The sequence below is a fragment of the Streptomyces sp. NPDC046866 genome (assembly GCF_040704625.1).
GTDB lineage: Bacteria > Actinomycetota > Actinomycetes > Streptomycetales > Streptomycetaceae > Streptomyces.
Genome location: NZ_JBEYXN010000025.1, coordinates 57077 through 114747, shown reverse-complemented (window position 1 = coordinate 114747; position 57671 = coordinate 57077). Strand labels below are relative to the sequence as shown.

20 protein-coding genes and 2 pseudogenes (2 of these 22 running past the window's edge) are annotated in these 57671 nt (G+C 74.1%); 8 read left to right on the top strand and 14 right to left on the bottom strand.

Annotation, left to right across the window (positions count from 1 at the left end; translation table 11 throughout):
- The 4 genes from AB0953_RS28965 to AB0953_RS28950 form a co-directional block, all read left to right on the top strand.
- Nucleotides 1–3080: part of a type I polyketide synthase coding region (locus AB0953_RS28965; protein ID WP_366862528.1), annotated on the top strand (this coding region is incomplete at its 5' end). The annotated region extends 1071 nt beyond the left edge of the window; the window shows 3080 of its 4151 annotated nt.
- 111 nt (nt 3081–3191) lie between these two features.
- Nucleotides 3192–5372, top strand: a complete 2181-nt coding sequence (locus AB0953_RS28960) for a condensation domain-containing protein (RefSeq protein ID WP_366862527.1) — start codon at nt 3192–3194, stop codon at nt 5370–5372.
- A gap of 366 nt (nt 5373–5738) precedes the next feature.
- Nucleotides 5739–7118 carry a S8 family serine peptidase gene (locus AB0953_RS28955; protein WP_366862526.1) on the top strand — a complete coding sequence of 460 codons (1380 nt, stop codon included), beginning with the start codon at nt 5739–5741 and terminating at the stop codon, nt 7116–7118.
- Nucleotides 7119–7124: 6 nt separating this feature from the next.
- Nucleotides 7125–7391, top strand: coding sequence for a hypothetical protein (locus AB0953_RS28950; RefSeq protein WP_366862525.1), 267 nt, complete (start codon nt 7125–7127; stop codon nt 7389–7391).
- Between the two features lie 225 nt (nt 7392–7616).
- Here AB0953_RS28950 and AB0953_RS28945 read toward each other — a convergent pair whose 3' ends face one another.
- Nucleotides 7617–7847 carry a hypothetical protein gene (locus tag AB0953_RS28945; RefSeq protein WP_366862524.1) on the bottom strand — a complete coding sequence of 77 codons (231 nt, stop codon included), beginning with the start codon at nt 7845–7847 and terminating at the stop codon, nt 7617–7619.
- A gap of 154 nt (nt 7848–8001) precedes the next feature.
- On the opposite strand from AB0953_RS28945, the pseudogene AB0953_RS28940 reads away from it, so the two are divergent.
- From AB0953_RS28940 to AB0953_RS28930, 3 genes and pseudogenes are all read left to right on the top strand, one after another.
- Nucleotides 8002–9259: pseudogene (locus AB0953_RS28940) on the top strand (sensor histidine kinase).
- A pseudogene (locus tag AB0953_RS28935) lies at nt 9250–9899 on the top strand (response regulator transcription factor). The pseudogenes AB0953_RS28940 and AB0953_RS28935 overlap by 10 nt, the downstream one beginning before the upstream one ends.
- Nucleotides 9900–9923: 24 nt before the next feature.
- On the top strand, nt 9924–10352 hold the full coding sequence (locus tag AB0953_RS28930; protein ID WP_366862523.1) for a VOC family protein: 429 nt from the start codon (nt 9924–9926) through the stop codon (nt 10350–10352).
- Nucleotides 10353–10397: 45 nt separating this feature from the next.
- Here AB0953_RS28930 and AB0953_RS28925 read toward each other — a convergent pair whose 3' ends face one another.
- Nucleotides 10398–10628, bottom strand: a complete 231-nt coding sequence (locus AB0953_RS28925) for a hypothetical protein (RefSeq protein ID WP_366862522.1) — start codon at nt 10626–10628, stop codon at nt 10398–10400.
- Nucleotides 10625–10810, bottom strand: coding sequence for a hypothetical protein (locus AB0953_RS28920; protein ID WP_366862531.1), 186 nt, complete (start codon nt 10808–10810; stop codon nt 10625–10627). The genes AB0953_RS28925 and AB0953_RS28920 overlap by 4 nt, the downstream gene beginning before the upstream one ends.
- A 177-nt stretch (nt 10811–10987) precedes the next feature.
- On the opposite strand from AB0953_RS28920, the gene AB0953_RS28915 reads away from it, so the two are divergent.
- Nucleotides 10988–11710: a GntR family transcriptional regulator gene (locus tag AB0953_RS28915; RefSeq protein WP_366862521.1), complete on the top strand. Its 723-nt coding sequence runs from the start codon at nt 10988–10990 to the stop codon at nt 11708–11710.
- 339 nt (nt 11711–12049) lie between these two features.
- On the opposite strand, the gene AB0953_RS28910 is transcribed toward AB0953_RS28915, so the two are convergent.
- The 11 genes from AB0953_RS28910 to AB0953_RS28860 form a co-directional block, all read right to left on the bottom strand.
- Nucleotides 12050–12301 (bottom strand): hypothetical protein, encoded by a 252-nt coding sequence (locus AB0953_RS28910; RefSeq protein ID WP_366862520.1) that lies wholly within the window; start codon nt 12299–12301, stop codon nt 12050–12052.
- A gap of 1278 nt (nt 12302–13579) precedes the next feature.
- Entirely contained in the window at nt 13580–14005 is a 426-nt protein-coding gene (locus tag AB0953_RS28905) for a hypothetical protein (RefSeq protein WP_366862519.1), read from the bottom strand.
- Between the two features lie 13 nt (nt 14006–14018).
- A complete protein-coding gene (locus AB0953_RS28900; RefSeq protein WP_366862518.1) occupies nt 14019–18476 on the bottom strand; it encodes an RHS repeat-associated core domain-containing protein in 4458 nt (1485 codons plus the stop codon).
- 110 nt (nt 18477–18586) lie between these two features.
- The gene (locus AB0953_RS28895) at nt 18587–19486 is read right to left on the bottom strand and encodes a proline iminopeptidase-family hydrolase (protein ID WP_366862517.1); all 900 of its coding nucleotides are present in this window, start codon (nt 19484–19486) and stop codon (nt 18587–18589) included.
- 46 nt (nt 19487–19532) lie between these two features.
- Complete coding sequence (locus AB0953_RS28890; protein WP_366862516.1) at nt 19533–20270, bottom strand: ABC transporter permease; 738 nt, start codon at nt 20268–20270, stop codon at nt 19533–19535.
- Nucleotides 20267–21292 (bottom strand): ABC transporter ATP-binding protein, encoded by a 1026-nt coding sequence (locus tag AB0953_RS28885; protein WP_366862515.1) that lies wholly within the window; start codon nt 21290–21292, stop codon nt 20267–20269. The genes AB0953_RS28890 and AB0953_RS28885 overlap by 4 nt, the downstream gene beginning before the upstream one ends.
- Before the next feature lies 1 nt (nt 21293).
- Nucleotides 21294–22151 carry a hypothetical protein gene (locus tag AB0953_RS28880; RefSeq protein ID WP_366862514.1) on the bottom strand — a complete coding sequence of 286 codons (858 nt, stop codon included), beginning with the start codon at nt 22149–22151 and terminating at the stop codon, nt 21294–21296.
- 250 nt (nt 22152–22401) lie between these two features.
- Nucleotides 22402–25644: a beta-ketoacyl synthase N-terminal-like domain-containing protein gene (locus tag AB0953_RS28875; RefSeq protein ID WP_366862513.1), complete on the bottom strand. Its 3243-nt coding sequence runs from the start codon at nt 25642–25644 to the stop codon at nt 22402–22404.
- A 5-nt stretch (nt 25645–25649) separates the two neighbouring features.
- Nucleotides 25650–31163: an SDR family NAD(P)-dependent oxidoreductase gene (locus AB0953_RS28870; RefSeq protein WP_366862512.1), complete on the bottom strand. Its 5514-nt coding sequence runs from the start codon at nt 31161–31163 to the stop codon at nt 25650–25652.
- Nucleotides 31164–31602: 439 nt separating this feature from the next.
- Complete coding sequence (locus AB0953_RS28865; protein WP_366862511.1) at nt 31603–43395, bottom strand: SDR family NAD(P)-dependent oxidoreductase; 11793 nt, start codon at nt 43393–43395, stop codon at nt 31603–31605.
- A gap of 34 nt (nt 43396–43429) precedes the next feature.
- Nucleotides 43430–57671, bottom strand: the 3' portion of a protein-coding gene (locus AB0953_RS28860) for a type I polyketide synthase (protein WP_366862510.1). Its footprint extends 1331 nt past the window's final position; only the last 14242 of its 15573 coding nucleotides appear in the window; its start codon lies off the right edge, out of view; the stop codon is at nt 43430–43432.

Genomic DNA, 57671 nt, shown 5'->3' with positions numbered 1-57671 from the left:
ACGACGAGCCCCGACAGCCCCTCGTCTCCACGCTGACCGGCAAGCCCGCCTCGTACGAGGAACTCTCCGACCCGCAGTACTGGGTCCGGCACGTCCGCGAAGCCGTCCGCTTCGCCGACGCCGTCACCACCCTCCAGGGCCAGGGCATCACCACCTTCTTCGAGCTCGGGCCGGACGCGGTGCTCACCGCCATGGCCGCCGAGTCCCTGGAGGAGGGCGCCACCGCCGTCCCCGCGGTCCGCCGCGACCGGTCCGAGGTGCAGGCCCTGACCGAGGCCGTGGCCCGGCTGCACCTTCACGGCACCGCCGTCGACTGGCCGGCGTTCTTCGGTGCGGCCCGTACCGCGGTCGTGGACCTGCCCACGTACGCCTTCCAGCACGCGGGCTACTGGCTCGCGGACCGGACCCTCCCCGGCTCCGGCCGGGCCGAGGAGTTCGGGCAGCACGACACCGGGCATGCACTGCTGACCGCCGCGGTCGAGCTGCCCGAGGGCGACGGGGTGCTGTTCACCGGCCGACTGTCGCTGCGCAGCCACCCCTGGCTCGCCGACCACGTTGTCGCCGGGACCGTCATCGTCCCCGGCGCCGCCCTCGTGGACATCGCCGTCCGCGCCGGCGACCACCTCGGCGCGGGCGTCTTGCAGGACCTGACCCTGCACGCCCCGCTGGTCGTGCCGGCCGAAGGCGCCGTGGACCTGCGCGTTCAGGTCGGCGGCGGGGAGACCGGCGGGGAGCCGTACGCCCTCACCGTGTTCTCCCGGGCCGAGGGCGCCGAGGACGGGCCGTGGATCCGGCACGCCGACGGGGTGCTCGTCGCCCAGGAGGCCGTCGCCGGGACCGCGCTGGAGGCCTGGCCGCCGGCCGGGGCCGAGCCCGTCGACGTCGGCTCCCTGTACGAGGACCTCGCCGCGACCGGCCTGGAGTACGGGCCGGTGTTCCAGGGCCTGCACGCCGCCTGGCGCCTCGGCGAGGACGTCTATGCCGAGGTCGCCCTGCCCGAGGGCAGCGACACCGGTGGCTTCGGCCTCCACCCCGCCCTGCTCGACGCCGCCCTGCACGCCATCGGGCTGGGCGCGGCGGCGAAGGACACCGCCGAGATGCCGTTCGCGTGGAGCGATGTCGTGCTGCACGCCGTCGGCGCCACCGCGCTGCGCGTCCGGGTCACCCCGGCCGCCTCCGGGTACGCCCTGCAGCTCGCGGACGCCTCCGGCGCGCCGGTGGCCACGGTCGGCGCCCTCGCGCTGCGGCCGGTGGCCGCGGACGACCTGCGGTCCTCGGCCGCGGTGCGGGACCTGTACGAAGTCCGCTGGAGCGAGCCGGCCCCCGAGGCGGCGGGTGCCGCCTTCGCGGAGGCGCCGGTGGTGCTGGAGGTGCCGGCGGGCGGCGAGCCCGGCCCGGTGCTGGACGGCGTACTCCAGTGGCTGCGGGCGCAGCTGCCGGGGAGCGCGCCGCTGCTGGTCGTGACGCGGGGGGCCGTGGCCGCCTCGGACGGCGAGGACGTGGCCGATCTGGCGCAGGCCGCCGTGTGGGGGCTGGTGCGCGCGGCGCAGGCCGAGCACCCCGGGCGGATCGTGCTGCTGGACGCCGACACCGAAGCCCCCGACCTGTCGGCGGTGGTCGGCGAGGCGGAGCCGGAGCTGCTGCTGCGCGACGGCCGGCTGCTCGTGCCGCGGCTGGCGCCGGCCGGCGGGTCGGGCAAGGCCGCCGGGGCGCCGGTGTTCCGGGAGGGCGGCACCGTCCTCGTCACCGGCGGCACCGGCGGGCTGGGTGCGCTGACCGCCCGGCACCTGGTCGCGGCCCACGGCGTACGGAGCCTGGTGCTCGCCGGGCGTCGCGGGGCCGAAGCGCCGGGGGCCCGTGAGCTGGCAGCCGAGCTCGAGGCGGCGGGGGCGAGCGTGGTGCTGGCGGCGTGCGACGTCGCCGACCGGGATGCGGTGGCCGCGCTGCTGGCCGCGCACCCGGTGACGGCCGTCGTGCACACCGCCGGTGTGCTGGCCGACGCCACCGTGGAGTCCTTGACCGCCGAGCAGCTGCGCACCGTATGGGCCCCCAAGGCCGAGGCGGCGCGCCACCTGCACGAACTGACCGCCGGGCGCAGGGACCTGGACGCCTTCGTCCTGTTCTCCTCCACGGCCGCCACGTTCGACGGCTCCGGCCAGGGCAACTACGCCGCGGCCAACGCCTACCTCGACGCCCTCGCCGCACACCGCCGCGCCCAGGGGCTGCCCGCCACCTCTCTGGCGTGGGGCCTGTGGCACCCGGAGGCCGGCGGCATGAGCAGCACGCTCAGCCAGGCCGACGTGGACCGGGTGGCCCGGACCGGGCCGGCGGCCCTCGGCCGCGAGCACGGCCTCGCGCTGTTCGACGCGGCGCTGGCGAGCGGGGCGGCGCGGGTGCTGCCCGTGCCGTTCGATGCGAAGGCGCTGGCCGAGCGGGCGCGGGTGCAGGGCCTGCCGGCCGTGCTGCGCTCCCTGGTCCGGCCGGCCGGCGTACGGCGCTCCGCCGCCGGGGCGGCGGGTGCGGCCGGGGCCGGGGCGGCCGGGCAGAGCCTCAAGGAGCGGCTGCTCGCGCTGCCCGCGGGTGAGCGCGAGGAGCTCGTACTGGACCTGGTGCGCTCCCAGGCGGCCGCCGTCCTGGGGCACGCGGGAGCGGATGCGGTCGACCCCGAGCGCGGCTTCGGCCAGCTCGGCTTCGACTCGCTCGCGGCGGTCGAGTTCCGCAACCGGCTCGCGCCGGCGACCGGACTGCGGCTGCCGGCCACCCTGACCTTCGACTACCCGACGTCGCGGGCGCTGGCGGGCTACATCCGCGCGGAGCTCGCCCCCGACGAGACCGGAGCCGCCGCCCTGCGGGCGGTGGAGGGCGAGCTCGCCCTGCTGGAGGACCGGCTGATGCTGGCCGCCGGAGAGGGCGTGGACGGTACGGACCACAGCCGGGTCGGTGAGCGGCTGCGGGCGCTGGCCGCCCGCTGGGCGGCGCTGAACGCGCCGGCCGGCATCGAGGAGGAGGCCGCCGCGCTGGCGGACGCCGACGCCGACGAACTCTTCGGGATCCTCGACGGCGAATTCGAACTGGGCTGACACACGCGGCAGCCACCCGCACGCACGCACGCACGCACGCACGCAAAGACGACGACGCACGCACGACACGTACGGCAACGGCCCGTACGAGACGCATGAGGAGATCCGATCATGGTTGCTGCTCTGGATACGGCCACGGCCCCGGCCACGGCCACGCACCCGGCTCCCGCCAGACGCAAGGAGACCGACCTGTGGCTGCTGGAACGGCTGGTCCCCGGGGCGGGCGTCAACAACCTCTCCCTGACCTTCGACGTGGACGGCCCGCTGGATCGGGCCGCCCTCGGACGGGCGCTGACCCTCGTCGTGCGCAAGCACGACATCCTGCGGACGGTCTTCCGCGCCGGTGAGACCGAGCTGACCCGCGAGGTGTTGGACCCGGCCGCGGTCGCCGTGGAGGTGGAGGAGTTCCGCCCGGACCCGGCCCCCGACCGGCTGCAGGCCGAGGTCGAGGCGTTCGTCGCGGCGCCGTTCGCGCTCGACGGCTCCCCGCTGCTGCGCGCGGCGCTGTTCACCACGGGCAGCGGCTCGGTGGTCAGCGTGGCCCTGCACCACCTGGTCTTCGACGCGATGTCGACGGTGACCCTGCTGGGCGAGCTGATCAGCGCGTACGAGGCGCCCGAGGGCTACGCCACGCTGCCGGCGGTCCCCGCGGCCGAGGAGCCCGAACCGGGCGCGGCCAGCGTGGAGTTCTGGCGGGAGCAGCTGCGCGGCTACCGGGCGCCCGAGGGCGGCCTGTGGTTCGGAAACCCGCCGTCCGAGGCGCCCGACCTGGCGGGCGGCAGCACCTGGTACGCGCTGTCGGCCGAGGCCCGTGCCGTGGTGGCCCGGCTGCAGCGCGAGCTGCGGGCGCCGCAGGCGGTGGTCCTGCTGGCCGCGTACGCGCTGCTGCTGTCGCGGCACGGCGCCGGGCAGGACATCGTCGTCGGCTCGCCGGTCAGCGTGCGCCCGGCCGGGCAGGAGGGCGCGATGGGCTACCACGTCAACGTGCTGCCGCTGCGGGTGAAGGTGGACCCGGCGAAGCCGTTCAAGCGGCTGGTCAACCGGGCGCGTTCGGTGTTCCTGGAGGGCCTCGGCCACTCGGGCGTGCCGGCCGAGTCGGTCCTGGACGAGGTCCGCGACAGCGGCGGCTCCGGCTGGCGCAACTCGCTGTGCACGCACCTGTTCAACTACGTGCCCGGCGGTACGTCCGCCGAGTTCGCGGTGGCCGGGCACCCGGCGCGGATCCGCGGCGTGGAGAACGGTTTCAGCAAGTTCGACCTCGAGTTCTTCTTCATGCCGGAGGGCGAGGACGAGCACGCCGAGACCCGGATCCGCGCCGTCTACCGCACCCAGGCGTTCGGCCCCGAGGAGGTGGACCTGCTGCTGGCCCGCTACGACGCCCTGCTGGTCCGGCTCGGCGAGGCCGCGCCCACCACGGCGGTCGGCGAGATCGCCGCCTGGGGCGCCGCGGACACCGCGGCCGTGGAGGCCGGCCACCGCGGCGGACTCCCGCAGGCGTACACGGCCTCCCCGGCGGTCGCCCGGTTCTCCCGGTACGCACGCGGCGAGCTGAGCGGCGTACGGGCGTACGTGGCGGGCCCGGACGGCCAGGAACTCCCCGTCCTCGTCCGCGGCGAACTGCACCTGACGGGCCCGGACGGCGCGCCGGTCCCGACCGCCGAACTGGCCCGCTGGCTGCCCGACGGCCGCATCGAGCTCCTGGGCCGCACGGACCGCCGGGTCACCGTCCAGGGCACGACGGTGCCGCTGGACGACATCGACGGGGTGCTGCTGGCCCACCCGGACGTCGTGAACGCCGCGACGGTCGCGGTGCCGGCGGCGGCGGGGGCCGATCCCGTCCTGATCTCCTTCGTGGCCACGACGGCGGCCTCGGACCTCGCGGACCGGCTCCTGAAGCAGATCCGCGCGGACCTGCCCGGCGCCGCCGAACCGCACCAGGTGGTGGTCACCGACGCCCTGCCCGAGGTGGCGGGCCTGCCCGACCTGGAGGGCCTGGCCCTGCGCGCCGAACGCCTGCTGAGCGCGGAGCCGGCCGCGCCGGAGGCCGGCGGCATGGACGCCGAGGAGCTCGCGGACCGCCTGCTGCTGCTGTGGCGCGAGTACCTCAAGCGGGACGACCTGACGGTGCGCTCCGGCTTCTTCGCCAGCGGCGGCCACTCCCTGCTGGGCATCCAGCTCCTGCAGCGGGTGAAGCGCAACATGCACCTGACGGTCCGCGTGAAACTGGCGGACCTGTTCGCCCACCCCACCCCGGAGAAGCTCGCCACCCACATAGCCCGCACGGCGGCTTGAGGCAGCCCAGCACAGCACACGAACCGAACGCACGAACCGAACGCACGAACCGAACGGGAGACGGCCGGTGGGCCGGGGCAGCAGCCCCGGCCCACCGGCCGTTCCGCATCCCCGGCCGGCCCCCGTGGGCCGATTGGCGGCATGGAGGTGCGGCGCCGCGACACCGTGGTGAGCATGGGACGGGCGCTCCTGCGTGCCTCTTCCCCCGCACGGCCCCGGTCGGGTCGACCGGCAGCCTGCACGAGAGCCGCGGAACGCCCGCACAGCAGACCCCCACCGCCCAGACGTACCTCCCTCCCCGAGCCGCACGTCGAGAACGCGGCTCCGCTGGTGCGCCCGGGCGCCGTCCGACCCAGAGGAGAAGACATGCGCGTCCTCATCCAGATGCGGCCCGAGCGCGATCTCGTGGAGGCCGTGGTGAACCCGCAGCTCACCGCGACGACCGAAGACGTCGCAGGGCGTCTGTCCGGCGTCGAGCTGGACCAGTCGTTCACCCCGGTGGCGGTACCCAGACCGGTGCCGACCATGACGGACGGCGATCCACTCTCCCTCGATCAGCCACTCAGGTTCTCCATGGCGCCACAGGACGCCACCGTGCTGGTCCGCGGGGAGATCCACGACTACGACACCGCCGACCGGATCGCGATGCTCTCCCTCGCCCACCCGGAGATCGTCCAGATCTCCGCCGACCCGGTCATCGAGGGGGTGCCCACGTGCGGCGGGGACTCCCCCGTCGGCGACTGGCAGGACGTACGGGACCTGCTGGCCGAGCTGGGGGCGGACAACCTGGACGGCAGCGGCGTCGCCCTGGCGATCACCGACACCGGCATCAACACCCAGCACCTGAGCGACGAACTGGACCGCCCGATCACGGTCGACGCGGCCCGCAGCTGGAACCCCCCGGGCGTGATCGGCCAGCCGGGCAGGTTCCCGGTCAACCACGGCACCATGTGCGCCTTCGACGCCCTCATCGCCGCGCCGAAGGCGACCCTGCTCGACATCCCCGTACTGCTCTCCCAGCGCCACGGGCCGACCGTCATGAGCGGGCTGCTCTCGGACGCCGTCGCCGCGTACTCCCACCTGCTGGGCGTGCTCGCGGCGATGCCCGAGGACAAGAGGGCGCTCGTGGTCAGCAACAGCTGGGGCTCCTTCTCGCCCCGGTGGGACTTCCCGCCCGGCCACCCCGGCAACTACTCGGACAACCGCGCGCACCCGTTCAACCTGATGGTGACCGCCCTGGAGACCGCGGGCGCGGACATCCTGTTCGCGGCCGGCAACTGCGGGCGCGACTGCCCGGACGGCCGGTGCGAGTTCACCAGCCGTCCCATCTGCGGCGCCAACTCCCACCCGCGGGTCCTGTCGATCGGCGGGGTCGACACCCGCGGAGACCGGGTCGGCTACTCCTCCCAGGGCCCCGGACGGCTCAGCAGCGAGAAGCCGGACGTCTGCGCGTACACGCACTTCGAGGGCTCGCACGCCTTCGGCCCGCACGCGCCGGACTCCGGCACCTCGGCGGCCTGCCCGGTCGCCGCGGGCGTCGTCGCCGCCATCCGCACGCACTGGCCGGTCAGCGCCATCAAGCCGGCCGAGCTCCGTACGCTGCTGCGCCGGACCGCCGACGACCTCGGCGCCGCGGGCTTCGACTTCGACACCGGCTTCGGCGTGATCAACCCGTCGGCCATCATGGACGCGCTGCGCCGCCGCCAGAAGAACGGCCACCGCAGCCGCAGCAGGAGCCGCAGGTAGCCGGCGATGTCCCCCGACACGCCCACCACCCTCATCACCGTCGAGCTCCCCCCGGGCGCCACCCTCGAAGACGCCATGCAGAAGCTCAACCTCACCCCCGAGGAGGTCGACCCCGCCTACGGCCTCATCGACCTCCACAACGGCACCTACGCCCTCCTCGTCACCGAAGCAGCCGCAGAGCGCGCAACGGGCACACCGGGCACGAAGGGCCCCTACGCCAACCCGAAGATCGAACCCTTCGGCCCACCGGAGCCCGCCCCTGACGAGAAGTAGCGCAGAACAGCACACGGGCCGGCCCGCCACCACGGCGGGCCGGCCCTTTCGTGCCTCAGCCCGCCTTCGCACGTGCGGCACGCAGTGCGCCACCCCGCGTGAGGAACGCAACGCGAATAACGGGCACCATGCAGACGACCTGCATCAAGGCGTACCAGGGCGGACACACCCCGGGAACCACATCAACGCCGATGATGGCGATCGGCATGACGACGGCGAGGCCGCTCAACCCCGTCGCGACCCGCGGGAAGCGGAAACGACCACCCGGTGCACCACCAGGGCGACCACGGGCAGCGAAACCGCCCGCACCCACATGAACCCATTGACCACATGCCCGCTGCCCGCCACCGCAATGACGGCGAGCAGTCCCAGGACGCTGAGCGCGCCATACACCTTGATGCTGTTCTTCGCCGTGTCGAAGGCCCGTCGAATGTCGGTTTCCCTGCTGGTTTCCATGCCACCGACGCTACGGAGCGCCCGCCGGCCCCCCTATCCGTCCGGCCCCACAACCGGGTGGGTCCAGCCCCACTACCACCCTGACCAGGGCGTCGGCGGCAACGGCAGGGTGCACAGTAGGAGCGCCAAGGGGAAAGAGGACCGAGGGGGGACCATGAGACATCTGGGTCTATGGCTGACGCGGGTCTGCGTGGGGGCCTTACGGGCGTGCGCCGTGGTGACCGTCACCATGGCGCTCCCGGCGGGGTGGGCCGCCGCCGTGGCGCTCGGCATCGGGTGGGGCGCGGGCAACCCGTGGTCCTGGCTGGGCCCGTTCGTCCTCACCACCGTGGGCACGCTCGCCCTGTCCCGCCCGGTCTGCCGAACGGTCCGCCACCTCGTCGCGAGATGGGCGGGCGTGGCAATCCCCGCTGGCTACCGCCAGGCCCCACCCCTCACCCAACTCTCCACCGGCTACTGGTGGAACGGCTTCGGCTACGAACGCACCCGCCGCGACGCGCTCATGGACCAGAAGCGGCGGATCCGCTGGACCGATCCCGCGAACTGGCGCGACCTCCGCTCACAGCCATCGCCCCCTCCACCGAGGGCCTGGTCGCGTGCGTCCCGCCGGCGGGGGCAGTCGCAGCCGTCCTCGGCCTCACCCGGCCGGAGCCCCTGAGCCGCGCCGTGGGCGTCCTGGCCCTCATGGTGGCCGTAGCCTCGTCCCCGTACGCCTGGCGCTGTCTGGTCCCGGTAGCCGTCCACTTCTTGCGCCCCTCGCCCGCGATGGTGCTGGCGGACCGGGTGGAGGAACTGACCGGCCAGCGCGCGGAGGCAACGGTCGCCCAGGCCGCCGAGATCCGCCGCATCGAGCGGGACCTGCACGACGGCGCACAGGCCCGCCTGGTCTCCCTGGGCCTCTCCCTCGCGATCGCCGAAAAGCTGATGGAAACCGACCCCGACCAGGCCAGAGCCCTGATGCGGGAAGCCCGCGCCGGCGCCACCGCCTCCCTCACCGAACTCCGCGAACTGGTCAGGGGCATCAACCCACCCGTCCTGAACGACCGCGGCCTGATCGACGCCGTCCGCGCCCTGGCCCTGACAGCCCCCTGGAAACAACGGTCACCGCAGCCCTCGACGACTGCCCCCTCGACCCCCCGATCGAGTCCGCCCTGTACTTCGCCACGGCCGAACTCCTGACCAACGCGGTCAAGCACGCCAGAGCAACCCGGGCCCGAATCTCGATCACCAACACCGCCGGCAGCGTGATCGTCAAGCTGGAGGACAACGGCCGAGGCGGAACCGAAATCCGGGCCACCGGCGGCGGACTGGCAGGCCTCCGCCGCCGCTTGTCCGCCTTCGACGGCACCCTGGAGATCACCAGCCCGGCCGGCGGGCCGACCCTCGCAACCCTGGTGGTGCCATGCGCATAGTCGTAGCCGAAGACCTCTACCTCCTCCGCGACGGAATGGTCCGCCTCCTCGAGGCGTACGGCCACCAGGTAGTAGCCACGGCAACAACCGGCCCCGAAACCCTGGAGGCCCTCCTCACCCACCACCCGGACGTAGCCGTCGTCGACGTCCGCATGCCCCCGACCCACGCGGACGAAGGTTTGCGCGCAGCCCTGACAGCGCGCCGCGAACTCCCCGGACTGCCGGTCCTGATCCTGTCCCAGTACGTGGAGCAGCTGTACGCCCGCGAGCTGCTGGCCGACGGCTCCGGCGGCATCGGCTACTTCCTCAAGGACAGCGTCTTTCGACGCGGACCAGTTCATCGACGCCCTGGAACGCGTGGCCGCCGGCGGAACCGCGATGGACCCCACGGTCATCGCAAAGCTCCTCTCCAACGGCCCTTCAACCCGCCGCCTGGACCACCTCACCGACCGCGAACACCAGGTCCTCACCCTGATGGCCGAAGGCCTCTTCCAACCAGGCGATAGCCCAACGCCTCTTCCTGAGCGAGGGCGCCATCAGCAAGTACACGACGTCCCTCTTCACGAAGCTGGACATCACCACCTCCGACCACACCAACCGCCGCGTCCTGGCCGTCCTCACGTACCTCAACAACCCCTGAAACCGCGGCTGTTACCGTGGCCAAATGCCCTCCATCAAGCAGTTCCAGGTCACCTTCGACTGCGCGGAACCCGAGCGCCTCGCCCGCTTCTGGTGCGAGGTGCTGGGCTACGTCATACCCCCGCCGCCGCAGGGCTTCGCCACCTGGGACGCCTACAAGCACGCGCAGCCACCCGAGCAGCGGGACGCATGGTTCGCCTGCATCGATCCCTCAGGTGTGGGCCCGCGCCTGTACTTCCAGCGCGTCCCGGAAGGCAAGGCCGCCAAGAACCGGCTCCACCTGGACATACGGGTCGCCACCGGCCTGGTAGGCGAGGAGCGCCTCGCCGCCCTGGAGGCCGAATGCGCCCGCCTACTCCCTCTCGGAGCCGTGCACGTCCAAACCCTGTACGACGGCAACGACGCCTGCATCCCCATGCAGGACATAGAAGGCAACGAATTCTGCCTCGACTGACACGCCCCGCGTCGGCGGGTCGCCATGAAGACAGCCGCGACGTCTCTACTCACTGCGGGTGACCTCGGCATGGTCGGTGACGACGCGCCTGAACAGGCTATGGCCGGTACGCCCTGCGTGGCGAAGCGCCCAGTCCTGCGCGGTTTCCTGCCCCTCCTGAGGGCCGGAGTCCGCGTCGCAGCCAGGCGCAGTGCAGAACGCCTCGTAGGTGATGCCGCCTTCGGGAACATGACGGATGGTGTGCGGGACGTACCGGTAGACGACGCGCGGGCTCACTGGTGACCCTCCGGGTGACGTCGCATGTAGACATCGCAGTCAGTAACGGTGGTCATGTCACCGACCATGCGGGCCCGGTCGCGTACGGCGGCCAGCTCTCCACACCCGGCACATCCCTCGGCCGGCGTCGGTTCCGTGTCCAGACGCAAGGGGAGTTCGACCGGCGTGGCCGAGTACCTGATGGGCTCCGTCACTGCACATCGCCACCTCTCGAACATCACGAACATCACGTGACCGACCGCTTGACAGGCCGGTGCTCTAGTTCAGTATTCGAGTGGCCGAAGCACTCCCGCTACGGTCCGTAGTGCACTAGTGTGCTCCCACTGACTCCACGTCAACTCAACGGAGGGGCACCTCTCATGCCCAGTCCCAAGACGTTCACGAAGATCGCGGATCACTTCCGGGAGCGCATTCTGTCGGGGGAGCTCGAGCCGGGAGCCAAGCTGCCGACGAACCGGGAGATCGCCGGTCAGTGGCAGGCTGCAGCCGCCACGGTCTCCCGGGCCTTGCAGGCCCTCCAGGTGGAGAACTTCATCCGCACTACCCCCCGGGGCACCTACGTCGTCGACGACCCGCGCTGGACCTTGTCGGCACGCGACCGGCTGGCCCGGGTCCAGCGGGTGAAGTCGTTCCTGGCCGAGGGCGAGACAAGCAGGGTCACGGCGGCCGAGCTGATCACCCCACCCCTGTACATCGCGGAGATCTTCGACCTGGAGCCCGGCGACCAGGTGGTCCGACGTGAGTGGCTGGCCGGCCGGGGCAAGACCCGGACCCTATTCGCGGTGACCTGGTACCCGGCACCGTTCGCCGCCCTGGTCCCCGACCTCCTGAACACCGCCCCGGGCCGCAACCACGGCCTCTCGGCCCGGGTCCTGGAGGCCACCGGCCGCACCATCACCCACGCCCGCGACGACATGCACGCCCGCCCGGCCGACGCCCGCGAGGCCAGCGCCCTCGGCCTGCCGATCGGCTCCCCGATCCTCGCCGGCGCCCACCGCTGGTCGGACGCAGAGGGAATCATCGAGTACGGCGAATGGTGCCTGCCCCCCCGCTTCACAATCGGCTACGAATACCAACCCTGACAACTCAACGCGAAGCGTCCCCGAACGCCATCCTCTGGCCTTGGGGGACGCTCTCGTTCACGTGCCCGTATTAGGCGCCATCGCGACCTCAGAGACGTTCGACGCGCTCCTTCCACTTCTCGATCTGCTCCCGGGCGCGTTCGAGTTATAGGCAGCTCTGCAACTCCCGGCGGTTGGGGACTCCTTCATGGGGGTGCCGGGTGCTTAGACGACCGCAGTAAACCACCGCTCTGTGCAGCCCCTATCCGCTGATATCACCGTCAACTCCCCCCAGCACGCGCGAGCGGCCCCACCGGAATAGACCGGGTGAGGCCGCTCGCTTTCCATTTCTGTTCAGCGTTAGGCAGAGGATGCAACGCCACGATAGAAATCGGCGGCTTGCTGTAGCGCAAGGGCCAGTGCTGGCAGACCGTCAACGTGGCGCCACTCCCGAGTCGCCTCTTCACAGGCCCGCCACACTCGAACATATTCGTCATCAACCTCTGACGACTTGATCACGATGACATCGAACTCGGAATCCGAGAATTTACGCCTACCCGCATCCAGGATCCGCTCATTCAATTCTTCGCGAGCGATGAGAAGTTCACCCACTCGACGGAGATGCAGTCCACCTACTCTCGGGCTGGCGATAATCTCCGCCAAGACCTTGACGTACTCGGACGGCCCACCTACTTGACTCACCCTCTGTTCATCCTTCCTCGTAGCACGGCCATCCCGCGACGCCCTTCCGGAAGATTGACCCCACCAGCCCGTAGGATATCAACACAATAGGTCACGCAGCTATTGTCCATTCCGTCATATGCTCCGAGGTCCGCATCAATGGTCCTGCTTTGAGCCTCGTAGGCAGCTTCTGCGTTCGGCAAGTCGAAGGTAAGACTCCTCGTGTTAGGGCCGAGGTCTTGAGGGAAAGCATGCGCACCTGTAGTCGGAAGCCCGTTGTACTGACCCGGCCTGGCAGGAATTCCATTAATTACCTGCTCAGTAATCTGCGATCGACCGTCGGCCATGTCAATGCGAATTATGGCGTGGCCGGTAGACCCCCTATCGGGGTCATACGAAACGGTGGCGGTACCACCACAGTTATGGACAAGGACCGGGGCGGCTCCCGCGAGCACATAGTACGTGTGCTGGCCGGGGTGCCGTCATCTGCGTTTTCGCAGGTCAACGGAATTCGGCCAGTCTGTGGATGTGCGTGGAAGTCCCCTCCTGTGTGCCCGTGTTGCCGTCGGCGTTGCCGTCAGACGGCTGCGCGCGTGAGGTCGGTGGAGTGGGCTTTGGCCGGTGTCCTGCCCGGGTTGGGGTCGGGCATGGCCAGGGGGCCGTACGCTGGCCCGGCAACTCGGGCAGGTCGTGATCCTGCCCGGAATTTGAACGAGTGGCCCCCTGGCCATTGCCCGACGCGGGCCCCGGCCCGGGGAGGTGGGTAAGGCCCACGGAGCCGACCGCCCCCACCTCCGGGCCTGCCCCCGGCCAACTCCCCGCCGTCGGCCTGACGCTCGCCGGGCGGGCGCGTCCGGCTTCTCCTCGCTTCCGGCGCAACGCTGCGCTGTTTCTGCGCGGCCTGGTCGCTGGCCGGCCCGCTGTGGCGGAGCCGAGAGCGGGCCGGGTGGGCGGCCGTGCCGCGCGCGACCCGTGTCAGCGGGTCGCCTTGAAGACGTAAGGAAGTTTGGACGCACACGGCCCTGGCTGTAGGCCAGGGCCGTCGGTTGGGCATTGAGCGGCAGCTGGCCTCCTGCCCATCCCACCCGGCTGCGGTCCACCTCTCACTGACCACAGGACCATGCAGCGTTCATCGGTGTTGCCGTCATCGTTGCCGTCAAGCCATCGAATCATCAGCCTATTACAGCACTTCCGCGCCGTTCTCCGAAATTAGGAGATGTCGCCACGCATGACCCGTAGGGCATGAACAGATTGCCGAAACGTTTCCACCAACCTAGCCGCCAGCTGGCGGACCTCATCACGCCCTCCAGGGATCGCGCCGCGCGGAGACAGAATCAATTCGAGCGGCTTCCAAGCCTCAAATACGAGACGCGTCTGTTCAAGAGCCGCCCCTGAAAGGCGCACAGCTCTCTCCGCATCACTCTGTTTGACTTTGTAGAGCCACGCTGAATGGATTGATTGCTCCATGACGAAACGACCTGTCCATTCCGAGATCTCGGCTCCGACGACTTCACAGGAAAGGATCTTGATAGCCAGGTTGTTCTCGATGGAGTTGGACGGGGCCAGCAGTTCCTCGGGAGGATCCCATTCATCCGGAACCTCATCCAACCATCCCCAGCTCGGCGGTATGGACACTCCGTTCCTTTCATCAGCCGTGATGTTCGCGGAGCCAGTCTGTCGCGCGCTTCGTGGTCTTGGGAAGTCCTTCGATTCCGCCGGCCTTGAGTACGTTCATGCAGTAGGTCACGCAACTCTGCCTGCCGAGGCTGTACGGAGGGTAGGTTCCTTCGGCTGACCGACCGATCTGCCTTTCGATGTAGGCCAAGGCTCCTTGGACGCGCGGCAGCTCGACCCGGACGTTGATGGTGAAAGGAGAAAGGATCGCGGGATCAAATGTCCTAACTCCGTTGGTGGCCACGTCAACACCACCCCATTGCTCAGTGTGCATAACCTCACCATCGTGCGCTTGCACGGTAATCAAAGCATGCTTCTTCTCCGGATCCAAGTGAACCGTTGCCACGCCATCACAGTTATGAACAAGGACCGGAGTGGCGCCTGCAAGCACGTAGTACGTGTGGAAGTTGTTGACGGTGAGGTTGTGCGTGGTGACGGCGTAGGGGTAGTTGCGCTTGGTTTTGACGGTGAGGGTGGTGCCGTCGGGGCGGCGGAGTTGGCCGCCCGGGGTGAATGCGCCCGCGTCGACCCACTGGCGGCGGGTCTCGTTCCAGTGCGGGTGGTGGAGGGTGGAAGTGAGCTGGACGGGCGGGGCGCGGGGGTTGGAGTCGTCGGTGAGGGTGAGGTCTGTGAAGTCCTTGTCGTCCGGGGTGGTGATGGTGGCCGTCACCTGCTGGGGACGGGTTTCGCCGGTCTGCGGGTCGGTGGCCAGGACGGTGTCACCGACGTGGACGTCCTGGATCTCCTTGGTGGTGCCGTCGGCCATCTGGACGCGGGTGCCGGTCGGGAAGCTGTTGAGCTTGCACGCCGTCGGGGCTTCTGCCTCTGCGCCGCCGCCGCTGCTGTGGGATTCGGCGGAGCCTGCGCCGGCTTCGGTGTCGGATGCCTCGCGGGTGCTTCTCGCTTCCGTGCCGGCGCTGTCCGTTGCGGTTTCCTTGCCGGCTTTCTCCGCTGCCGCCTGTGCTGCCTTGGCTTCGGCGTCGCGGGCTTCCTTGACGGCCCTCTTGGCCTTGGTCATGGCCGCGGCGGCGCGGGAGACTCCACGTTCAGCTTCGTGGACGGCGTCGTAGGCCTTGTTGATTTCCTTGTAGATCTTGAAGGCCTTGATGCCGACCTTGATGGCCTTGGCGATCTTGCCCCAGGGGACGGCGCTCAGAGCCGTGTTGATGCAGGCCATGACGTCGCCCTTGGAGAAGCAGTCGCGGGCGTCGTTGTAGCCGATCAGGTCACCGATGAGGTCCACGACCTCGTGGACGAGGTGGTCCCGCCTCTGCTTGGCCTTGTGGAGTCGGGTCGTGGCCTGCTCCAACTCGTCGTCATCGCCGGAAGGGGAACTGGTCTCATCGTGGTCAGAGAGGGTTTGTGTCTTGATCCAGCTGCTTCCGCCGCATTCACCCTGCTCGCACTTGTAGGCGAGGCCGCTGGGATCCGACTTGTTGATCGGGTCATTGTTGGAGTACGCGTACGCGTTCCACTGCTGGGGGTCGCCTGCGTCGAGGATGGGGTCCGGGCTGATGAAGCGGCCCGTCTTCGGGTCGTACTCGCGGGCGCCCAGGAGCGTGAAGCCCGTGGCGTTCTCCTTCGTGCCGCCGACGAAGCCCTTGTCGCCAGCCCAAGATCCGGGGGCTGGCGCAGTACCGCGGTCGTTGCCGAAGGGGTCCGAGGCGCGGCGTACGTGGGCGAGGTCGGCCGCGTTGAACTGGACGCCGCCCGTGCCGTGGTGGTCGGAGCTCTGGTACGTGAGGTTGCTGGAGGTGCTGCTGGTGGTCGTGCGGGTGATGGACAGGCCGCCGGGGGCCGCGTAGGTGCGGACGTCGGTGACCTTGCCGGTGGTGGCGTTGAGGGTGATCTGGTCGGTACCGAGGTTGAGGGTGGTGCCGTCCGGGTCGCGGCGGATGAGCTGGTTGCCGCCGGTGTCGTACAGGTAGCTGGTACCGGCGCTCTCCCCGGTGCCGGTGATCTTGTCGAGCTTCCCCTGGTCGTTCCAGGTCAGGGTTCGCGTGCCCGGTGTGCTGGTGATCGAGGTGGTGTTGCCGCCCGCGTCGTACGTGTACGAGGTCACCTTGGTGCCGGACGGGCCGGTTTCCGTGGAGGTCATCAGGGCGTGCGGGCCGCCCGTGCCGCCGCCGGTCTTCGGGTCGGTGGACGGGGTGTTCTGGCGGCCGCCGAAGGTCTGGGTGACCGTCGTGTCCTTGGCCGCGTCGCCCGTGACGTCCTTGCGGATCAGCTTCTTGCGGTTGCCGAGCAGGTCGTACTCGTACTGCTGCCAGTACGGTGCCGGTCCGCCCACGCTCGGCTTGCCCGCGGCGTCGACCGCCGGGCCGCCGGCGTTGGCGCAGCTGCCGAGGCCGCGGACGCTGGGCTGCGGGGCGGTGGTCTGCGTGCCGGTGTCGGTCCAGGCCTGGGTCAGCCGGCCCAGGTAGTCGTGCGTGAAGCACTGCAGGTCGCGCTTGGCGCCGTCCTGCGTGTCGCCGATCGAGGTCAGCTGCCCGACCTGGTTGTAGGTGTAGTCGACCACGTCGACGCTCGCCGTCGCCGCGGTCTGCTTGTCGAGCGTGGAGCGGATCTGCCGCCCCGTCGCCACGTCGTAGTCGACGGTCGAGACGATCTGCAGGCCGGTCTCGCCCACGGTGGTCCGCACCGCCTGCCCGTACGGGTCGAAGAACGCGCGGACGACGTACGGGGTCTGGACGCCGGCGATGCTGCCGTCGAGCGAGGACAGGTTGCCCGACGCGTCCGTGCCGATGGCCAAGGACTCCACGCCGAGTCCCGCCTTGGGAACCGCCGGCAGATCCGACTGGACGAGCTGACCGTAGGCGTCGTAGGTGTTCTTCGTCTCGTAGACGCCGGCCAGTTCCTTCTCGACCGGCGGGATCGTGGTCTTCGTGCCCAGCGGTCGGTAGCCGGCGTCGTAACCGGTGACTTCCGAGACGTAGGCGCTGCCGCCGGCTCCGCCGACGTAGCGGGTGCTCGAGGCCGGCTTGCCCAGGGCCTTGGTGTTGTAGGTGAAGCCGCCCACCTGCTTGGCGGGGTCGACGGCCTTGCCCTCGTAGGTGGCGACGGTGCGGCCGAGGAGGTCGGTGACCGTGGTGGCGCTCTTGTTCCTGCCGTCGGTGACGGTGGTGAGGTTCTTGCTGTCGTCGTAGACGGTGGTGCTGGTACCGGCGTCCGGGTCGGTGGTCTGCACCACCCGGCCGAGGAGGTCGTACGCGAACGTCCACTCGTTGCCCGCGGCGTCCTTGCGCCGCAGTTCCTTGCCCTGCGTGTTCCTCTCGTACGTCGTCTCGTCATACGGGCCCGCGGGCGTGTTCGATTTGTACTGGCGCAGCAGCGACGTGGTCCCGTTGGTGATGGTCGCCGTCGCGTAGCCGCCGTTGGGCGGAATGGTCCGGGTCTCGTCGGCACCCGGGTACTCCGTCCGGGTGCGCCACTGCTCCACGCCGTACGACTGGAGGACGGAGGCCGTGGCGCGGCCCATGCCGTCGAAGACGGTCACGGTCTGCGCGGGGAGCTTGCTGTCGGGGTTGACCCCGCCGTTGGGCAGGAAGAGGGAGCCCGAGGGGCTTGCCTCGTCGTTGTAGTACGCGGCGCTGGTCTTCACCTGCCAGCCGTGCGAGTCGAACAGGGCGTCCGTGATCAGTCGCCCGGTGGTCCCGGAGGCCGGGTTGGCCTGCGTCTGGCGGATGCGGCCCAGGCCGTCGTAGATGGTGTAGCTGGTCGTGTACGAGTCGTCGTTCATGAGTGCCTGGCTCAGAACGCTGGACGCCGCATTGGTGCCGTTCATCGCGTACGAGTACTTGCGCACCGGCAGGGCGCCGTTGGCCCGTTCCTGCCCGGGCTGCCAGATCGAGACGACACGGCCGAAGGCGTCGTAGTCGCGTTCGGCGACGTGCTTGTTCTCGTCCGTGGTCTTCAACGGCAGGGAACGGCCGGTGTCCAGGGTCGTGGTGGTCTTCCAGCCCAGCGGGTTGGTGTGGGTGACCTGGGAGGGCAGGGCGCCGGTGGCCGGACTGTACTCCGTGGTGGTCACCGCGCCGTCGGGATGGGCGGCGTCCTTGCGGGTCTTGTTGGTGTTGCCGGTGACGCGGCCGTACGCGTCGTACGTCGAGGTGGCGTTGAGGCGGTAGACCGGCTTGCCCGCGTCGTCGTACTTCTCCAGGACCGCCACACCGGTCTGGTCCGCGGTGGCGCCGGTCCGGCCGGCCGGCTGGTTGTCGAAGTAGGCGAGGGTGTCACCGACGGTGTTCGCGGCCGGGGGCGTCTGCCCGCAGGCGGCCGAGAGGACCAGGGTGCGGGAGACCAGCTGGGTGAGGGCGCCGCCGGGGCCGGCCGAGTACTCGAAGGCGGTGCACAGGCGCTGCTCGGGGCGCGCCAGGTCGGTCGCGACAGCAGGGTGTCGTCGTACTCGGAGGTGCGCTCGCTGGTGCGCCACGTGCCGTCCGCCAGCTTGGCCCGGCTCGTGACCTGGGCCGGTGTGGGGGTGCGCCGATCCCCGCGCCGGTCGGGGGATGTCCGGCGCGGGGATCGGCGGGGTGCGGGGGGTCAGGAGTGTTCGGCGAGCCAGGTCCGCATGACGTGGTCGAAGCGGGCGGGCTCCTCCACGTGGGGCATGTGGCTGGACTCCTCGAACAGCTCCCAGCGCACCCGGGGGATGTGGTCCAGGAAGGGCTGCACCGTGAGCGGGGTCGCCTCGTCGTACGCGCCCGAGATGACGAGGGTGGGGACCTCGATGGCGGGCAGGCGGTCGATCACGCTCCAGTCCTTGAGCGTGCCGATGACGTGGAAGTCCGTCGGGCCGTTCATGGTGCCGTAGACGGTGGGGTCGCTCTCCAGCGCCAGGAAGGTCGTGGCGACCTCCGCCGGCGGCGGGTCGACCCGGCAGACGTGGCGACGGTAGAACTCCAGCGCCGCCTGCTGGTACTCGGGGTGGTGGAAGTCGCCGGTCGCCTCGTGGCGGCGCAGCGCGTCGCGCACCTCGGCCGGCGCCTCGTCCTTGAGCCGTTCGCACTCCGCCCGCCACAGCGGCATCGCGGCCGGGGAGTTGGCGATGACCAGTCCGCGCAGCCCGGCCGGCCGGCGCACCGCGTGCTCGGCGCCGAGCATGCCGCCCCAGGACTGGCCGAAGAGCAGGTAGTCGTCGGCGATGCCGAGGTGGGCGAGGAGGTTGTCGAGCTCGTCCAGGAAGAGCTCGACGGTCCAGAAGTCCGCGCCGGCGTCCGGCAGGCGGGTGGAGTTGCCGTTGCCGAGCTGGTCGTAGTGGACGACGGGGCGTCCGTCCGCGGCCAGCTCGGTCATCCGCAGCAGGTAGTCGTGCGTGGACCCGGGGCCGCCGTGGGCGACGACCAGGGGGGTCAGGCCGCTGTGCAGGTCTCCGGTGACCCGGTACCAGGTGTGGTGCCCCCTGAACGGGGCGAGTGCCTTGCGGCTGGGTGACAGGAACATGGCCCCCCTTCCTTTCCTCGTACGTCTCGCTCCTGCGTCCCGCGCCTCAGGCGCGGACGGCCTCGCGGCGGTAGCTGCGGACGACGGCGCCCGACAGCAGCAGCGTCCAGGCGAGCAGCACGACGCCGGCGATCCAGGCCCGGGTGTCGTGCAGCAGCGCCCCGTGGCCGATGTCGGCGAGCCAGTAGCTCGGCATGATCTTGACGATGGTGACGAGCCAGTCGGGGAACCCGGTGGTCGGCAGGAGCAGGCCGCCGAGGAAGCCGAACAGGATGATCAGGCCCTGGAGGTACATCTGCTGCTGCTCGGGGGCCACGTACAGGCCGATGACGAGGCCGAGGACGGCGCAGGGCAGCGAGGCGATCCAGATGCCGAGGGTGATCTGCAGCCAGCCGGAGGCGGACATGTGGACGTCCTGGACGAGCCAGCCGAAGAGGGCGACGAACGCCGGGCCGGGCAGCGCCACGATCATCGCGACGAGCACCTTGGTGAGCAGGTACGTGCGCGGCAGCAGCGGCGTCAGCCGCAGCTGGCGGTGCCAGCCGACGGCCCGCTCGTGGGAGACGCGGGCGGTGGTGTGCATGGAGGAGGTGAACGCGCTGTACGCGGCGAGGCTGCACATCAGCCAGGCGCTGTAGGTGATGCCGTTCGACCCGGGGATGGTCTGGTTCTTGTAGAGCATGCACTCGAGCAGGTACATGACGACAGGAACGACGAACGCGAAGATGAGGAAGCGGGGGCCTCGCAGCATCCGCTTGATCTCGATGGCCAGGTAGCCGGTCATGCAGCTTCCTCCAGGGTGTCGGCCGCGTCCGCCGTCTCGGCGGCGGTCAGGGAGAGGAAGGCCTCTTCCAGGCCGGTGGCGCTGATCTCGATGTCGTGGGCCTCGGGGAAGGAGGCGATGAGGGCGCGGACGGCCCGGTCGGAGTCCTCGCAGTGCAGTTCGGCCTGGCCCAGGCGCAGGGTGGCGCCGTTGACGCCGGGGAGCTTCGCCAGCTCCTCGGCGGTCGCGCCGGGCACCGCGGCGCGCAGCATGCGGCCGGCGACGAGGGCGCGGATCTGGGCGACGGTGCCGTCGGCGGCGATCCGGCCGGAGCGCATCAGGACGACGCGGTCGGCGAACTCCTCGGCCTCGTCCAGGTAGTGGGTGGCGAAGACGACCGTGCGGCCGGTGTCGGTGAACTGGCGCATCGACTCCCAGAACTTGCGGCGGCTGCCCACGTCCATGGCGGAGGTCGGCTCGTCGAGCAGCAGCAGCTGCGGGTTGCCGATCAGCGCGCAGGCGAAGCGGGCGCGCTGGCGCTGGCCGCCGGAGAGCTTGGTGCCGCGGCGGTCGACGATGTCCTCGATGTTGGCGCGGCGCAGGACCTCGTCCATCGGGAGCGGGTTCTTGTACAGCGAGGAGATCATCCCGAGGGTCTCGCGCACCGACAGGTCGTCGATGAGGGAGCCCTCCTGCAGGACGGCGCTGGCCAGGCCCTCGCGGACGGCGATGTACGGGTCCTTGCCGAACAGGGTCACGGAGCCGGAGGTCGGCTTCGACAGCCCCAGGATCATGTCGACGGTGGTGGACTTGCCGGCTCCGTTGGGGCCGAGGAGGGCGACGACCTCGCCGGGGGCGATGGTCAGGTCGAGGCCCTTGACGGCCTCGACCTCTCCGTAGCTCTTGCGCAGTCCGGTCAGCCGGATGGCGGCCTCGGCGGCCTCGCCGGCCGTCCGGGCCGGGACGGCTGCCGCGGCCGGAGCCGCAGCGGCGGTCCGCACGGCGTCGGGGGCCGGTGACGCGGTCTTCTCTCGGGTCTTCATGTCACATCCGGATCTGTCGGGCGAGGTCCTGGGCGGTCAGCAGCTCGGCGAGGGCCCGTGCGGCGCTCTCGTCGCGCAGGAGGTCCTTGTGCTCGCAGTCGAAGCGCAGTTCGCGCGCGACCAGGCTGCGGGCCGCCTCCTCCTGGCCGGCGTTGCGGAGCCGGTTCAGGCCGCTGTGCGGGCTGGCCGAGCTGAAGGCGACGGCGCGGGCCCAGCCGTCGGTGGAGCGGAACTCCCCTGCGGCCACCACGTACGCGACGAACGCGGTGAAGGAGTCGGTGAACTCCGCGCGGGTCTCCTCGTCGAGGTCGAGGATGTCGAAGGCGGCGCTGCTGACCTCGCGGAACAGCGAGATCAGGGCCGCGCCCAGGACCGCGAGGTCCTCGGTTGACTCCAGTACCTCGTGTCCGGCGGCCGTGGCCCGGCCGATCTCCTCGGCGCCCACGATCGACTCGAACAGGTTGAGGGAGAGGTGGAACTGCCAGTACAACCCGAGCGCGTTGGCCTGCTCGGGGTCGAACAGGATCAGCTGCGGGGCGTGCTCCTGCCACTGCGTGATGCGCTCCGCGAGGGCGGTGGCGTAGGTGGCGCCGGCGCAGAAGCCGAGGACGGCGCTGACGGGACGGCCGCTGGCGCGGACGGTCTCGAACCAGCGGTCCAGGTAGGTCGCGGAGCCGGTCCCGAGGTCGGTGGCGATGGCCTGGGGAAGCGTCTCCCAGGCCGGCCGGCCGGTCGCGGCCAGCTCCAGCAGGTCGGCGAACCGGGCGTCGGGACGGCCGGTCGCCGTGAAGTCGACGGCGAGCACCAGTCCTTGCGAGCTGTTCCCGCCGATGTCGAGCCACGCGTCGTTCGTCTGCACCGGCTTCCCCTGTCTTTCCTGGCTGCGGGCGTCTGGGCGATTTGATGCTAGGAGCGGGCCCAAGCCCTGGGATCCCCTACGTCCACCCCTAGCGCCCCTTGTCCCAGGGCCCCGCGGGCCCCTCCCGTCACACGGTTCGCACCACGCGCGGAAGGGGCGCCCCGGTGGTCCGGGACGCCCCCTTGCCGTCGTGTGCCGCGGCCCAACCGTGCCGCAAGCGGCGGGTGGTACGGCGGGCAGCGTGGCGGTCCTACGCGGCGTCGGCAGCCGCTTCCGCAGCCGCCTCCGCAGCCTCGGCGGCTGCGTCGAGCTCCTCCTCCAGGAACTCCACGACCTCCTCCGGCGTGGCGTACTCGTACACGAGCGCCGCCGGCAGCTTCAGCCCCAGCGCCCGGCCGACCCGGTCCCGGAACTCGACCGCGACCAGCGAGGAGAAGCCCTGGTCGATGAAGTCCCCGTCGGCCGGGACCTCCTCCGCCGAGTCGTGGCCGAGGACGGCCGCGGCCTCGCTGCGGACCAGCTCCAGCAGCAGCGCGGCGCGCTCAGCCCCGGCCGCGGTGCGCAGCGCCGCCCGCAGCAGCTCCCCGGGGTCGGCGGCAGCGTCGTCCGCCTCCTCACCGGGCACGGCCGCGGGTACGGGTGCGGAGCCGGCCGCCCCCGGTGCCGTGCGCCCGGCCGCCGCCAGCCAGTAGTGCCGGTGCCGGAAGGCGTACAGCGGCAGCGGGATCCGCCGGGCGCCGGGCAGCACCCCCGCCCAGTCGACCGGCGCCCCGCGCAGCGCGAGGCGGGCCAGCGCCTCGACGGCGGCGAGCGGGCCGCTGCGGTCGGCGCGCTGGGCGGGGACCACCGCGGCGCGCTCGGGCGCGGCGAGGCAGTCGGCGACCAGCCCGGACAGGACCGCGTCGGGCCCGAGCTCCACGAAGGTGTCCGCCCCCTCGGCCTCCAGGGCGGCGACCGCGTCGGCGAAGCGGACGGTCTCGCGGACGTGGCGCACCCAGTAGCGCGGGTCGGCGAGCTCCTCCGGGGCCGCGGCCTTCCCGGTCAGGGTGGACACCACGGGGATGCGGGTCGGCCCGTACGAGAGGGAGGCGGCGACCCGGTGGAACTCCTCCAGCATCGGGTCGAGCAGGGCGGAGTGGAAGGCGTGGCTGACGGCCAGCAGCTTCGTCTTGTGGCCCTGCTCCTTGAAGCGGGCGGCGAGCTCCTCGACCGCCGCGGCCGGCCCGGAGACGACCACGGCCCGCGGTCCGTTGACGGCCGCGAGGTCGAGCGCGTCGCCCAGGTGCGGCCGTACGTCGTCCTCGCCGGCGGCGATCGCGGCCATGGCCCCGCCGGCCGGCAGGGCCTGCATGAGCCGGCCGCGGGCGGCGACCAGGCGGGCCGCGTCGGGCAGCGACCACAGGCCGGCGACGTGCGCGGCGGCCAGCTCGCCGATGGAGTGCCCGGCCACCAGGTCGGGGGCGGCGCCCCAGGACTCCAGGAGCCGGAAGAGGGCCACTTCGAGGGCGAACAGGGCGGGCTGGGCGTACCCGGTGGTGTCCAGGGCGGCGGCATCCTCGGCGGTGTCGCCGAAGAGCACCTCGCGCAGCGGGCGGCCGGGCGCCAGGTGCGCGTCGAGGGCGGCGCACACCTCGTCCAGCGCGGCGGCGAACACCGGCTGGGCGGCGTACAGTTCCCGGCCCATGCCGGGGCGCTGGCTGCCCTGCCCGGTGAACAGGAACGCGGTCCGGCCGCCGCCCGGGGCCTCCTGCACCAGGCCGGGGGCGGAGCGGCCCTCGGCGAGCGCGCCCAGGGCGCGGTGCAGTCCTTCGGCGTCGGCGGCCACCGCGGCGGCCCGGTGCGGCAGCGCGGTACGGGTGGTGGCCAGGGAGAACGCGACGTCGGCCGGATCGGCGGCGGCGGCCGGGTGGGCGAGCAGCCGGGCGGCCTGGGCGCGCAGCGCCTCCTCGGTCCGCCCGGACACGAGCCACGGTACGGCGGCCGGCGCGGAAGCCCCGGCCGCCCCGGAAGCCTCGGCCACTCCCGCAGCCTCGGCCGCCCCCGGAGCCTCGGGAGCCTCGGGAGCCCCGGCCACCTCAGGCGCCTGCTCCAGGATGACGTGGACATTGGTGCCGCTGATGCCGAACGCCGAGACGGCGGCGCGGCGCGGCCGGTCCACGGCCGGCCAGGGCCGGTTCTCGGTGAGCAGCGAGACGTGGCCCGCGGACCAGTCGACGTGCGGGGTGGCCTCGTCGATGTGCAGGGAGCGCGGCAGCAGCCCGTGGCGCAGCGCCTGCACGGTCTTGATGACGCCGGCGGCGCCGGCGGCGGCCTGGGTGTGGCCCAGGTTGGACTTGACCGAGCCCAGCCACAGCGGCCGGTCCGGGTCGCGGTCCTGACCGTACGTCGCCAGCAGCGCCTGCGCCTCGATGGGGTCGCCCAGCTTCGTGCCGGTGCCGTGCGCCTCGACCGCGTCCACGTCGCCGGTGGACAGCCCGGCGGCGGCCAGCGCCTCCAGGATCACCTGCTGCTGCGCGGGGCCGCTGGGGGCGGTGAGCCCGTTGCTCGCACCGTCCTGGCTGATGGCGGAGCCGCGGACGACGGCCAGGACGCGGTGCCCGTTGCGCCGTGCGTCGGAGAGCCGCTCCAGCAGCAGGACGCCGACGCCCTCGGACCATCCGGTGCCGTCGGCGGCGGCCGCGAACGGCTTGCAGCGGCCGTCGGGGGCGAGGCCCCGCTGGCGGCTGAAGTCCACGAAGGTGTCGGGGGTGGCCATGACGGTGACCCCGCCGGCCAGCGCGAGGGAGCACTCGCCGCCGCGCAGCGCCTGGACGGCCAGGTGCAGGGTGACCAGCGAGGACGAGCAGGCGGTGTCGACGGTGACGGCCGGGCCCTGCAGGCCGAGCGCGTAACTGACCCGGCCGGACAGGACGCTGCCCGCGGTGCCGGTGCCGAGGAAGCCCTCGACGCCGTCGGGGATGGCCGCCCGGTCGGAGCCGTAGTCGTGGTACATGATCCCCGCGTACACGCCAGTACGCGTGCCGCGGACGGTGGCGGGGTCGATCCCCGCGTCCTCGAAGGCCTCCCACGCCGACTCCAGCAGCAGCCGCTGCTGCGGGTCCATGGCGAGGGCCTCGCGCGGGCTGATCCCGAAGAAGCCGGCGTCGAAGGAGCCGGCCCCGTCGAGGAAGCCGCCCTCGCGGGCGTAGCTCTTGCCGAGCGCCTCGGGGTCGGGGTCGTAGAGGTTGTCCAGGTCCCAGCCTCGGTCCTCGGGGAAGCCGCGGATGCCGTCGCGGCCGTTCTCCAGCAGCTCCCACAGCTCGTCGGGGGTGGTGACCCCGCCGGGGAAGCGGCAGGCCATGCCGACGATCGCGATGGGCTCGCGGACCCGGTCCTCCAGTTCCTGGATCCGGTGGCGGGCGGCCACGAGGTCGGCTGCGGCCCGCTTGAGGTAGTCGCGCAGCTTCTGCTCGCGCTCCGCGTCGGGGGTGTGCGTCGAGGGCGTCGCAGTCATGAAGGTCAGCTCCTTGTCTCGCCGTCGAGGAGGGCGAACAGTTCGTCGTCGGAGGCGGCGGCGAGGTCGGTGGCGTCGGGCAGGCCGCCCGGTTCGGCGGCAGCCGCCGCGGACCCGGCGCGTTCGGCGTCGGCCCAGCGCGCGGCCAGGGCCTGGAGCCGGACGGTGACCTTGGTCCGGGTGAGCTTGTCCAGGCCGTCCGCGGCCAGCAGCGGCTCCAGCGCGTCCAGGCCGGTGAGCAGGGCGGTGGCCGGGTCGTCTTGGGCCGGGGCGAGGGTGCGGTGCAGGTGGGCGGCGAGCTCGTACGGGCTCGGGTGGTCGAAGACGAGGGTGGCGGGCAGCCGGACCCCGGTCAGGGCGGAGAGGGTGTTGCGGAACTCGACCGCGGTCAGCGAGTCGAACCCGAAGTCCTTGAACGGCTTGTTGACCTCCACCTGCTGGCCGGGCGCGAAGCCGAGGACGGCGGCGACCTGCCCGCACACCAGGTCCACCAGGTACTGGGCGCGGTCGGCGGGCGTCGCCAGCGCGGCGAGCCTCGCTGCGAGGCCCTCGCCCGCGGCCCCGTCCCCGGCGCCGGCGGCGGTGCGCCGGGCGGGAGTGCGTACGAGGCCGCGCAGCAGGCCCGGAACGTGCTCGCCGAGGGAGCGGGCCAGCGCCGGCAGGTCCAGGCGGACCGGTACGGCCAGGGGCCACGGGCCGGCGGTGGCCGCGTCGAAGAGCGCGAGGCCCTCCTCGGCGTCCAGCGCCCGGATCCCGGTCCGGGCCATGCGGTCCAGGTCGGCGCCGGTCAGTGCGGCGCCCATGCCGCCGGCCTCCGGGTGCCACAGGCCCCAGGCCAGGGAGGTGGCGGGCAGCCCCTGCGCGCGGCGGTGCGCGGCGAGGGCGTCGAGGTAGGCGTTGGCGGCGGCGTAGTTGCCCTGGCCGGGCCCGCCGAGGACGCCGGCGGCGGAGGAGAACAGCACGAAGGCGTCCAGTTCGAGGGCGGCGGTCAGTTCGTGCAGGTGGCGGGCGGCCTCGGCCTTGGGGGCGAGGACGCGGGCCAGCCGGCCGGGGGTGAGCGAGGCGATCGTGCCGTCGTCGACGACACCGGCGGCGTGCACCACACCGGTGACGGGGTGCGCGGCGAGCAGCGCCGCGACGGCGTCCCGGTCGGCCACGTCGCAGGCCGCCAGGACCACGCTCGCCCCCGCTGCCTCCAGCTCCGCAGCCAGCTCACGCGCCCCGGGGGCCTCGGCGCCCCGACGGCTGGTCAGCACCAGGCTGCGCACCCCGTGCTCGGCGACCAGGTGCCGGGCGGTCAGCGCCCCCAGCCCGCCCGTACCGCCGGTGACCAGGACGGTCCCGCCCTCCCGCCACACCGGCGCCGCGTCCTCAGGGGGTGTCACGCGGACCAGCCGCGGCGCGGACAGCACGCCGTCCCTCAGGACGAGTTCGCTCTCGTCCCCTTCCAGTACGGACGCGGGCACCGGACTGTCGTCGCGGTCCAGGAGCAGGATCCGGCCGGGGTGCTCCGCCTGCGCGGTGCGCACCAGGCCGGTGACGGCCGCCTGCGCCGGGTCGGCGACGTCCTCGCCGGGCAGGGCTTGGGCGCCGCGGGTGGCCACGAGGAGCCGCTGCCCCTCGTGCGCCGGGTCCTCGAGCCAGCCCTGCAGGGCCTCCAGCGCGGCCGTGGCCGCCTCGGTCGGGGTGGCGCCGCCGGCGGGCGCGTACGCGGACCAGCCCGGGGCGGGGCTGCCGAGCGCGGGCCCGTCGCCGAGCGGCAGGGTCTGGGGGCGGGCGGCCCCGGCCGCGTCCGGCAGGGCGGTCCAGTCGATCCCGTACAGGCTCTGCGGGCCGCCGGCGCGGGCGCCGAGGGCGGACAGCGGGATCGGGCGCAGGGTGAGGGCGTCGATGCCGAGGACCGGCAGCCCGGCCGGGTCGGCGGCCTCGACGGAGACGGTGCCGGGCGTCGTGCCCGGGGTCAGGCGCACCCGCAGGGCGGTGGCGCCCTCGGCGTGCAGGGCGACTCCGGCCCAGGCGAACGGCAGCCAGGCCGAGCCCGGTTCGGGGTCGGGCAGCAGGCCGCCGAGGCCGAGGGCGTGCAGGGCGGCGTCGAGCAGCGCCGGGTGCACGGTGTGGCCGGCGGTGTCGGTGTCTGCGGGCAGGGCCACCTCGGCGAGGACGGCGTCGCCGGAGCGCCAGGCTGCGGTCAGGCCCTGGAAGACGGGCCCGTACTCCAGGCCGCCGGCGGCGAGCTCGGTGTAGAGGGCGGAGGTGTCGAGCGGCACGGCCCCGGCGGGCGGCCAGACGGCGTCCGCGTCGGCGCTGGCGCCGGCCGCGTCGGCGCCGGCCGCAGGGGCGGGCCGAGCCGCAGCCAGCACGCCCTCGGCGTGCAGGGTCCACGGCGCCCCGTCGGCGGCGGCCCCCTCGGCCCGCGAGTGCACGGTGACGCTGCGGCCCCCGTCCGGAGCGGGGCCCGGCTCCCCGAGCCGCACCCGCAGCCGGACGCCGTCCCCCTCGGGGATGACCAGCGGTGCGTGCAGGGTGAGTTCCTCCAGCAGGCCGCAGCCGGCCCCGTCCCCGGCCCGTACGGCGAGGTCCACCAGGGCCGCACCGGGCAGGACGACGGTCCCGGCGACGGCGTGGTCGGCGAGCCAGGGCTGCCGGGCGAGCGAGAGCCGGCCGGTGAACAGCAGCGCATCGGAGCCGGGCGCGTCGACGGCGGCGCCGAGCAGCGGGTGCCCGGCGGCGGCGAGCCCGAGGTCGCCGGGCTCCCCGGCGGGCTGGGAGGCGGCGCTGTACCAGTAGGAGCGGTGCTGGAAGGGGTAGGTGGGCAGGTCGAGGATCCCGGTGCGGGAGGCACCGAACAGCGCGGGCCAGTCGACGCCGGTGCCGTGCGTGTGCAGGCGGGCGAGGGCCTCGGTGAGGGCCTGCGGCTCGGGCCGGTCGCGCCGGACGAGGGGGACCGCCACGGACTCGGGGTCCAGGGACTCGGCGGCCATCGCGGTGAGCACCGCGTCCGGCCCCAGCTCCAGGAAGGTGGTGACGCCCTGCGACTGAAGCGTGGTGACGGCGTCCGCGAAGCGCACCGCCTCCCGCACGTGCCGCACCCAGTACTCCGGGTCGGACAGCTCCTCGTACGAGGCGGCCCGCCCGGTCAGCGTGGAGACGAGCGGGGTCTTCAGCGGCTTGTACTCCAGGAACCGGGCGAACTGCCGGAAGTCCTCGAGCATCGGCTCCATCAGCGGCGAGTGGAAGGCGTGGCTGACGGCGAGCCGCTTGGTCTTCCGCCCGGCCTGGGCGAAGTGTGCGACGACGGCCTCGACGGCGGCCTCCGCACCCGACACGACCAGCGACGTCGGACCGTTGACGGCGGCGATCCCGGCGCCCTCGCCCAGCAGCGCCCGCACCTCCTCCTCGGAGGCCTGGACGGCGGCCATCGCACCACCGGCGGGCAGCGCCTGCATCAGCCGCCCGCGGGCAGCCACCAGCAGGGCCGCGTCCTTCAGCGACCACAGCCCGGCCACATGGGCGGCAGCCAGCTCGCCGATCGAGTGCCCGGCGACGGCCTGCGGCCGGATCCCGAAGGACTCCACGAGCCGGTACAGGGCGACTTCGAGCGCGAACAGGGCGGGCTGGGTGAAGCCGGTGCGGTCGAGGTCGGCGGGGTCCGCGTCGAAGAGGACGTCCTTCAGGGGGCGCCCCAGGTGCTCGTCGAGCGCGGCGCACACCTCGTCGAGGGCGGCGGCGAAGACCGGGTACCGGGCGTACAGTTCGCGGCCCGCGCCGGCCCGCTGGCTGCCCTGGCCGGTGAACAGGAAGGCCGGGCGGCTGCCGTCCGCGGCGGCCCGGAAGGTGCCGGGGGCGCTCACGCCGGCGGCCAGGGCGTCCAGCCCGGCCAGCAGGCCGTCCCGGTCGGCGGCCACCACGGCCGCCCGGTGGGCGAAGGGCGCCCGCTGCGTGGCCAGGGCCAGCCCGACCGCGGCCGGGTCGAGCTCCGGCCGGTCGGCGGCGAACTCCCGCAGCCGGGCGGCCTGCTCGCGCAGCGCGTCGGCGCTCTTGGCGGAGACCAGCCACGGCACGGCCGGCAGCGCGGCCGGCGCGCCCCCGCCGGCAGCGCCCTCGCCGTCGGCCCCCGGCTCCTCGGCCGCCGGGGCTTCCTCCACGATGACGTGCGCGTTCGTACCGCTGATCCCGAACGAGGAGACACCGGCCCTGCGGACCCGCTCGCCCGCCGGCCAGGGGCGGGCCTCGGTCAGCAGCGAAACGGCGCCCGCCTCCCAGTCCACGTGGCTGCTCGGGGCGTCCACGCCCAGGGTCATCGGCAGCGTCTCGTGGCGCAGCGCCTCGACCATCTTGATGACGCCCGCCACACCGGCCGCGCCCTGCGTGTGCCCCAGGTTCGACTTCACCGAACCCAGCCACAGGGGCCGGTCCTCGGGCCGGTTCTGCCCGTACGCGGCGAGCAGCGCGCCCGCCTCGATCGGGTCGCCGAGCTTGGTGCCGGTGCCGTGCGCCTCGACGGCGTCGACCTCGGCCGGGGCCAGCCGGGCGGCCGCGAGGGCCTGGCGGATGACGCGCTGCTGGGAGGGCCCGTTGGGGGCGGTCAGGCCGTTGCTGGCGCCGTCCTGGTTGATCGCCGAGCCGCGTACGACGGCCAGCACCCGGTGGCCGTTCCTGCGCGCGTCGGACAGCTTCTCCAGCACCAGGACACCGACGCCCTCGGAGAGCCCGGTGCCGTCCGCGGCCTCCGCGAAGGCCTTGCAGCGGCCGTCGGCGGCCAGCCCGTCGGCGCGGCTGAACTCCAGGAACGTACCGGCGGAGCCCATGACGGTGACGCCGCCGGCCAGCGCGAGCGAGCACTCGCCGCTGCGCAGGGCCTGGCCGGCCAGGTGCACGGCCACCAGGGACGACGAGCAGGCGGTGTCGACGGTGACGGCCGGGCCCTCGAGGCCGAGGGCGTAGGAGACGCGGCCGGACAGCACGCTGGAGGCGACGCCGGTCATCATGTGCCCGGCGATGGCGTCCGGCATCCGCGTCAGGCCGCGCAGGTAGTCGTTGCTGCTGACGCCCGCGTACACGGCGGTCGGGGTGCCGGCGAGGGTGCCGGGGTCGATCCCGGCCCGCTCCAGCGCCTCCCAGCAGGTCTCCAGCAGGACCCGCTGCTGCGGGTCCATCGCGAGGGCCTCGCGGGGGCTGATCCCGAAGAACTCGGCGTCGAAGTCGGCGGCGCCCTGCAGGAATCCGGCGCGGCGCTCGGCCGCGGCCCGCTCGCCGACGCGCTCGCGCTCGCTGTCGGCGAGCTGGCCGAGGGTCCAGCCGCGGTCGGTGGGGAACGCGGACATGCCGTCGCGGCCGTCGGCGACGAGCTGCCAGAGCTGCTCGGGGGAGGTGACGCCGCCGGGGAAGCGGCAGGCCATGCCGACGATCGCGATCGGCTCGTGTTCCCTGTCCTCGGCCTCCTGCAGCCGCCGACGGGTGTCGTGCAGGTCGGCGGCGACCCGCTTGAGCGTGTCGACCAGCTGCTTCTGATCAGCCATGGCTCTCTCTTTCCGTGTCCGGTCCCCGGCTGCGCCGCCGCAGACCGGCGGGGGGTGCGGTGAAGCGGTATCGCGTCCCGCCTGTGCCGCGTTGAAGCCCGGCCGAAGCCCGGCCTTAGCGACCGCTGCGCGAAGCCCCTCCCCGCCCCGCCCTTTCGCCGTATCCGCCTCAATCGCCGGCGGGGCTCAAAGATTCGGGGGCTCCGCCCCCGGACCCCCGCGCCCCAAACGCCGGCAGGGCTGGAAGATCCAGCCCGCGCGGCGTTTGAGCGCACCGGGCGCGAAGCGCCCGGAACCGGGTCCGGGCAGAGCCCGGTTTCGGGAAGGGGCGGGGAGGGGACTGCTCCGCGCAGCGGCCAGGCCCGAAGGGGCCCGGAACGGCCGGAGGGCCGGAGCGGGGTCGCTCCAGCCCTCCGGGCCTCGTGCAGGAAGACGCGGCTCAGCCGATGCCGAGCTCGTCGTTGATGAACGACAGGACCTCGTCGGCGGAGGCGTCCTCCAGCCTCGCGCCGACCGAGGCGGAACCGTCGACGGACCCCGCCGGGGCGCGAAGGCTGCGGAACCGCGCCAGCAGATCCTCCAGGCGGCCGGAGACAGCCGCATGGGTGTCGTCGTCCAGCGCCACGTCCGGCAGGTACCCCTCCAGCCGGTCCAGCTCGGCCAGCACCGCGGCAGCGGGATCGCTCTGCTCGGGCGCGAGCTCCCCGTTCAGCAGCCGCGCCAGCGCCAACGGCGTCGGGTGGTCGAACACGGCGGTGGCCGGCAGCCGCACCCCGGTGGCGCTGCCGAGCCGGTTGCGGAACTCGACGGCGGTCAGGGAGTCGAACCCGAGCTCCTTGAAGGAGCGGGTGGGTCCGACCGCGGCGGTTCCGGAAAAGCCGAGGACCGCCGCGGCGTAGGACTGGACGAGGTCCAGCAGCACGGTCTCCCACTCGTCGGCCGGCAGCGCCGCCAGCCGGGCCCGCAGCGCGTCCCCCGCCGCACCGGCAGCGTCCTCGGCCGCGGCACCGGCCGCCGCCCGGGCGGTGGGCCGGGAAGGCCCGCGCACCAGGGACCGCAGCAGGTGCGGTACGGGGCTGCCGTCCGCGGCGGCCCGCAGGGCGGCCGTGTTGAGCCCGATCGGCACGAGCAGCGGCTCGGTGCCGTCCCCGGCCAGCGTGGCGGAGAGCAGCTCCAGCCCCTGCTCGGGGGCGAGCGGGCGGATGCCGGAGCGGGCCAGCCGCGCCCGGTCGGCGTCGTCGAGGTGCCCGGTCATCCCGCTGGGCTCGGCCCACAGCCCCCAGGCCAGGGACAGGCCCGGCAGCCCGGTGGCCCGCCGGTGGGCGGCGAGGGCGTCGAGGTAGGCGTTGGCGGCGGCGTAGTTGGCCTGGCCGGCGTTGCCGAAGACGCCCGCGGAGGAGGAGAACAGGACGAACGCGTCCAGGTCCAGCCCGGCGGTCAGCTCGTGCAGGTGCTGCGCGGCCTCGGCCTTGGGGGCGAGGACGGCGGCGAGCTTCTCGGGGGTGAGCCGGCCCAGGGTGGCGTCGTCCAGCACGCCGGCCGCATGCACCACGGCGGTCACCGGGTGCGCGGCGAGCAGCGCCGCGACGGCGTCCCGGTCGGCCACGTCACAGGCCGCCAGGACCACGCTCGCACCCGCAGCCTCCAGCTCCCCAGCCAGCTCACGCGCCCCCGGAGCCTCGGCACCCCGACGGCTGGTCAGCACCAGCCTGCGGACGCCGTGCTCGGCGACGAGGTGCCGGGCGGTCAGCGCACCCAGCCCACCGGTACCACCGGTGACCAGGACGGTCCCGTCCTCCCGCCACAGCGGCGCCGGCCCTTCCGGCGCGGCCGGCACCTCGGCCCGCGTCAGCCGCGGTACGAGGACGGCGCCGTCGCGCAGGGCGAACTCGGGCTCCCCGGTCGCCAGGGCGGCGGCGAGCAGGCCCGCGTCGGGGACGTCGGTGCCGATGTCGGCGAGGACGATCCGGCCGGGGCTCTCGGACTGGGCGGCGCGCACGAGGCCGTGCACGGCGGCCTGGGCGAGGTCGGCGATGTCCTCCCCGGGCCCGGTGGCGACGGCGCCGCGGGTGACGACGACCAGGCGGGCCGTGTCGGTGCGCGGGTCGGCGAGCCAGACCTGGAGGTCGCCCAGGGTCTGCATGACGGTGTCCTCGATGCCGGACTGCCAGTGCACCGGGGTCAGGACGGTGCCGACGCCGTCGAGCTCGTCGGTGCCGTAGATCTCCGGCAGGCCCGGGAAGAGCGGGTCGTCGCCGAAGACGGCCCAGTCGTCCGGCACTGCGGTGTCCGGGTCGGCGGCGACCGGCGTCCAGGACAGCGCGAACAGGCTGTCGCGGTACGGGCTGCCGGTGCCGGCGGCCAGCCGGGCCAGCGCGTCGGCGGGCAGCCGGCGCAGCTGGAGGGCGTCGACGGTGGCGACCGGGGCGCCTTGGGCGTCGGCGGCGCTCAGCGTGACCGACTCCCCTCCCGCCGAGGCGATCCGGATGCGCAGCGCGCCGGCGCCGCTGCTGTGCAGGGTGACCCCGGAGAAGGAGAACGGCAGCCACGGTCCGGCGGCCCCGCCCTCGTCCGCGGTGACGAAGGAGCCGAGGGCGATGCCGTGCAGGGCGGCGTCGAGCAGCGCCGGGTGCAGCCCGTAGTCGGCGGCCGCGGGGGCCGCGTCGAGCGGGAGCGCGATGTCGGCGTACAGGGCGCCGTCGCCGCCGCGCCAGGCGGTGCGCAGGCCCCGGAACAGCGGTCCGTAGTCGAGGCCGAGGGCGGCGAGCCCGTCGTAGAGGCCGTCGGTGTCGACGGGCTCGGCGCCGGGCGGCGGCCACTGGGTGAGGTCGGCGGCGGGCGCGGCCTCCCGGTCGCTGACCCAGCCGGTGGCGTGCCGCGTCCACGGGTCCTCGGGCTGGGCGTCGTGCGCGCGCGACCAGACGTGGACGGGGCGGGCCCCGTCCGCGGCGGGTGCGTCGACGAGGACGCGCAGCTGGACCTGGCCGTGCTCGGCCAGGACGAGCGGGGCCTCCAGGGTGAGGTCGGCGAGGTGGCCGCAGCCCGCCTCGTCGCCCGCGTACCCGGCCAGTTCGACCAGGGCGGTGCCGGGGACGAGGACGATCCCGCCGACGGCGTGGTCGGCCAGCCAGGGCTGGGCGGCCAGCGACAGACGACCCGTCAGCAGCAGGCCGTCGCGGTCGGGCAGGGCGACGGCCGCGCCGAGCAGCGGGTGGGCGGCGTCGCGCTGGCCGACGGCGGCCGGGTCGGCCGCGCCGGCGGCGGTGGGCTCCAGCCAGTACCGCTCGCCCTGGAAGGGGTAGGTGGGCAGCGGAACCCGCGCCGCGCCGGGCGCGGGGGCCGGCAGGACGGCCGACCAGTCGGGCCGGACGCCGTGCGCGACGAGCCGGCCCAGGGAGGCCAGGACCCGGGTGCGGTCGCCCTGGTCGCGGCGCAGGGTGCCGGTGGTGACGGTGTCTTCGGCGTGCCCGGCGTCGGCCAGGGTGTCCTGGACGCCGACGGTCAGCACCGGGTGGGGGCTGCACTCGACGAAGACGGTGTGCCCGCCCTCGGCGAGGGCCCGCACGGCCGGTTCGAAGCGGACGGTGTGGCGCAGGTTCTCGTACCAGTAGGCGCCGTCCATGCCGCTGCCGTCGACGAGCCGGTCGTGGAGGGTGGAGTGCAGCGGGATGCGGCCCGCGCGGGGCCGTACGGGCGCCAGCAGTTCGGCGAGCTCCTCGCGCAGGGACTCCACGTGCGCGGAGTGGGAGGCGTAGTCCACGTCGATGCGGCGGGCCCGGACACCGCGCTGCTCGCAGGCGGCGACCAGCGCGTCGAGGGCGTCGGGGTCGCCGGAGACCACGGTGGAGGCGGGCCCGTTGAGCGCGGCGACGGAGATCTGGCCGGGCCAGGCGGCGAGCAGGGCCTCGGTGTCGGCGGCGGACAGCGGTACGGAGACCATGCCGCCGGTGCCGGCGAGCCGGATCAGGGCCCGGCTGCGCAGGGCGACGACGCGGGCGGCGTCCTCCAGGGTGAGGGCGCCGGCCACGCAGGCGGCGGCGATCTCGCCCTGGGAGTGGCCGACGACCGCGGCCGGGACCACGCCGAGGGACTCCCACAGCGCGGCCAGGGAGACCATGACGGCCCACAGGGCGGGCTGCACCACGTCGACGCGGTCGAGGCCGGGGGCTCCGTCGGCGCCGCGCAGCACGTCGAGCAGCGACCAGTCGGTGTACGCGTCGACGGCTTCGGCGCAGGCGGTGAGCCGGTCGGCGAAGACCGGGGAGGTCTCCAGGAGTTCGCGGGCCATGCCGACCCACTGGGAGCCCTGGCCGGGGAAGACGAAGACGGTCTTGCCGGGCGGGATGGCGAGGCCCTCCTCGGCGCCGGCGGCCGGGGCCCCTGCGGCGATCCCTTCGAGGGCGGCCATCAGGGCCGCGGTGTCCTCGCCGACGAGGACGGCCCGGTGCTCGAAGTGGCTGCGGGTGGCGGCCAGCGCGTGTCCGACGGCGGCCGGAGCGTACGCGTCCGGCGCGGCGGCCAGCTGGTCGTGCAGCCGGCGGGCCTGCTCGCGCAGGGCCTGCTCGGTGCGGCCGGTGACCAGCCACAGGGCCGGCCCGTCCGCGGCGCCGTCGACGTCGTGGACGCCATCGGCAGCGGTGTCGGCGACCGGGGCCGGGGCCGGGGCCTCCTCCAGGATGACGTGGGCGTTGGTCCCGCTGAAGCCGAAGGCGGAGACGCCGGCGCGCCGGACGGCGCCCTCGGTGCGCGGCCAGGGCCGTGCCTCGGTGAGCAGTTCCACGGAGCCGGCCGCCCAGTCGATGTGGGAGCTGGCCTCGTCCACGTGGAGGGTGGCGGGCAGTTCCTCGTGGCCGAGGGCCTCGACCATCTTGATGACGCCGGCGATGCCGGCCGCGGCCTGGGTGTGGCCCAGGTTGGACTTGACCGAGCCCAGCCACAGCGGCCGGTCCTCGGGCCGGTCCTGCCCGTACGTGGCGATCAGCGCCTGCGCCTCGATCGGGTCGCCGAGCCTGGTGCCGGTGCCGTGCGCCTCGATGGCGTCGACGTCGCCGGTGGTCAGGCCGGCCGCGGCCAGGGCCTGGCGGATGACCCGCTGCTGGGAGGGCCCGTTGGGGGCGGTCAGGCCGTTGCTGGCGCCGTCCTGGTTGAGGGCGGAGCCGCGGACCACGGCGAGGACGTCGTGCCCGTTGCGCTGTGCGTCGGAGAGCCGCTCGACGAGGACCATGCCGACGCCCTCGGCCCAGCCGGTGCCGTCGGCGGACTCGGCGAAGGCCTTGCAGCGGCCGTCTGCGGCGAGGCCGCGCTGGCGGCTGAAGTCGACGAAGGTGTCGGGGCTGGCCATGACGGTGACACCGCCGGCCAGCGCGAGGTCGCACTCGCCGCGCTGCAGGGCCTGGACGGCCATGTGCAGGGCGACCAGCGAGGAGGAGCAGGCCGTGTCGACGGTCACGGCAGGGCCCTCCAGGCCGAGCACGTAGGAGATGCGGCCGGAGGCGACACCGCCGGAGGTGCCGGTGCCGAGGAAGCCCTCGACGCCGTCGGGCAGGTTGGCGTACCCGGAGCCGTTTCCGTAGTCGTGGTAGATCAGGCCGGCGAAGACGCCGGTGGAGCTGCCGCGCAGCGTGTACGGGTCGAAGCCGGCGCGCTCCAGGGCCTCCCAGGAGGTCTCCAGCAGCAGGCGCTGCTGCGGGTCCATGGCGAGGGCCTCGCGCGGGCTGATCCCGAAGAACGTGGCGTCGAACAGCGGGGCGTCGGGCAGGAACCCGCCCTGGTCGGTGTAGGTGGTGCCGGGGCGGGTGGCGGTCGGGTCGACGAGCGCCTCCAGGTCCCAGCCGCGGTCGGTCGGCATGGCGCCCATGGCGTCGCCGCGGGCGGCCAGCAGCTTCCACAGGTCCTCGGGCGAGCGGACGCCGCCGGGGAACCGGCAGGCCATGGAGACGATCGCGATCGGCTCGTCGGCTGCGGCGGCCGGGCCGCGGCCGTCGGCCGTGACGGGGCCGCTCTGCCCGCACAGTTCGTCACGCAGGAACGTGGCGAGCACGTCGGGCGCCGGGTAGTCGAAGACGAGCGTGGCCGGCAGCCGCAGCCCGCAGGCCGCGCCGAGCCGGTTGCGGAACTCCACGCCGGTCAGCGAGTCGAAGCCGAGGTCCTTGAACGCGAGCGCCGGGTCGACCGCCTCGGGTCCGGCGTGGCCGAGGACGGCCGCCGCACTGGCCCGGACGAGGGTGAGGAGCTGCTCGTACTGCTCGGCCGGGCCGACCTGGGCGAGCTGCGCCGCGAGCAGGCCGGTGTCGGCCTTCGGGGCGCTGCGCGCGGTGCGCCGGGCGGGGGTGCGCACGAGGGCCCGCAGCAGCGGCGGGACCTCCTCGGGTGCCGCGGAGGCGGGCAGGTCCAGCACGATCGGGACGAGCGCCGCGTCCGACAGCGAGGCGGCCGTGTCGTACAGGGCGAGGCCGGTCTGCGCGGTGAGGGCGGCCGATCCTGAGCGGGCCAGGCGGGCCCGCTCGGCCTCGTCGAGGGTGTCGGCCATGCCGCCGCCCTCGGCGGCCCACAGGCCCCAGGCCAGCGACTGGCCGGGCAGGCCCTGGGCGCGGCGGTGCGCGGCGAGCGCGTCGAGGTAGGCGTTGGCGGCGGCGTAGTTGGCCTGTCCGGCGTTGCCGAAGACACCGGCCGCGGAGGAGAACAGCACGAACGCCGACAGGTCGGCGAGCCGGGTCAGCTCGTGCAGGTTGCGGGCCGCCTCCACCTTGGGGGCGAGGACGCGGTCCAGCCGCTCGGGGGTGAGGGCTTCCAGGACGCCGTCGTCGAGGACGCCGGCGACGTGCACGACCGCGGTCAGCGGGTGCGCCGGGTCGATCGCGGCGAGGGTCGCGGCCAGCGCCTGACGGTCGGCGGCGTCGCAGGCGACCATTTCGGCGGTGGCGCCGAGGTCGGCGAGTTCGGCGACGAGTTCGGCGGCGCCCGGGGCGGCGGCGCCGCGGCGGCTGGCGAGCAGCAGCCGGCCGGCCCCGTACCGGGTGACGAGGTGCTTGGCGACGAGCCCGCCGAGCGCGCCGGTGGCGCCGGTGACCAGGACGGTGCCGTGCGGGTCGAGCGGGGCGGGCACCGTCAGGACCAGCTTGCCGACGTGCTTGGCCTGCCCGATGAGGCGGAACGCCTCGGGCGCTTGGCGGACGTCGAAGGCGGTCACGGGCAGCGGGGCGAGGGCCCCGCTGTCGAACAGCTCCAGCAGCGCCGCGTACATCTCCTGGATGCGCTCGGGGCCGGCGTCCATGACGTCGAACGCCCGGTAGGTGACGCCCGGGTGGGCGGCGGCGACCTCGTCGGCGTCGCGGATGTCGGTCTTGCCCATCTCGACGAAGCGGCCGCCGCGCGGCAGCAGCCGCAGCGAGGCGTCGACGAACTCGCGGGCGAGGGAGTCCAGGACCACGTCCATGCCGCGTCCGCCGGTGGCGTCGAGGAACTCCTGCTCGAAGTCGAGGGTGCGGGAGTTGGCGATCCGCGCCGGGTCGACGCCGTTCGCCTTGACGGCGTTCCACTTGCCGGGGCTGGCCGTGCCGTACACCTCGGCGCCGAGGTGCCGGGCGAGCTGGACGGCGGCGGTGCCGACACCGCCGGCGGCGGCGTGGATGAGGACGGACTCCCCGGCGCGCAGCCCGGCGAGGTCGGTGAGGGCGTAGTACGCGGTGAGGTAGACGACGGGCGCGGCCGCGGCCTCGGCGAACGTCCACGCGGCGGGCATCTTGGACACCAGGCGGTGGTCGACCACGGCGAGCGGTCCGAACGCGCCGGAGAACAGGCCCATCACCCGGTCGCCGACCGCGAACCGGTCCACGCCGGGCCCGGTCTCGACGACGACGCCCGCGGCCTCCAGGCCGAGCCGGCCCGCGTCGCCCGGGTACATGCCGAGCACGTTGAGCACGTCGCGGAAGTTGAGGCCGGCGGCGCGCAGCGCGACCCGGATCTGGCCGGGCGCCAGCGGCTCGGCGGCCTCGGCGAAGTCGGCCACGTACAGGCTGTCGAGGGTGGTGCCGGAGAAGTCCAGCCGCCACGGCTCATCGCCCTCGGGCAGGGTGAGCGTGTCGTCGGCGGCGCGCACCAGGCGGGCCGCGTGGACGGTGCCGGAGCGCAGCGCCAGCTGCGGCTCGCCGGCGGCGAGCGCGCCGGGCAGGGCCTCCAGGGAGGCCGGGCTGTCGTCCAGGTCGACCAGGACGATCCGCTCCGGGTGCTCGGACTGCGCCGAGCGGGCCAGTCCGACGACGGCCGCGGCGGCCGGGTCGGGCAGCCGGTCCCCTGCCACGGCGGCGACGGCGCCGGCGGTGACGAGGACGAGCCGGGCCCCGGCGGGGTGCTCGGCGGCCAGCCACTCCTGGAGCAGCGCGAGCGCCCGGTGGACGGCGTCGCGGGCGTCGAGCCCCGCGGTGGTGAAGGAGGCGAAGGAGAGGTCGGGGCCTCCCGCGGCAGAAGCCGGGGAGCCGGCCTCGTCGAGCGCCGCGGCCAGGCCGAACGGGTCCTCGCCGAGCACCTCGTACGTGAAGGCCCCGCCCTCGGCGGCGCCGCCGGCCGGGACCGGGGCGAGGGGCCAGTCGAGCCGGTACAGCGACTCGTGGCGGCGGCCCGCACCGGAGCCGCCGGCGGCGAACTGCTCGGTGGCCAGCGCCCGCAGCGTCAGCGAGCCGACCTCGGCGACGGGGGCACCGGTGGCGTCGGCGAGCTGGAGGGACACCCCCGAACCGGCGGCGGCCTGCGACACCCGCACGCGCAGGGCCTGGGCCCCGGCGGCGTGCAGGGCGACGTCGCTCCACGCGAACGGCAGCTGCGGGCCCTCCCCGTCGGCCACGAACGAGCCGAGCCCGAGCGCGTGCAGGGCGGCGTCCAGCAGGGCCGGGTGGAGGCCGAAGCCGCCGGTGTCGCTGCCCTCGGGCAGGGCGACCTCGGCGTACACGTCCTCGCCGAGCCGCCAGGCGGCGTGCAGGCCCTGGAACACCGGCCCGTACTCCAGACCCAGGCCGGCGAGGTCCCCGTACAGGGAGCCGACGTCGACGAACTCGGCGCCCGCCGGCGGCCACGCGGCGAAGTCGAAACCGGGGCGCGCGCCCGCCGGGGCGAGGGTGCCGTCGGCGTGGCAGGTCCACGGCTCGTCGTCGAGCGCGTCCTCGGCCCGCGAGAAGACGGTGACGGGCCGCACGCCCGCCCCGTCGGCCTCGCCGACCATCACGCGCAGCACGGCGGCGCCCTGCTCGCCCAGCACCAGCGGTGCCTGCAGCGTCAGGTCCTGCACGACACCGCAGCCGACCTGGTCGCCGGCGCGGACGGCGATGTCCACGAGGGCGGCGCCGGGGACGATGACGGTCCCGGCGACGGCGTGGTCGGCGAGCCACGGGTGCGTGGTCAGGGCGAGGCGGCCGGTGAGGACGACGGCGTCGGAGTCGGGCAGGGCGATCGCGACGGAGAGCAGCGGGTGCCCGGCGGTCCGCAGCCCGTGCGCGCCCGCGTCGCCGGCCCGCAGCGGGGAGGTGCGCGGCCAATACCGCTGGTTCTGGAAGGCGTACGTGGGCAGCCCCTCGACCGGTCGCACGGAGGTGTCCCCGTAGAAGGCGGGCCAGTTGACGGCGGCGCCGTGCAGGTGGAGCCGCGTGACGGCCTCGGTCAGGCCCTGCGCCTCGGCCCGGTCGCGGCGGACCGCGGGGACGGCGGTGGCGCCGGCGTCGAGGGACTCGGCGGCCATGGCGGTGAGGACGGCGTCCGGGCCGAGCTCGAAGAAGGTGGTGATGCCCTGGCCCTGGAGGGTGGTCACGGCATCCGCGAAGCGGACGGCTTCGCGGACGTGCCGGACCCAGTACTGCGGGTCGGAGAGCTCCTCGTACGAGGCCGACCGCCCGGTCAGCGTGGACACGATCGGCAGGCTCGGCTCGCAGTACGTCAGCCGACCTGCGATCTGCCCGAACTCGGCGAGCATCGGCTCCATCAGCGGCGAGTGGAAGGCGTGGCTGACCACCAGCCGCTTGGTCTTGCGACCGGCCTCGGCGAAGTGCGCAACGACCGTCTCGACGGCGGCTTCGGTACCGGAGACGACCAGCGAGGTCGGCCCGTTGACGGCGGCGATACCCACCCCGTCGGTGAGAACGGCCTTGACCTCGTCCTCGGTGGCCTGGACGGCGGCCATGGCACCGCCACTCGGCAGCGCCTGCATCAGCCGACCCCGAGCAGCCACCAGCTGAGCCGCGTCCTCAAGCGACCACAGCCCGGCCACATGCGCAGCAGCCAGCTCACCGATGGAATGCCCGGCGAGCGCATCGGCCCGCACACCCCACGCCTCCACGAGCCGGTACAGCGCCACCTCCATCGCGAAGAGTGCAGGCTGGGTGTACTCGGTCCGGTTGAGGTCGGTGGCGTCCCCGTCGAACAGCACCTCCTTCAACGGCCGCTGAAGGTGCACGTCCAGCGCCGCACACACCTCGTCCAGCGCAGCCGCGAAGACGGGGTACTGCGCGTACAGCTCGCGCCCCATCCCGGCCCGCTGGCTGCCCTGCCCCGTGAACAGGAACGCCGTCAGCGCACCGCCTCCGGCGGGTGCCGTCGCCTGGAGCGGGCTCTGGCCGGCGGCGATGGCGTCCAGGCCGGCCAGCAGTGCGTCCCGGTCCGCGGCCACGACGGCGGCGCGGTGGGTGAAGGCGGCCCGCTGCGTGGCCAGCGTCAGGCCCAGGGCGGTCGGGTCGAGCCCGGGCCGTGCGGCCACGAACTCGCGCAGGCGGACGGCCTGCTCGCGCAGCGCCTCGGCGCTCTTCGCCGAGACCAGCCACGGCACCACCGGCAGGACGGCGGCCTCCACGGTGTCCGAGGGCTCCTCGGCGGGGGCTTCCTCCACGATGACGTGGGCGTTCGTACCGCTGATGCCGAAGGAGGACACGCCCGCGCGGCGGGTCCGCTCCCCGGCAGGCCACGGCCGGGACTCGGTGAGGAGGCGGACGGCGCCGGCCTCCCAGTCGACGTGGCTGCTGGGCGCGTCCACGTGCAGGGTGCGCGGCAGCTCCTCGTGGTGGAGCGCGAGGACCATCTTGATGATGCCCGCGACACCGGCGGCGGCCTGCGTGTGCCCCAGGTTGGACTTGACCGACCCCAGCCACAGCGGCTGGCCCTCGGCCCGGTCCTGACCGTACGTGGCGAGCAGCGCCTGCGCCTCGATCGGGTCGCCGAGCTTCGTACCCGTGCCGTGCGCCTCGACCGCGTCGACCTGGGCGGCGGAGATCCGCGCCCCGGCCAGGGCCTGGCGGATGACGCGCTGCTGGGCGGGGCCGTTGGGGGCGGTCAGGCCGTTGCTGGCGCCGTCCTGGTTGATGGCGGAGCCGCGGACCACGGCGAGCACCCGGTGCCCGTTCTTCCGCGCGTCGGACAGCTTCTCCAGCAGGAGCATGCCGGCGCCCTCGCCCCAGCCGGTGCCGTCCGCGGCCTCGGCGAACGGCTTGCAGCGGCCGTCGGGGGCCAGGCCCCGCTGCCGGCTGAAGTCGATGAAGGTGTCGGGGGTGGCCATCACGGTGACGCCGCCGGCCAGCGCCAGCGAGCACTCGCCGCTGCGCAGGGCCTGCGCGGCGAGGTGCACGGCGACCAGCGACGAGGAGCAGGCGGTGTCGACGGTGACGGCCGGGCCCTCGAAGCCGAAGGAGTACGCGACGCGGCCGGAGGCGATGCTGCCGCCGACGCCGAGGAAGCCCTCGACCTCCTCGGTGGCGTTGGCGAGCACCTCGCTGTAGTCGCCGTACATGACGCCGGCGAAGACGCCGGTCGACCGGCCGCGGGCGCTCGCCGGGTCGATGCCGGCCCGCTCGAAGGCCTCCCAGGAGGTCTCCAGCAGCAGCCGGTGCTGCGGGTCCATGGCCAGGGCCTCGCGCGGGCTGATCCCGAAGAACGCCGGGTCGAAGTCCGCGGCCCGGTCCAGGAATCCGCCGTGCCGGGAGTACGTCTTGCCGGCCGCGTCCGGGTCGGGGTCGTAGATGCCCTCGGTGTCCCAGCCGCGGTCCTCCGGGAAGGCGGAGACGCCGTCCCCGCCCGCGGCGAGCAGCTCCCACAGCTCGTCCGGGGTCGTCACGCCGCCCGGGTAGCGGCAGGCCATCCCGACGATGGCGATCGGCTCGTGGGCCGCCCCGGCCAGCTTGCGGTTCTGCTCGCGCAGGCGCTCGGTCTCCTTGAGGGAGGCACGCAGAGCCTCGACGATCTTTTCGTTCGGTGCAGACACCTTTACCTCACCCAATCCGCGTCATCGGAAGTCATCAGAAGTCAGATCCTTCGAGTGCCATCGCGATGAGGCGCTCTGCATCCATCTCGTCGATCAGTTCGCCCGCGTCGGCCGCGGGGTCCCCGGCCTCCGGCGGCAGCCCGGCCCCGTCGGGCCGGTGGCCCGCCAGTTCGAGCAGCGTCTCCAGGAGTCCGGAGTCCCGCAGTCGGGACAGCGGGATGGAGAGCAGCGAGGCCCGCACGCTCTCCTCGTGGTCCCCGGCCCCGGCATCGCTCTCGGGGGCCACCTCCGCCAGGACGAAGGCGGCCAGTTCCCGGGGGGTCGGGTGGTCGAAGACCACGGTGGCGGGCAGCCGGAGTCCGGCGGCCGCACCCAGGCGGTTGCGGAATTCGACCGCGGTCAGCGAGTCGAACCCGAAGTCCTTGAACGGCTTGTCCGGCACCACGTCGTGGGCGCTGCCCAGGTTGAGGACGGCGGCCGCCTCCTTGCTGACCAGGTCCAGTACGGTGCGCGGCCGGTCGGCGGCCGGCAGGGCGGCCAACCGGGCCGCCAGGTCCGAACCGCCCGCCGGGCCGCTGCCGCTGCCGCCGCCGGCGGCAGCGGACCGCCGGACCGGGGTGGTGCGTACCAGCAGCTTCAGCAGGGCCGGCACGCCGCCGTCGTCCGCGGCGCCCGCGAGGGCGCCGGCGTCGAGGCCGGCCGGGACGAGCAGGGCCCGTCCGGTGGCCGGGGCGGCGTCCAGCAGGGCGAGGCCTTCCTCGGTGCCCAGGGGGCGGACGCCGGAGCGGGCCATGCGCCGGATGTCGGCCTCGCCGAGCTCCGCGCCCATGCCGCCCGCCTCGGGGGACCACAGGCCCCAGGCCAGCGAGAGGCCGGGCAGGCCCTGCGCCCGCCGGTGGGCGGCGAGCCCGTCGAGGTAGGCGTTGGCCGCGGCGTACGCGCCCTGGCCGGGGCCGCCGAGCACGCCGGCGGCGGAGGAGTAGAGCACGAACGCGTCGAGCTCCTGCCCCGCGGTCAGTTCGTGCAGGTACCGGGCGGCATCGGCCTTCGGCGCGAGGACCTTGGCCACGCGCTCCGTGCTCAGCGAGCCGATCGTCGCATCGTCGACCACACCCGCCGCATGGAACACGGCAGTCACCGGGTGCTCGGCCAGCAGCGCGGCCACCGCATCGCGGTCGGCGACGTCACACGCCGCCAGCACCACGTCCGCGCCCGCAGCCTCCAGCTCCGCAGCCAGCTCACCGGCCCCCGGAGCCTCGGCGCCCCGACGGCTGGTCAGCACCAGCCTGCGGACCCCGTGCTCGGCGACCAGGTGCCGGGCGGTCAGCGCACCCAGCCCACCGGTACCACCGGTGACCAGGACCGTCCCACCCTCCCGGAACACCGGCGCCTGGGCGTCGGCGTCCGGAACGGCCCGCACCAGCCGCGGCGCGTGGAACGCTCCGCGGCGCAGCGCAAGTTCCGGCTCCCCGGTGGCGAGCGCGGCCGCCGTCTGCCCCGCAGACGGCTCCTCGTCGGCGTCGAGGAGGACGATCAGCCCCGGGTGCTCGGCCTGCGCGGCCCGCACCAGGCCGATGACGGCCGCCTGCGCCAGGTCGGTGACGTCCTCGCCGGGCAGCACGGCCAGCGCACCACCGGTCCGGACGAGCAGCTGCCGCCCCCGGTCCGCGCCGTCGTCGGCGCTCTGCCAGGACTGCAGCGCCGCCAGCACGGCGGCGACGGCCTCGCCGGTCGAGGCGTGCGCGGGAGCCACGCACACCACCGGGTCCGCGATCGGCGCACCCCCGGCGGCCGCCTCGGCAGCCGGCACGGGCACCCAGTCCAGGCCGTGGAGCGCGTCCGGCCGGCGCCGTACGAGGTCACCACCGGCCAGCGGGCGCAGCAGCAGCGCACCGACCGAGGCGACGGGCGCACCCGTCGAGTCCGCCAGCTCCAGCGCGGCCTGCCCGGCCGTCCCCGTGGGGCTGATCCGGACCCGCAGCTCGGTGGCACCCTGCGCGTACAGGGCGACGTCCGACCAGGCGAACGGCAGGTGGGCCTGTCCGTCGTCGGGGGTGAACGCCCCGAGCCCGATCCCGTGCAGCGCCGCGTCCAGCAGCGCCGGGTGCAGCCCGAACCCGTCGAGCGGGGTCCCGGCGGGCAGTGCGACCTCGGCGAGGACCGCGTCCCCGTCGCGCCAGGCGGCGGTCACGCCCTGGAACAGCGGGCCGTACTCCAGCCCCAGGCCGGCCAGTGCGGCGTAGAGCCCGTCCGTGTCGACGGCCTCCGCCCCGGCCGGCGGCCACGCCGCGAGTTCGAAGCCCGGGACGGGCCGTTCGGCGCCGAGCAGGCCGTCCGCGTGCCGGGTCCAGCCGGCGTCGGGGGCGTCCTCGGGCCGCGAGGCGCCTTCTGATCGAGAAAAAATGGTCAGCGGTCGACCGCCGGTCGCCGCGTCGGGCGCGCCCACCTTCACCCGCAGGGCCAGCGCACCGGACCCCTCCAGCACCACCGGGGCGTGCAGGGTCAGGTCCTGCAGGACACCCGCGCCGACGTGGTCCCCGGCGCGGACGGCGATGTCCACCAGGGCGGCGCCGGGGAGGATGACGGTCCCGGCGACGGCGTGGTCGGCGAGCCACGGGTGGCTGCGCAGCGACAGCCGGCCGGTGAACAGCACGCCGTCGTCCTCGGGGAGTTCCACCACCGCACCCAGCAGGGGGTGGCCGCCGCCGGTCTGCCCGAAGGCGGAGGCGTCGCCACTGCCCGCGCCGGTGTCGGCGAGCCAGTACGGCGCGTGCTGGAAGGCGTACGTGGGCAGGTCCACGGTGAGCGCGCCGGTGCCCGCGAAGAACGCGGCCCAGTCGACCGCGACCCCGTGGGTGTGCAGGCGGGCCAACGCCTCGGCCGGACCCTGCGCCTCGGGCCGGTCGCGGCGGACGGCCGGAACGGCGACGGCACCCTCGTCCAGGGACTCGGCGGCTATGGCGGTGAGCACCGCGTCGGGGCCGAGCTCCAGGAACGTCGTGACGGACTGCCCCTGCAACGTGGTCACGGCATCCGCGAAACGCACGGCTTCGCGCACGTGCCGGACCCAGTACTGCGGGTCGGACAGCTCCTCGTACGAGGCGGCCCGCCCGGTCAGGGTGGACACGATGGGCAGCTGCGGCTCGGAGTACGTCAGCCGACCGGCGATCTGCCCGAACTCGGCGAGCATCGGCTCCATCAGCGGCGAGTGGAACGCGTGGCTCACAACAAGCCGCTTGGTCTTCCGCCCGGCCTCCGCGAAGTGCGCGACAACAGCCTCGACGGCGGGTTCCGTACCGGACACGACCAGGGAGGTCGGCCCGTTGACCGCGGCGATACCGACCCCGTCGGTCAGGACGGCACGCACTTCCTCCTCGGTGGCCTGGACGGCGGCCATGGCACCACCGGCGGGCAGCGCCTGCATCAGCCGACCGCGCGCAGCCACCAGCAGAGCCGCGTCCTCAAGCGACCACAGACCGGCCACGTGCGCAGCAGCCAGCTCACCGATCGAGTGCCCGGCCAGCGCGTCAGCACGCACACCCCACGCCTCGACCAGCCGGTACAGCGCCACCTCGATCGCGAAGAGCGCAGGCTGCGTGTACTCGGTCCGGTTGAGGTCGGTGGCGTCCCCGTCGAACAGCACGTCCTTCAACGGCCGCTGAAGGTGCTCGTCGAAGGCCGCGCACACCTCGTCCAGCGCGGCCGCGAACACCGGGTACTGCGCGTACAGCTCGCGCCCCATCCCGGCCCGCTGGCTGCCCTGCCCCGTGAACAGGAAGCCCAGCCGCGTGCCCGCCGCCGTGCCCCGGAAGGTTCCGGCAGCGGAGGTGTCCTCCTGCGCGAGGGACGTGAGCGCGGCCAGCAGGGACGCCCGGTCTCCGGCCACGGCCGCCGCCCGGTGCGTGAACGCGGTCCGCGCGGTGGCCAGGGTGTAGCCGATGTTGGTGGTGTCCAGGTCGGGGCGGCGGGCCAGGAGCTCCAGGAGGGCCGCGGCCTGGTCCCGTACGGCTCCGTGCGTCTTGCCCGACAGGAGCCACGGCACGGCGGGCAGCCGGCGCGGGGCCGTGGCGGCCTCGGCGGTCCCGTCGGCCGGGGCCTCCTCGATGATGACGTGGGCGTTCGTACCGCTGATGCCGAAGGAGGAGATGCCGGCCCGGCGGCGGCGTTCCCCGGCGGGCCACTTCTGCGCCTCGGTCAGCAGCGAGACCGCACCGGCCGTCCAGTCGACGTGGCTGCTGGGCGCGTCCACGTGCAGGGTGCGCGGCAGCTCCTCGTGGTGCAGGGCGAGGACCATCTTGATGATGCCCGCGACACCCGCGGCGGCCTGCGTGTGCCCCAGGTTGGACTTGATGGAGCCCAGCCACAGGGGCTTGCCCTCGGACCGGTTCTGCCCGTACGTGGCGAGCAGCGCCTGCGCCTCGATCGGGTCGCCGAGCTTCGTACCCGTGCCATGCGCCTCGACCGCGTCGACCTCGTGGGCGGCGAGACGGGCGCTGGCCAGGGCCTGGCGGATGACGCGCTGCTGGGCGGGGCCGTTGGGGGCGGTCAGGCCGTTGCTGGCGCCGTCCTGGTTGATGGCGGAGCCGCGCACCACGGCGAGCACCCGGTGCCCGTTCTTCCGCGCGTCGGACAGCTTCTCCAGCAGGAGCATGCCGGCGCCCTCGCCCCAGCCGGTCCCGTCCGCGGCCTCGGCGAACGGCTTGCAGCGGCCGTCAGGGGCCAGCCCCCGCTGCCGGCTGAAGCCGACGAAGGTCTCCGGGGTCGCCATCACGGTCACACCGCCGGCCAGCGCCATGCTGCACTCACCGCTGCGCAGGGCCTGCGCGGCCATGTGCACGGTGACCAGCGACGAGGAGCACGCGGTGTCGACCGTCAGCGCCGGGCCCTCCAGGCCCAGTACGTAGGCGACGCGACCGGAGGCGACGCTGCCGGAGCTGCCGGTCCCGAGGTAGCCCTCCAGGTCCGCCGGGTACTGGCTGAGCCGGATGCCGTAGTCGTTGTACATGACGCCCGCGAAGACGCCGGTGGCCGTGCCCCGGGCCCCGGTGGGGTCGATGCCCGCGCTCTCGAAGGCCTCCCAGGCGGTCTCCAGCAGCAGCCGGTGCTGCGGGTCGGTCGCGAGGGCCTCGCGGGGGCTGATCCCGAAGAAGCCGGGGTCGAAGTCCGCGGCCTGCGCGAGGAATCCGCCGTGCCGGGAGTACGTCTTGCCCGTCGCGTCCGGGTCCGGGTCGTACAGGGCCTCGGTGTCCCAGCCGCGGTCCTCGGGCAGGGCGGTGACCGCGTCGGTGCCCGCCGCGAGAAGCTCCCACAGCTGCTCGGGCGTGTTGACGCCGCCGGGGTAGCGGCAGGCCATGCCGACGATCGCGATGGGCTCGTCGGACGCGGCCGCGGACGCCGCGGCGGGAGCGGCCGCGCCCGCGTCGGCGTCGGGGGTGCCGAGGACCTCGGTGAGGAGGAAGTCGGCGACCGCGAGCGGGGTGGGGTGGTCGAAGACGAGCGTGGCGGGCAGCCGGACCCCGGCCGCGGTGCCGAGCGCGTTGCGGAACTCCACACCGGTCAGCGAGTCGACGCCCAGCTCGGCGAAGAGCGAGTCGGCGGCCACCGCGTGCGGCCCGGCGAAGCCGAGGACGGCCGCGATGTGGGTACGGGTGAGCTCCAGCAGCACCTCCCGGCGCGCGGCGGCGTCCGGCAGGGCCGCCAGCCGCTCCGCGAGCGGGTTCCCGGAGGACCCGGAGGCCCCGCCGGACCCTGCCGCGGCCGCCGCCGTCCGCCGGACCGGGGTACGGACCAGCGAACGCAGCAGCGGCGCGGGCGGGGCCGCGGAGCGGGCCTGGGCGGCCAGGTCGAGGTGGATCGGCAGGACGTGGGCGTACGGGGCAGCCAGCGCGGCGTCGAACAGGGCGAGGCCGTGCTCGGCGTCGAGCGCCAGCACTCCGGCCCGCGCCATGCGGTCCAGGTCGGCGGTGGTGAGGCCGGCGCCCATGCCGCCGGCGTCGGGGTGCCACAGGCCCCAGGCGAGGGAGAGGCCGGGCAGGCCCGTGGCGCGGCGGTGGGTGGCGAGGGCGTCGAGGTAGGCGTTGGCGGCGGCGTAGTTGGCCTGGCCGATGCCGTCGAAGGTGGCGGCGGCGGAGGAGAACAGCATGAACGCGTCGAGGTCCTGCCCGGCGGTCAGCTCGTGCAGGTGCCGTGCCGCGGCGGCCTTCGGCGCCCATACGGCCGCCAGCTGCTCCGTCGTCAACGATTCCACGGTCGCGTCGGCGAGCACGCCGGCGGTGTGGATGACGGCCGTGACCGGGTGCGCGGCGAGCAGCGCCGCGACGGCGTCCCGGTCGGCCACGTCGCAGGCCGCCAGGACCACGCTCGCACCCGCGGCCTCAAGATCCGCGGCCAGCTCACGCGCCCCCGGAGCCTCGGCGCCCCGACGGCTGGTCAGCACCAGCCTGCGGACCCCGTGCTCGGCGACCAGGTGCCGGGCGGTCAGCGCCCCCAGCCCACCGGTACCACCGGTGACCAGGACCGTCCCACCCTCCCGGAACACCGGCCCCTCGACCCGCTCGGGGGTCGTACGGACCAGCCGGGGGACGAGGAACTCGCCGTCGCGCAGAGCAAGCTCCGGCGCCCCGACGGGCAGCTCGGACAGCGCATCGGCACCGGCATCGGCATCTGCGTCCAGGAGAACGAAGCGCCCCGGGTGCTCGGCCTGCGCGGAACGCACCAGGCCCCACACCGCGGCCGCCTCTGGCGCGGCGATGTCCTCGCCGGCCCGCACCGCCACCGCACCCCGGGTCCGGACCACCAGCGGCCCCGACTCCTGCGCGGCCCCGTCAGCCAGCCACTCCCGGATCCGGCCGAGCACGGCCCCGACCGCATCCGCGTCCGGAACGTCGTACACGCAGGCGTCCTGAACCGGCTCGGCGGACGTCTCGCGGACCCACTCCACGTGGAAGAGGGCGTCGCGGGAGTACCGGCGTGCGCCGGCCGTCTCGCCCGCCGCCAGCGGCCGCAGCGACAGCGCGCCGACGGCAGCCACCGCAGCGCCCTGGGCGTCGGCGAGTTGCAGGGCGAACCCGCGGCCCTGCCCGGTGGGCGTGATCCGCACGCGCAGGGCGGCGGCGCCGGACGCGTACACGGTGACGTCGGACCACGTGAAGGGCAGCTCGGCCTCGCCGTTGTCGCCCGCGTCGAGGGAGATGCCGTGCAGGGCGGCGTCGAGGAGCGCCGGGTGCAGGGCGAAGCCGTCGACGTCGGTGTCCTGCGGCAGGCACACCTCGGCGAGGACCGCGTCCCCGTCGCGCCAGGCACTGGTCACGCCCTGGAAGAGCGGCCCGTACTGCAGGCCCGTCGCCGCCAGGTCCTCGTACAGGGAGCTGACGTCGATGGCTTCGGCACCCGCCGGCGGCCAGGCGGCCAGCGAGAACCCGGCCTCCGGGCGGAGGTCGACCAGCTCGCCGTGGGCGTGCCGCGTCCACTCGGCGTCGGGGGCGTCCTCGGCGCGCGAGTAGATGCCGACGCTGCGCTGCCCGGCTCCGTCGGGACGGCCCACCTGGACGCGCAGAGCGAGAGCACCGCTCTCCTCCAGGACCAGCGGCGCGGACAGCGCGAGGTCCCGGAGGGTGCCGGCGCCGACGTGGTCGCCGGCGCTGATCGCCAGGTCCACCAGTGCCGAGGCGGGGACGATGACGGTCCCGGCGACGGCGTGGTCGGCGAGCCAGGCGTGCGTACGCAGCGACAGCCGGCCGGTGAACAGCACCCCGTCCGAGTCCGGCAGTTCGACCGCCGCGCCCAGCAGCGGGTGCCCGGCCTCGGCGAGGCCGGCCGCCACGACGTTCCCGGCGCGCGTGCCCGGGGCGGGCCAGTAGTGCGCGTGCTGGAAGGCGTACGTGGGCAGGTCCACGACCGCGGTACGGGCCGCACCGAAGAACCCGGCCCAGTCGACGGCGACGCCCTGGGCGTGGAGGCGGGCGAGCGCCTCGGTCAGGGCCCGGGCCTCGGAGCGGTCGCGGCGGACGGCCGGAACGGCGACGGCACCGTCGTCCAGGGACTCGGCGGCCATGGCGGTGAGCACCGCGTCCGGCCCGAGCTCGAAGAAGGTGGTGATGCCCTGGCCCTGGAGGGTGGTGACGGCGTCGGCGAACCGCACGGCTTCGCGCACGTGCCGCACCCAGTACTGCGGATCGGACAGCTCCTCGTACGAAGCGGACTTGCCCGTCAGGGTGGACACGATCGCCACCCGCGGCTCGTCGTACACGAGTCCGGCGGCGATCTGCCCGAACTCGGCGAGCATCGGCTCCATCAGCGGCGAGTGGAAGGCGTGGCTGACCACCAGCCGCTTGGTCTTGCGACCGGCCTCGGCGAAGTGCGCAACGACCGTCTCGACAGCGGCTTCGGTACCGGAGACGACCAGCGAGGCCGGCCCGTTGACGGCGGCGATACCGACCCCGTCGGTCAGGACGCCACGCACTTCCTCCTCGGTGGCCTGCACCGCGGCCATGGCACCGCCAGCGGGCAGCGCCTGCATCAGCCGACCGCGGGCAGCCACCAGCTGAGCCGCGTCCTCCAGGGACCACAGCCCGGCCACGTGCGCGGCAGCCAGCTCACCGATCGAGTGCCCGGCGAGCGCGTCGGCCCGCACACCCCACGCCTCCACGAGCCGGTACAGCGCCACCTCGATCGCGAAGAGTGCAGGCTGGGTGTACTCGGTCCGGTTGAGGTCGGTGGCGTCCCCGTCGAACAGCACCTCCTTCAGCGGCCGCTGGAGGTGCACGTCCAGCGCCGCGCACACCTCGTCCAGCGCAGCCGCGAAGACGGGGTACTGCGCGTACAGCTCACGCCCCATCCCGGCCCGCTGGCTGCCCTGCCCCGTGAACAGGAAGGCGTTCCCCGCGCCCGCTGCGGTGCCCGCGATCGGGGCCGCACCCGCGGCGACGGCCTCCAGGCCGGCCAGCAGCCCGTCGCGGTCCTCGGCGACCACGGCCGCCCGGTGGGCGAACGCCGTCCGCTGGGTCGCCAGGGCCAGACCCACGGCGGCCGGGTCGAACCCGGGCCGTGCGGCCACGAACTCGCGCAGCCGGACCGCCTGCTCGCGCAGCGCCTCGCCACTCTTCGCCGAGACCAGCCACGGCACGACCGGCAGGACGGGCGCCGCAGTGGGCGTCTCCTCGGTCGCCGGGGCTTCCTCCACGATGACGTGGGCGTTCGTACCGCTGATACCGAAGGAGGAGACACCCGCGCGGCGGACCCGCTCCCCCGCCGGCCAGGGCCGGGCCTCGGTCAGCAGGGAGACCTCGCCCTCGCTCCAGTCGACGTGGCTGCTCGGCGCATCCACGCCGAGGGTCATCGGCAGGGTCTCGTGGCGCAGCGCCTCGACCATCTTGATGATGCCCGCGACACCGGCGGCGGCCTGGGTGTGCCCCAGGTTGGACTTCACCGACCCCAGCCACAGCGGCCGGCCGTCCTCCGGCCGGTCCTGGCCGTAGGTGGCGAGCAGCGCCTGCGCCTCGATCGGGTCGCCGAGCCGGGTACCGGTGCCGTGGCCCTCCACCGCGTCCACATCCGCCGCGGTGAGGTGCGCCGACGCCAGCGCCTGCCGGATGACCCGCTGCTGTGCCGGCCCGTTGGGCGCGGTCAGGCCGTTGCTGGCGCCGTCCTGGTTGACGGCGGAGCCGCTGACGAGCGCCAGCACCCGGTGGCCGTTCTTCCGGGCATCGGAGAGCTTCTCCAGAACGAGGACACCGACGCCCTCGCCCCAGCCCGTGCCGTCCGCGGCCTCCGCGTACGGCTTGCAGCGGCCGTCCGCAGCCAGACCGCGCTGGCGGCTGAAGTCCACGAAGGTGTCCGGCGTCGACATCACCGTCACACCACCGGCCAGCGCCAGCGAGCACTCGCCGCTGCGCAGCGCCTGCCCGGCCAGGTGCACCGCCACCAGCGACGACGAGCACGCGGTGTCGACGGTGACGGCCGGGCCCTCCAGGCCGAGCGCGTACGAGACGCGGCCGGAGGCGATGCTGCCGCCGACGCCCATGAACCCTTCGGTGTTGTGGTGGTCGGACTGCTCCAGGACGACCGAGTAGTCGTGGTACATGACGCCCGCGAAGACGCCGGTCGCGGTGCCCCGGGCGCTCGCCGGGTCGATGCCCGCGCGCTCCAGGGCCTCCCAGGAGGCCTCCAGGAGCAGCCGGTGCTGCGGGTCCATGGCCAGGGCCTCGCGCGGGCTGATCCCGAAGAAGACCGGGTCGAACTCTGCGGCGTCGTGCAGGAAGCCGCCGTGCCGGGAGTACGTCTTGCCGGCCGCGTCCGGGTCGGGGTCGTAGATGCCCTCGGTGTCCCAGCCGCGGTCCTCCGGGAAGGCCGAGATGCCGTCGCCGCCCGCGGCGAGCAGCTCCCAGAGCCCCTCGGGGGAGGTGATGCCGCCGGGGTAGCGGCAGGCCATGCCGACGATGGCGATCGGCTCGTCGGCACCGCCCGCGACCGCACCCGCGGCCCCCGCGCTGACGGGGAGCCGGTCTGCGCCGTCGCCGAGGAGCTCGACGCGGAGGAAGTCGGCGACCTCGGCGGGGGTCGGGTAGTCGAAGACGAGCGTGGCGGGCAGCCGGACCCCGGCTTCGCCGGCGAGGCGGTTGCGGAACTCCACGGCGGTCAGCGAGTCGAAGCCGACCTCCTTGAACGGCCGGTCCGGGCTGACCTCGTGGGCCCCCGAGTAGCCGAGGACCGCCGCGACGTGGCGGCGTACGAGGTCCAGCAGGAGGCGGTCGCGGTCGGCCGGGGCGAGCACGGCGAGGCGCTCGGCGAGCCCGGCGTCGCCGCTGTCGGCGGCGGCCGCCGTGCGGCGTACGACGGCGGGCCGGACCAGGCCGCGCAGGATGGCGGGCAGGTCGGAGCGGCGGGCCCGCTGTTCGAGGGCGCGGGTGTCGAGGGCGGCGGGCAGCACCTGGGCGTGGGGCCCGGTGAGCGCGGCGTCGAGGAGGGCCATGCCGCGGGCGCTGCCCAGCGGCAGGACACCGGTGCGGGCCATGCGCTGGAGGTCGGCGGCCGTGAGGTCGGACGCCATGCCGCCGGCCTCGGGGTCCCACAGGCCCCAGGCCAGGGACAGCCCGGGCAGGCCCTGCGCCCGCCGGTGGGCGGCGAGCCCGTCCAGGTAGGCGTTGGCCGCGGCGTAGTTCCCCTGCCCGGAACCGTCGAACGTGCTCGCGGCGGAGGAGTAGAGGACGAAGGCGTCGAGCTCCTGCCCCGCGGTCAGTTCGTGCAGGTACCGGGCGGCATCCGCCTTCGGCGCGAAGACCCTGGCCAGACGCTCGCCGCTGAGCGAGCCGATCGTCGCATCGTCGACCACACCCGCCGCATGGAACACGGCAGTCACCGGGTGCTCGGCCAGCAGTGCCGCCACCGCATCGCGGTCGGCGACGTCACACGCCGCCAGCACCACGTCCGCGCCCGCAGCCTCCAGCTCCGCAGCCAGCTCACGCGCCCCCGGAGCCTCGGCACCCCGACGGCTGGTCAGCACCAGCCTGCGGACCCCGTGCCCGGTGACCAGGTGCCGGGCGGTCAGCGCCCCCAGCCCACCGGTACCACCGGTGACCAGGACCGTCCCGCCCTCCCGGAACACCGGGGCGGCAGCCGGGTCCGCCTCCGGGGTGGTGCGGACGAGGCGGGAGACGTACAGCTGGCCGCCCCGCAGGGCGAATTCGCCCTCTCCGGCGGGCAGCGCCGCGAGCCCTGCGACGTCGGCGTCGGCGTCGGCGTCGAGGAGCACGAAGCGCCCCGGGTGCTCGGCCTGCGCAGCCCGGACCAGGCCCCACACGGCGGCCTGCGCCGGCTCGGCGACGTCCGCGCCCTCGGCGGTGGACACGGCGCCTCGCGTGACGACGACCAGGCGGTCCTGGGTCTCCAGGTGCTCCTGGAGCCGGGTCAGGACGTGCCCGACGGCCTCGCGGGCACCGGCGCCGGCCGGGACCTCCACGAGGACGCTCCCGTCGGCGGACTCCTCGGGCGCGCCCGGGGCGACCGGGGACCAGGCCACCCGGTACAGGTCACGGACCTGCGCGGTGGCCGGTCCGGCAGTGTCCACGGCCCGCAGGGCGAGTGCGCCGACGGTGGCGAGCGGGCTGCCCTGGGCGTCGGCGATGTGCAGGGTCCAGTCGCCCCGGCCGGGCACGATCCGGACCCGGGCCGCGCGCGCACCGGTGGCGTGCAGCGTCACGTCCGACCAGGTGAAGGGCAGCTCGGCGGTCTCGTTGGCCGGGTCGGCCAGGGTGATGCCGTGCAGGGCGGCGTCGAGCAGCGCCGGGTGGAGGGCGAAGCCGTCGACGTCGGTGTCCTGGGGCAGCGACACCTCGGCGGCGATGGCGTCCCCGTCGCGCCAGGCGGCGGTGAGGCCCTGGAAGAGCGGCCCGTACTGGAGCCCGGCGGCGGCCAGCGAGGAGTACAGGGAGCTGACGTCGAGCGGCTCGGCGCCGGCCGGCGGCCAGGCGGTGAGGGCCTCGGGGGCCCCGGCCGCGGAGACAGGGACGAGCGAGCCCTCGGCGTGCCGGATCCACGGCTCGTCGCCGATGCGGGAGTACACGGCGAGGCTGCGCGGCTCCTCGCCGCCGACCTGGACGCGCAGCTGCACCGAGGCGTCCGCCGGGACGACCAGCGGGGCCTGGAGGGTGAGGTCCTGGACGGTCCCGCAGCCGACGTGGTCCCCGGCCCGGACGGCCAGGTCGACCAAGGCGGCGCCGGGCAGGACGACGGTGCCGCCCACGGCGTGGTCGGCGAGCCAGGGGTGGGTGCGCAGCGACAGCCGGCCGGTGAACAGCACCCCGTCGGTGTCGGGCAGTTCGACGGCCGCACCCAGCAGCGGGTGCTCGGCGTCGGCGATGCCGACCGCGGCGACGTCGTGCAGGCCGCTGCCGTCGGCGTCGAGCCAGTACCGCTGGTGCTGGAAGGCGTACGTGGGCAGCTCGCACGGAGTGCGGGGGCCGCCGTGGAAGGCGGTCCAGTCGACCGCGATCCCGGAGGTGTGCAGGCGGGCCAGCGCCTCGACAACGGCCTGGGCCTCGGGCCGGTCGCGGCGGACGGCCGGAACGGCGACGGCACCGTCGTCCAGGGACTCGGCGGCCATGGCGGTGAGCACCGCGTCGGGGCCGAGCTCCAGGAACGTCGTGACGGACTGCCCCTGGAGGGTGGTCACGGCATCCGCGAACCGCACGGCTTCGCGCACGTGCCGCACCCAGTACTGCGGGTCGGAGAGCTCCTCGTACGAGGCGGCCCGCCCGGTCAGGGTGGACACGATGGGCAGCTGCGGCTCGGAGTACGTCAGCCGACCGGCGATCTGCCCGAACTCGGCGAGCATCGGCTCCATCAGCGGCGAATGGAACGCGTGGCTCACAACGAGCCGCTTGGTCTTCCGCCCGGCCTCCGCGAAGTGCGCGACAACAGCCTCAACGGCGGCTTCCGTACCGGAGACCACGAGCGAGGTCGGCCCGTTGACCGCGGCAATACCGACCCCGTCGGTCAGGACGGCGCGCACTTCCTCCTCGGTGGCCTGGACGGCGGCCATGGCACCACCGGCGGGCAGCGCCTGCATCAGCCGACCGCGCGCAGCCACCAGCAGAGCCGCGTCCTCCAGGGACCACAGACCGGCCACATGGGCAGCAGCCAGCTCACCGATCGAGTGCCCGGCCAGCGCGTCGGCCCGCACTCCCCACGCCTCGACCAGCCGGAACAGCGCCACCTCCACCGCGAACAGCGCAGGCTGCGTGTACTCGGTCCGGTTCAGATCCGCCGGATCCTCATCGAACAGCACGTCCTTCAACGGCCGCTGAAGGTGCACGTCCAGCGCCGCACACACCTCGTCCAGCGCGGCCGCGAAGACGGGGTACTGGGCGTACAGCTCGCGCCCCATCCCGGCCCGCTGGCTGCCCTGCCCCGTGAACAGGAAGCCCAGCCGGCCTCCGGCCGCGGTGCCCCGCAGGGCGCTCTGGCCGTCGATCAGCCGGTCGAGGCCGGCCAGCAGGCCGTCCCGGTCGGCCGCCACGACCGCTGCCCGGTGGGGGAACGGCGTGCGCTGCGTGGCGAGGGCCAGGCCGGCGGACGCGAGGTCCAGTCCGGGCCGTGCGGTGAGGAACTCGCGCAGGCGGGCGGCCTGGTCGAGGACCGCCTCGGGGGTCTTGGCGGAGATCAGCCACGGCACCACCGGCAGGTCGGCGGCCTCCACGGCGTCCGAGGGCGCCTCGGCGGGGGCTTCCTCCACGATGACGTGGGCGTTCGTACCGCTGATGCCGAAGGAGGACACGCCC

Coding starts and splice junctions, on each gene's coding strand:
- AB0953_RS28955 (WP_366862526.1), top strand. CDS start 5,739: ATGCGCGTCCTCATCCAGATGCGGCCCGAGCGCGATCTCGTGGAGGCC.
- AB0953_RS28930 (WP_366862523.1), top strand. CDS start 9,924: ATGCCCTCCATCAAGCAGTTCCAGGTCACCTTCGACTGCGCGGAACCC.
- AB0953_RS28915 (WP_366862521.1), top strand. CDS start 10,988: ATGCCCAGTCCCAAGACGTTCACGAAGATCGCGGATCACTTCCGGGAG.
- AB0953_RS28895 (WP_366862517.1), bottom strand. CDS start 19,486: ATGTTCCTGTCACCCAGCCGCAAGGCACTCGCCCCGTTCAGGGGGCAC.
- AB0953_RS28870 (WP_366862512.1), bottom strand. CDS start 31,163: ATGGCTGATCAGAAGCAGCTGGTCGACACGCTCAAGCGGGTCGCCGCC.
- AB0953_RS28945 (WP_366862524.1), bottom strand. CDS start 7,847: ATGGAAACCAGCAGGGAAACCGACATTCGACGGGCCTTCGACACGGCG.
- AB0953_RS28885 (WP_366862515.1), bottom strand. CDS start 21,292: ATGAAGACCCGAGAGAAGACCGCGTCACCGGCCCCCGACGCCGTGCGG.
- AB0953_RS28890 (WP_366862516.1), bottom strand. CDS start 20,270: ATGACCGGCTACCTGGCCATCGAGATCAAGCGGATGCTGCGAGGCCCC.
- AB0953_RS28875 (WP_366862513.1), bottom strand. CDS start 25,644: ATGACTGCGACGCCCTCGACGCACACCCCCGACGCGGAGCGCGAGCAG.
- AB0953_RS28950 (WP_366862525.1), top strand. CDS start 7,125: ATGTCCCCCGACACGCCCACCACCCTCATCACCGTCGAGCTCCCCCCG.
- AB0953_RS28960 (WP_366862527.1), top strand. CDS start 3,192: ATGGTTGCTGCTCTGGATACGGCCACGGCCCCGGCCACGGCCACGCAC.